The sequence below is a fragment of the Nocardia brasiliensis NBRC 14402 genome (assembly GCF_000308475.2).
Classification (GTDB): Bacteria; Actinomycetota; Actinomycetes; order Mycobacteriales; family Mycobacteriaceae; genus Nocardia; species Nocardia brasiliensis.
Window position 1 is genome coordinate 1 of sequence record NZ_BAFT02000096.1, and the last position, 40,943, is coordinate 40,943.

Sequence of the window (40,943 nt, forward strand, 5' to 3'; positions counted from 1 at the left end):
GGTTCGCTGGTACGGCAAGCACGTCAGTGGATCGGCGATCTTCGCTGCACCGCGCGGGCCGTTCGGTCGGCGCGGTATGCGGCCGATCCGGACGCTTTTGTAGTCGGACGGGTCACGGTTGAGCCGGACGGGCGAGTTGCAGCCGAGCCGAAGTCGACGACTTCTCCGCGATTCCCTTGCGTGAGAGGCGAATCCGACTCCGTCGGTTGTCGGTGTTGCGCAGTTCGGCCGATTGCGTATGACTTTGTCGGTGCATCCCGTGCGTGGGAGGTGCTCTGGACGGGTCGGTCGTGGCTGGTTCGTGCGGACCGGCGTCCCCCGCAGGAACTCGTCGATGAATTCCTGCGGGTGAGGCAAATCTGTTGCGCGGGGGCAGATTCGCGCGCGGCCTAGAGCAGGATGCCGCCGGCGCTCGGGGTGCCTTCGCGGGCGATCGCGGAGTAGGCGGCGGCGAGCAGTGTCGGGTCGGGGCCCTTGAGTCGGCCGGGCTTGGCGAGTCCGTCGAGGACGACGAAGCGCAGCACACCTGAGCGGGTTTTCTTGTCTGTCTGCATCGAGTCCAGCAGTTGCGGGAGGGCGTCGGCGTCGTAGCTGACCGGCAGGCCGACACTTTCCAGCACCGCGCGATGCCGGTCCGCGGTGGCGTCGTCGAGGCGACCCGCGAGCCGGCCGAGTTCAGCGGCGAAAACCAGGCCGACGGATACGGCGGCGCCGTGACGCCACCGGTAGCGCTCGCGCCGCTCGATCGCGTGCGCGAGAGTATGGCCGTAGTTGAGGATCTCGCGGAGGCTGGACTCCTTCAGATCGGCGGCGACGACATCGGCCTTGACCTGGATCGCGCGCCGGATCAGCTCGGGCAGCACGTCGCCCTTCGGGTCGAGCGCCGCCTCGGGATCGCGCTCCACCAGTTCGAGGATCACCGGGTCGGCGATGAAACCGGCCTTGATGATCTCGGCCATGCCCGCGACGATCTCGTTGCGCGGCACCGTCTCCAGCGTCGCCAGGTCGACGAGCACCGCGGCGGGCTCGTGGAAGCAACCCACGAGGTTCTTGCCCGCCTCGGTGTTGATACCGGTCTTGCCGCCGACCGCCGCGTCCACCATCGCCAGCAGCGTGGTCGGCACGTGCACGATCTGGACGCCGCGCATCCAGGTGGCGGCGACGAAACCGGCCAGGTCGGTGGCCGCGCCGCCGCCGAGGCTCACCACGACATCGTTGCGGGTCAAGCCGATCCGGCCGAGCACCTCCCAGCAGAACCCGGCGACCGCCAGTTCCTTACCCGCCTCCGCGTCCGGGATCTCGATGCGGTGCGCGTCGAGGCCGGTGTCGGCCAACGCTTTACGCACCGCCTCGGCGGTTTCGGCGAGCGGCGGCTGGTGGAAGATCGCCACCGTCCGCACGCCCTTCGTCGCGCCGCTGACCGACTCGACGAGTTCACCGAGCAACCCGCGGCCGATAATCACCGGATACGGGTCGGCGGTACGAACTTCGATACGACTCGGCTCATTCACGACTACTGCTCCGATTCTGTAGTTGCTTCTTGCTGTTTCCGTGCCCGAACCCGTGCCCGACGAGCCCGCGCCCGCCGCGCCCGCCCACTCGACCCACCGGCACCGGATTCCTCCGCTGCACCGGACTGCTCGTTCGATTCGCCGGCGTTGCCCGTCGCGATCGCGTCGCCTGCTACGGCCGCGTCGCTCACGTGAGTTGCGTTGCCCGCGCGGGTCATGTGGTGCGCACCGGTCGATCCGCCCGTAGCGCTGCCTCCGCCGGTCGCGCTGTTCGTGCCAGTCGGCCCAGTCGCTCCGCCCGCACCACTTGGACCGACCGCTCCGGCCCTGCCGTCGGCGCTCGCCGTGCCGCCCGCGTTGCTCGAGTTGGCCGTGCTGCTGGAGATGGTGGTATTGCCCGCGCCGGTCGTGTTGCTCGCGCTGCCCGAGTCTCTCGTGCTGCCCGCGCTGCTTGCGCCGACCGTGCCGTCCGCGCCGCCTGTGCCGCTCGGTTCGACGGCGCTCGTCGACGCGGTTGGGGGGCCGGCGGGGCGGCGTGCGCGCCACCGGCGGGTCAGTGGGCCTTCGGGTTTCGTGGGTGCGGTGTCGGTGGGGTGGTCGGGGAGTGGGATTTGTTCCGGGGTGGTCTTTTTCGATGAGGTGGCGCGGCGGGATCGCCAGCTGCGGGCGGACGAGGTCGTGCCGGATTTGCCGGTGGGGACCGACGGTGTGTCGGTGGTTTCGGGTTGTGTCAGGCCGGCTGCGCGGCGGGCGGCGGCTCGGGCGCGGGCTCGGCGGCGGGCGCGGGAGCGGCTGCTGCCCTGTGGTTTCGCGGTGTCTGGCGCGTTCTGGATCAGGGGCGGTGTGGTCGGGTCGCATTCGGTTCCGGTATCGGGGTGCACCGGTTCGAGACCGAGCTTGGCCAACACCATTTTGACCACTCGGCCGGGGCTGCGGCCGTCGGTGCGCACCCGGACGGTGGCCACCTCGCGGTAGAGCGGGCGGCGTTTGCGCATCAGCTCGCGGTATTTGGCGGCGGGATCGGCGCCGTTGAGCAGCGGCCTGCTCGTGCTCGCGCCGGTGCGCCGAAGTCCTTCGCCCACACTGATTTCCAGGTAGACGACGGTGCGGTTGCGCAGCAGCGCCCTGGTGTCCTTGGACAGCACGGCACCGCCGCCGAGCGAAACGACCCCGCGTTCGGCGAGGATGGCGCGCCGCACCACCCGCTCCTCGATGCGGCGGAACTCGGGCTCGCCGTCGGTCGCGAAGATCTCGGGGATGGTGCGTCCGGTCTCGCGTTCGATGCCCGCGTCGGTGTCGTAGAGTTCGACGCCGAGTTCCTTCGCGAGCTTGCGGCCGATCGTCGATTTCCCCGCGCCGGGCGGTCCGACCAGCACCACGCGCGGCGCGCGCGGATCGGTCTGCACGATCATTGTGGGCTGGTGTCGGCGGGGGTGAGGTGCGGGCGGGAGCCGATCCGCTTGACGTAGCTGGTGATGTTCTCCAGGGTCTCGCTGATCGAGTCGCCGCCGAACTTCTCCAGCGCGGCCTGCGCGACCACGAGCGCGACCATGGATTCGGCGACCACACCCGCGGCGGGCACCGCGCACACGTCGGACCGCTGATGGATCGCGACGGCTTCTTCCCCGGTGGTCATGTCGACGGTGGCCAGCGCCTTCGGCACGGTCGAGATCGGCTTCATCGCGGCACGCACGCGCAGCGCTTCGCCGTTGGTCATGCCGCCCTCGAGACCGCCCGCGCGGTTGGTGGACCGCAGCACGCCGTCGGGGCCCGGCCGCATCTCGTCATGCGCCTGGCTGCCCCGCCTGCGCGCGGTCTCGAAACCGTCGCCGACCTCGACGCCCTTGATGGCCTGAATGCCCATGAGCGCCGCGGCGAGTCGCGAGTCGAGGCGGTCCGCGCCGCTGATGAACGAGCCGAGCCCCACCGGCAGGCCGTCGACGACCACCTCGACGACGCCACCGAGGGTGTCGCCGTCCTTCTTCGCGGCTTCGATCTCGGCGATCATCGCGGCTTCGGCGTCCTTGTCGAACGCGCGCACCGGGCTCTCGTCGATGGCCGCGAGGTCGGCCGCGGTCGGGACCACGCCGGTGCTGTTCTGCGCGGTACCGATAGAGACGACGTGCGAGACGACCTCGACGCCGAACGCCTGGCGTAGGAAGTTGCGGGCCACGGTGCCCGCGGCTACCCGGGCGGCGGTCTCGCGGGCGCTCGCGCGCTCGAGCACGTTGCGGGCGTCGTCGAAGCCGTATTTGAGCATGCCGGAGTAGTCGGCGTGCCCGGGGCGGGGACGGGTGAGCGGGGCGTTGCGGGCCAGGTCGGCGAGTTCGGCCGGGTCGACGGGGTCGGCGGACATGACCGTCGTCCACTTCGGCCATTCCGAGTTGGTCACCTCTATCGCGACCGGTCCGCCCATGGTGCGCCCGTGCCGGACGCCGCCGATGATGGTCACCTTGTCGGCCTCGAACTTCATCCGGGCTCCACGCCCATAGCCCAGCCGGCGGCGCGCCAACTGCGCGGAAATCTCGTCGGACGTCACCTCGACTCCGGCCACCATTCCTTCGAGGAGGGCGACGAGAGCGGGACCATGGGATTCTCCGGCAGTTATCCAGCGCAACACGTCCTCCATCTTCCCATGTGGACGCCCCAGGACTGGCACGCGGCCCGCCGTGATGGCAGGCACGTTCGCCCGATTCCGCACCGACCCGCAGTTGAACCCCGCGATTGGCATGGACGGTGCTGCACGCGTCAGGTGAGGTTCCCGGCGGTAGGCGCGTGTCAGACGGCGGTGCCGTGTTCCGCCGTGGTCACCGGGCGGTGATGCTGTTTCGGGAGTGCACCGACGGGTTGGCCAGCGGTATCGAGCGGGCGGCGTTGCGCCTCGGCGTGTTTCACCGCTCGAGACGAGGACCCACAGACCTATCTGTCGTTTGGTCCGCTCACGTTGCTCCCCTTCGCGAGCAAACGCGCACCTCTTCTGCGTTCCCGCACCCGCTATGGCTAGCCGCAGCGGGTGCGCGAACACGGAAGTGGTGCGGGAAGCCAAGGACCCGGTTGCCCGAGATCCCACGGCGTGGTCGTGTCCGGCGTGGTGCCTCGCCGTGTTTCACCGCTCGGGACGCAAGCACAGCCAGATGACCACGCCGGAACCCCCACCCCGCGCACCTGACGTGCGCCTACAGCCGGGTACGGCACACGACGCGCTCAGCACCCTCCATGTAACTCCCGTAGCAGGTACACAAACTGGGTTCGTAAACACTTCGGCAGCTCCCGAGCAGCCGTGCGGCGAACGTCAGCAGATCCCAGCCGCTGCCTCGCGCTGTCGAAGCGGGCGCCGTTGTATCTGGTCGGGATTCACAGACTTTCCATACGGTTCACAGCAGCTATAACCCCTGTGAACCGTGCGAACCCTCTGTGAACCCCGACCTATCTGTCGCTTGGTCCACTCACCGTGCTCCCCGTCGCGATCAAACGCACCTTTCTGCGTTCCCGCCCTCGCAAAATGGCTGGCCGCAGCGGGTGCGAAGCGCGAAACCAGGACACCCGTCCGAGGTCCAGGCTCGGGACGGGTACCTCAGTGGACGTAAGCGACTGCCAGGGCGGTGACCGTGGTCAGGCACATTGCGGGGCCGTGCGGTAGGGGAGGGGGCGGGGCGGTAGGTGTTCGGATGTGGCGGGTGACGAGCAGGACGAGGCCGACAACGGCGGTGAGCACAGGTGCACCGAGGGCGGCGACCATCCAGGCTTGACCACCCCCGAGCGCGGCGGCCGCCCCCAGCGGGACCGCGAGCTTCACATCTCCCGCGCCGAACGCCGCAGGAGCGAGTAGGTGGATCGTGAGATACGGGAGTGCGAGTAGGCCGGCGCCCAGCAGCGCGGCTGTGAATTGTGTTGTGGACAGGGCGTATCCGAGGACCGCGAGGGCTCCCGAACCGGTCAGTTCGTTCGGTAGTCGCCGGTGTCGGAGATCGCTGACGCTCAGTACCGCGCACCACGCGAGGAGGGCGGCGAACGCGAGGAAAGTCATGTCGTCCAGCCTCGTCCGATCGCGCCCCGCAACCACCCCTCGGGCACGGAATGGGGACAACTTTTCCAGATGTGAACACCAGGCACCTCGCATGCCGACCGGTATGTGTAAATCGATGAGCGGCAACGGAATTCCGGCACACCGCGGCCACGAAATGGCGACGGGTCAGCGTCCGGGCAGCGCTCGGTACACGTGTTGTATGTGGCCATTCGGCGTGTCGGCGGTAGCTTTGACACATGTGTGCTGATCACGTGGGCCATGCACCCGACTACGCCGCGCGGCGTGGCGCGCTGCGGAGTCTGCTGGTGGAGAACGGAGTGGACGGTCTGCTGGTCACCGATCTGGTGAACCTCAGGTATCTCACCGGCTTCACCGGTTCCAACGCGGCGTTACTGGTGCACTCCTGGGACATGCGCAACGCCGAGGACCGCACGGTCATCGGCACCGACGGCCGCTATCGGACCCAGGTCGCCGAGCAGGTGCCGGATCTGCGCGCCGAGATCGCCAAGGCCACCGCCCGCCGGATCATCGAGCTGGCCGGGGAGTGGCAGCTCGGCCGGATCGGCTACGAGAGCCACATCGTCACGGTGGATCAGCATCGCGGTTTCGTCGAGCAGCGCACCGGGCTCGAGTTCGTCGCCACCCCCGGCCTGGTGGAGCAGCTGCGGATGGTCAAGGACGCCTACGAGGTGGAGCAGCTGCGGGCGGCCTGCGCGGCGGGTGACGCGGGACTGGCCGCCCTGCTCGAGCGCGGCGGCTTGCGGCCGGGTCGTACCGAACGGCAGGTCGCCCGGGATCTGGAATGGGCGATGTTCGAGCACGGCGCCGAGGCGGTGTCGTTCGAGACCATCGTCGCGGCGGGCGCGAACTCGGCTGTCCCGCACCACCGGCCCACCGAGGCGGTGCTGGCCGCCGGTGACTTCGTCAAGCTGGACTTCGGCGCGACGGTCGGCGGCTACCACTCGGATATGACCCGCACCTTCGTCCTCGGCGCGCCCAGTGACTGGCAGCGCGAGGTGTACGAGCTGGTGCGGGCCGCGCAGCAGGCCGGGTGCGAGGCGTTGCGGCCGGGCGCGAAGTCCGCCGACGTGGACGCCGCGTCGCGCGGCGTGATCGAGGCGGCGGGGCACGGGGCCCTGTTCGTGCACGGCCTCGGTCACGGGGTCGGGCTGCAGATCCATGAAGCGCCCGGACTCGCGAAAAACGGAACCGGTACACTTCTGTCTGGCGTGGCGGTGACCGTCGAACCTGGTGTGTACTTTCCCGGCCGCGGCGGGGTCCGGATCGAGGACACGCTCGTGGTGCGCGAAGGGGGCCCGGAGCTGCTCACCAACACCGGCAAAGACCTGACCGTCGTCGACTGACGCCGGTTCGACCCCCATGTTGTTTACGAACTAGGAGATCCGAGGACAGTGGCGGACACCAGCGACTTCAAGAACGGCCTTGTGCTGAAGATCGACGGTCAGCTTCAGCAGATCGTCGAATTCCAGCACGTCAAGCCGGGCAAGGGCCCCGCCTTCGTGCGGACCAAGCTGAAGAACGTGCTGTCCGGCAAGGTCGTCGACAAGACCTTCAACGCCGGCGTCAAGGTGGAGACCGCCACCGTCGACCGGCGGGACATGACCTACCTGTACCACGACGGTTCGGACTACGTCTTCATGGACGGCGACACCTTCGATCAGATCTCCATCTCCGAGGAGACCATCGGCCCCGGCGCCCGGTTCCTGCTGGAGAACATGACCGTGCAGGTCGCCACGCACGAGGGCGCCCCGCTCTACGTCGAGCTCCCGGTGACGGTCGAGCTCGAGGTGCAGCACACCGACATCGGCCTGCAGGGCGACCGCTCCACCGGCGGCACCAAGCCGGCCACCCTGGAGACCGGCGCCGAGGTGCAGGTCCCGCTGTTCATCAACACCGGCGACAAGCTGCGCATCGACTCGCGCGACGGCAGCTACCTCGGCCGAGTCAACGCCTGATCGCCGCGCGCGAGCAGGATAATGGTGACTGTGGCTGAACAGCCGTTGGACAAGAAGTCCACGTTCAAGAAGCTCGGCACGCGGCACAAGGCGCGGCGCCGGGCCGTCGACCTGCTCTTCGAGGCGGAGGCGCGCGACGTGGATCCGGCCGATCTGCTCGACGAGCGGACCGAGCTGGCGACGCGTGACCAGGCGGTCGCGCCGGTGCACGCCTACACCCACACGCTGGTCGAGGGCGTCGCCGACGACCTCGACCGGGTGGACGGCACCATCGAGTCCTATCTGAAGGATTGGGAGTTGTCCCGGCTGCCCGCCGTGGACCGCGCCATCCTGCGCATCGCGGTGTGGGAGTTGTTCCACGCCAACGATGTTCCGCCGGTCGTCGCGGTGGACGAGGCGGTGGAGCTGGCCAAGGAGCTGTCCACCGACGACTCCCCGTCGTTCGTCAACGGCGTGCTCGGTCAGGTGGTGCTGGTCGCGCCGCAGGTCCGGGCCGCGGCGGCGGCGACCCGCGCGCCGCGTCCGGAGCCCGAGGCGTGAAGAAGTTCCTCGTGCTGGCGATGCGCACACCGCGCTTCGACCCGGCCGTGATCGCGCCGCACAAGCAGTTCCTGAAAGAGCTGGGCGCGCAGCTGGTGGAGAGCGCCAAGTTCGGTGACGGGACCGGCGGCGCGTACTTCGTGCACGCCGAAAATCTCGACGCGGCAAAGGCTCTCGCGTTCGCCGATCCGGTGCACACCACCGGGTCCTCGGACGTCACCGTCTACGAGTGGGAACCGACGACGCCCGCGTAAGCGTTCCGCACGCACCCCTGCCGATTCTGCGCACCCGTTCCGATTCACCGCAGCGGGTGCGGGAAACAGCAGGGGTGCGTGTGTGTTCGGGCCCGTACGCTCCCGCCGGGGGTGTACGGGAACCGGCGGGAGCGGGCCGCCCGGATCGCCGGGCATCCGGCCGCCGAGTGTTCTCTGCGGCCGGTTGTCATCCTGGTAGCTCAACCGCACTCGAGGTCAAGCCGGCGGGCTGTGCCGTGGGCCACCCGTGCCGGGGAACCGCGGCCGTGCGACCATGCCAGGGACGTCCGTTGGCGCGCACGACTTCTCGTTTCCCTCGTCCGGAGCGATTCGGGCCGCCTATTCTGGTGGAAACGCAGGGGAGCGCATGGCACGGTTTCTGATCTGGTTCCGCAACAACGTCGACGGTTCTTTCGCGGTACTTCTCGCGATCACCGTGGGGTTGCTGCAGTTCCTCGACGTCATCGGCACCGACCAGGTGAATGCCGCGATGCTGCTGGTGCTCGGCCTGGTCGCGATCACGCTGCTGCGCGATCGGCATCTGTCGGCGAAGGCGGTGCGCGACGCGACCTCGGTGCATCTGCTGTACGGGCCCGAGATCGGCCACGCGCACACCCTCGCCCGGCGCGGCACCGAGCAGTGGATGTTCAAGGGCGGCACGGGAACCTACATTCGCGCGGTCACGTTGCGCGAATGCGTGGAGAACGCCCGGCGCGAACAACGCCCGCTGCGCGTGCAATTGGAGATCCTGGACCCCACCGACGAGCAGCTGTGCAAGACCTACGCGCAGTTCCGTTCCTCGCTGCAGCCCGAAGCCGACCGCACCGGCGAGCTGTGGACCACCGAGCGCACCCGCAAGGAGGCGTACGCGACGGTGCTCGCGGGCTGCTGGTATCGGCAGCGGTTCACCTTCCTCACCATCGACATCGGGTTGTCGGCGGTGATGACGACCTTCCGCTGGGATCTGTCCTCCAGTTGCGTCATTGTCACGCAGGACAATCCGAACACCCCGGCCATGATGTTCGAGCGGGACAAGCCCTACTATCGCGATTTCAATCGCGAGCTGGTCGCCAGTTTCAAGCAGACCAAGCAGGTTCCGCTGAGTCGCACGGAGGAACTCCCGCTGTCCGATGAGCCGACCGTGGACCAGGTCCGCGGCGTGTTCCAGACGTTGGGTCTGGAGTTACCGGCCGCTTTCACCGATCGCGACGTCGCCGATATCGTGCGTCGCGCGCTGCAGCCCAGGAATCCGTACTGATGAACGAATACGCCCGACTACGCACGCTGCTCGCCGCGGAGGACGCCGCGAATGCGGTGCGTCGCTGGGCTCGTGACGTATTGGCGGGCGTCGTCGACGGTAGTGCCGATCTGACCGCCGTGCGGCATCCGTTGGGGTTCTTGTGTTTTCCGGTGTGGCGCGGGGAGGGCCTCGGCGTCTGCGTGCACGTCTGGACCGAGGGCGGGCACGCCGAGCCGACCACCTCGCCGATGCACGCGCACAGTTGGGATCTGCTCAGCACCGTGCTGTACGGCACCGTCGGCAACGAGATCCTCGAAATCGACAGTGCCCCCGCACGTCCCACGCATCGTCTGTTCGAGATCCAGAGTGCCGCGGACGGTGACCTGGTGCGCGCGACGCAGCGTCTGGTCACCTATCGCACCCGTTCCCGGGAGGAGTTCCGCGCGGGCGAGGTCTACACCCTGCCGCACGGTGCGTTCCACGTGTCCGACGTGCGCGGTGCGGCGGCGACCGTGGTACTCGGCGAGGACAACCGTGGCCACCCCGACCTTTCCCTCGGCACGCTCGCCACCACCGACCACTGGGTGTACCGAACCCCGTGCACCCCAACCGAATCCCGCAGCGCCGCGCAAACTGTGCTCGATCATCTGCAGACCCGACCGAACCGACTGGAGAACCGATGCGAACAGGCGACGTGATGCATCAGGTGCTGCCCGGCACACTGCTGGACGTGGCGGCGGACGTCGCGGTCACCGCCGCGGTCGAAGCGGGCCGGGCGATCCGGGACGGTCTGCTCGGGGCGCTGACCGTCAGCACCAAGGACGCCAGCGGTGACGTGGTGACCGACCTGGACCTGCGGGCCGAGCGGATCATCCTCGGTCACCTCCGGCGCGAGTTCCCGCAGCACCGCATCCTCGCCGAGGAATCCGGTGCGCTCGACAGCGGCGACGAGGCCTGGTGCTGGGTGGTCGATCCGCTGGACGGGACCAACAACATCGCGATCGGGCTGCCCGTCTGCACGGTCGGTATCGCGCTGTGTCACAACGGGACTCCGGTCGTCGGGGTGGTGCACGAGCCGATCGCCGAGCGCACCTGGACGGCGGTGCGCGGGCGCGGCGCCACCGGACCGAACGGCCCGCTCGTACCGACGGCGCCCCGGCCCAGCGCGGCCCCGGTCCTCGCGTGGCTCCAGGGTTACCCGGTCACCCGCACCGATTCGACCGCCCGCGCACTGCGGCTGACGTTGGAATCGTCCTCGCGCCGCCTGATCCAACTCTGGTCACCGCTGCTGTGCTGGGTCATGTTGAGCAGCGGCGATATCGACGGGTTCGTCGGCTATCGGGCCGGGCTGATCGATCTGCCCGCCGGTGCGCTGCTCGCCCGCGAATCGGGTATGCACATCACCGATTTCGAGGGTACGACCCTCGACGAGCGTCTGGATCTGCCGACTGGCGAGGTGGATTTCATCGCGGGCGGTCCTGCGGTGCTGCCCGAACTGACCCTGCTGGTGAAATCGGCGAGTGCCGTGCGGGTGACGGGCCTGCCGGGGCCGGGATAGGCGCGCGCCCACCGTCATCCGGCGACGAGTAGTGCCGCGACCGCGCCGACGGTACCGAGCAGCGCGAGTCCGAACCCGGTGAGCACGAAGCGCAGCATCGGGACGCGCACGTTGTGCGTGCGGCAGAACTCCAGGCAGAGCAGGGTGGCCAGGGACGCCCACGGCGTCACCACCGGCCCGATGTTGGTGCCGATGAGCAGGGCCAGCAGCTGATCGTGATTCGCGGCGGGCACCACCGCCTCGCCCGCGGTGTAGGCGGGCAGGTTGTTGGCGATATTCGACAGCGCCGCGCCCGCGCCCGCGGCCCGGAACGCACCTGCCGCGCCCGAGTCGTCGCCGATCAAGGCGTGCATCAGGTCCGAGAGCCCGAGCCTGCCGAGGGTGGGCACCACCAGGAACAGGCCGACGACGAAAACCAGCAGCTGCCAAGGAATCAGCGACCACCGCAGGGATCGGCGGTCGAACACCGCGAACGCCAGCACCGCGATGGCGGCGGCGATGGTCGCGGCGATCCCGATGCGATCGCCGACGAACGGGATCGCGACGATGAAGAGCAAACAGGCGCCGGCCGTGGTGTACAGCAGCGCACGCTCTTTCGCGTTCGCGGGGCGCACCGGTTCGGGCGGCAGGTAACGGTCGGTGTCGCGCCTGCCGCGCCGCCAGTACCACAGCCACAGGCACAGCATCGTCGCCGCGATCGAAACCAGCTGGGGCGCCCACATTTTCGTGGCGAATTCGGTCGCGGTCAGCGCGACCCGGTCGGCGGCGAGCAGGTTGGTGAGATTGGAGACCGGTAGCAGCAGGCTGGCCGTGTTGGCGAGCCAGAGCGTGGTCATGGCCAGCGGCAGCGGCGGGATCCGGGCGGGCGCGGCCAGTGCGAGCATCACCGGCGTGATCAGCACCGCGGTGGTGTCGAGATTGAGCAGGATCGTGGTCGCCGAGGCGAACAGGACGCACAGCAGGAACAGCGCCGGATAGTAGCCGCGCCCGAGGATGGCGAGCCGGTGCGCGATCACATCGAACACCTTGGCCTGCCGGGTCAGCTCGGCCAGCACGATCACGCTGCCGAGGAACAGCAGCAGCGGACCGATCCGGCGCATGTTGTCCGCGGCTTCGGCCCTGGGCAGCAGTCCGGTCAGCACACAGAGCACACCGGCGACGAGCAGCGCGATCCGGACCCAATCCAGCACGCTGAGGCCCCAGCGGGGCCGCTGAGCGGCCGCCGGCGGCTGCGGCGGGATATTGCGCTCGGGGGAGTCGACCTGTTCGGGCACGACTGCCATGCTATTGGCCTGGGCCATACTGGGTGCGTGACACAGCAGGGTGGGCGAGCGCGGGACGTATTCATCAGCTATTCCCCGGCGGACGAGCGGTGGGCCACCTGGCTGGCGTGGCAGCTGGAGAGTGCCGGTTTTCGCACCCTGATCCAGGCCTGGGATTTCGTGCCCGGCACCAACTTCATCGACTTCATGGACCGCGGCGTGCGCGATTCGGCGATCGTGCTGCTCGTGCTCTCCGACAACTATCTCCAATCCCGTTACGGGACAATGGAATGGCAGGCCGCGTTCCGCACCGATCCGGGCAAGCTGATGCCGGTCCGGATCGCCGACTGCCAGTTGGAGGGGCTGCTGGCCACCCTCACCTACATCGACCTGGTGCCCGTCTCGGCCGCGGACGAGGCGCGCCGCATTCTGCTGGAGCGGGTGCGGCATCTGCTCGCGGGCCGGGCGAAACCGGCGACCGCACCGGGCTTCCCGAACGAACTCGGGGCGACGCAACCGGACCGCTACGCCGACGAGGAGGAGTCGGGTCCGGTCGCGTCGCCGACGAGCCGGCGCACACCCGTTGCGGCTCCGGCTTTTCCGGGCGGCACGCCGCACGCCGAACCGCGCACCGGAGTCAGCGTGCTGCATGTCGCGGGCCCGCGTTTCGGCCGGGGCCTGCTCGCGCCGGACGAGCCGAGCACGGCGCGCGAACTGCAGGCCCGGATCTGGTCGAATGTCACCCAGTCGATCGATCGCGGTGTGCCGAAACCGGATCTGATCGTGGTGACCGGCGATCTCACCGAATCCGGTAAGCCGCGTGAGGTCGACGAGGCGCTGACCTTCCTGACCGGCTTGCGCGTGCTGCTCGGCCTCGAGCCGGACCGGTTGGTCGTGGTGCCGGGCAACCACGACGTGTCCAAGATCGCGTGTCATGCCTACTTCCTGAATTGTGAAGCGCGCGACCGGAAACCGCAGCCGCCGTACTTCCCGAAGCTGGAGCAGTACGCGCGCCTGTTCAGCGAGCTGTACCAGGGCCTGGATCATCTGGTCTTCGACGTCGGGCAGCCGTGGACGCTGTTCCCGATCCCCGAATTGCGGGTGGTGGTCGCGGGTTTGAACTCCACCATGGCCGCGACCCATCTGCCCGACGACGATTATGGCCGGATCGGCGAACCGCAGGCCGCGTGGTTCGCCGAGCGGCTGCGGCCGTTCGAGGAGAACGGCTGGCTGCGGCTCGGGGTGGTCCGGCACGATCCGTTGCCGGGCACGGCGGCGTCGCCGCGCGATCCGGCGCTGTTGCGCGACGTCGACACGCTGTCGCGGCTGCTCGGTGGGCGGCTGAACCTGCTGCTGCACGGCCCGGGACCCGGTGGGCCGCATCTGGATCGGCTGGACGGCAGGCTGCCGGTGATCCCCGCCGCCGCCCCGGGCCGGGACGAGATCATCCACCTGACCGCCGAGGGACTGGCCCGCTACAGCGCGACCTCGGGGGATCCGGGCGCGCCGACCGCTCGTCTGGAACTGCCCTGGACGAATGCCGTCGCGGCGCTTTCCCCACACGCTCTGCCCGAACTGACCGGTCCCGACGAGCCGGTGGACACCGCGCCGGAAGCGCCCGCCGTGGTCGACCCGCACGGCCGTTTGCTCGAACGCCTGGCCGAGGTGTGCGAAACCCGCTATCCGGATGCGAAGATCCGCCGTGTCGAATCCGAGCCGCCGCATCTGATCATCACCCATCAGCGCGACGAGGTGACCGCCCAGTGGCGGATCGGCGCGCACGTCGGCGATATGACCAGGCAGGTGATCGAGGACTTCCTCGGCCACGACCCGGAATACGGCTCCGAACTGGTGTATCGCGGTGCGCCACCGCCACGTTCCCTGCGCGACGAGGCAGCCAGTCACGGCCTGCGGGTGCGCAGTTTCACCGAATTCCAAGGTCTGCTCGACTTGGACGACTACCTGGCCAAGCAGGTGGAGCGGCTGCGCACGGACCGCCGATATCCACCGGAGCTCTATGTGCCGCAACGGTTCCGGATGCTCGAGCACGGCGATCAGGTGATCCAGGACGACCTGGTGGGCGAGCTGCTCCGCCTGGTCGCCGCCGATCACGGCCGATTCGTGCTGGTGCTCGGCGATTTCGGACGCGGCAAGACCTTCGCACTGCACGAGGTGGCGCGCCGGATCACCGAGACCATGCCCGCGCTGATCCCGATCCTGATCGAACTGCGGCATCTGGACAAGACGCATTCGGTGGACGGACTGGTCGCCGCCCATCTGGCCAACCACGGCGAAGAGCGGATCGACCTGAAAGCCTTGCGCTACATGCTGCGTGAGGGCCGGGTGGTGCTGCTGTTCGACGGCTTCGACGAACTCGTCACCCGGATCAGCTACGAGTTCGCCACCGACCATCTGGAAACGCTGCTGCAAGCCGCGGTCGGCAAGGCGAAAATCATTGTGGCGAGCCGTACTCAGCACTTCGCCTCGCGTGCCCAAGTGCTGACCGCGCTGGGGGAGCGGGTCGGGTTGCTGCAGGATCGTCACATCCTGTCCGTCGAGGATTTCGCGCCCGCACAGGTGCACGCTTTTCTCACCAACCGTTACGGCGGGGACGTCACCCGGGCCGACGCCAGGATGCGGTTGATCACCGGCATCCAGGATCTGCTCGGTTTGGCGCAGAACCCGCGCATGCTCAGCTTCATCGCCGATCTGGACGAGCGACGCCTGCGGGCGGCCGCGGGGGCCCAGCAGACCGTGGGCGCGGCCGGGCTGTATCGGGAGATCCTCGAATCCTGGCTGGCCTACGAGACCGATCGCACGGCGAGCGCCGCGGGTTCCCTACCCGGATTGCGGCTGCACGAATTGTGGCTGGCCGTCACGGCATTCGCGCTGCGCATCTGGGAGACCGGCGAGCCGTACCTGCGCCTGTCCGAATTGACCGAGGTCGCACAGAGTTTGGTGGAGATGACCGGCTCGAACCGGATGTCGGTGCAGCAGTCCGCGCATGCCATCGGGTCCGGCAGCCTGCTGGTGCGCACGGAGGACAACCTGTTCGGGTTCATCCACTCCTCGGTCACCGAATGGCTGGTCGCGAACCATATCGCCGAGCAGTTCGCCGCGGGTGTGACCGCGCCGCCCCAGCTTTCGCAGGTGCCGCTCTCGCAGCTGTCCATCGACTTCCTCTGCGACCTGGCCGACGTGCGCGCGGCGCGCGCCTGGGCCGGCGCTGTGCTCGACGACCCGGCCGCCGACGAGGTGGCCAAGACCAACGCGGTCCGGCTCACCACCCGGTTGCGCACCGCGCCGTCGGCGGATCTGCGCGGCGCGGTGCTGGCCGGTGAGGATCTGTCGTATCGCGATATGCAGCAGGTCGATCTGACCGACGCGGACCTGACCGGGGCCCGGTTGGTCGGGGTGAATCTGGACCGGGCCGTGCTCCGCGGCGCCCGCCTGGTCGGCGCGCGGTTGGACGAGGCCAGCCTGGTCGGCGCGGACCTGACCGGCGCCGACTTCACCAGGGCGCGATTGGCCCGCACCGATCTGACCGGAACCCGCGCGCCGGACAGCCGCTGGAATCGCGCCGCGCTGCTGGACGTGATCGGTACGCCCGCGGGAACCGATCTGCACGGTGCGGCCTGGGTGCCCGGGTCGGTCGCGCGGACCGAGTTCGCCCCCGCCTCGATCGGCGTGCGGCACGGCTTCCACGCCCGGCACGGCAGACTGCCGAAACCCTTGGCCTACAGCCCCGATGGCGGCACGCTGGCCATCGGCAGCGACGACGGCGGCGTGTTGATCTGCGACACCGAGACCGGCCTGCCGCTGCGCACGCTGCAGGGCCATCGGAATCGTTCGTTCGCGGTGGCATTCACCGACACGGTGCTGATCAGCGGCGCGGCCGACGGCGCGGTCGGCATCTGGGACGCGGTCACCGGCGAGTCGCGCCGGATCCTGCACGGGCACAGCGAATGGCCGTGGCCGGTCGAACTGAACCGCGCGGGCAACCTGCTCGCCACCGGCGACGCGCAGGGCATGCTGCGGCTCTGGTCGCTGCCCAGCGGCGACCTGCTGCACGAGTGCGCGCCCGAGGGCCGCCGGGAGCTGATCTACAGCTTGGCTTTTCACGACGGCGTGCTCGCCGCCGCGTATCGCGACGGGGTGGTCCGGCTCTGGGACGTCGAGACCGGCACGCAGCGTGGCGAATTCGTCGGTGAGTCGGGCTCGGTCTTCCGGATCGCGTTCAACCCCGCCGGTGACGTGCTCGCGGTCGGCGGCGCGAACGGCACCGTGGCACTGTGGGATCCGGTGCGGTGCACGGTGATTCGCGCCTTGCCCGGTCACGACGGCCGCGTCTACACGCTGGCTTTCCATCCGCGCCTGCCGCTGCTGGCCAGCGGCGATACCAATGGTGGACTACGCGTCTGGGACGTGGACGCGGGTGTGGCGAAATACGTGCCCACCGAGCACAAGGCGGCCATCTACTGGCTCGCCTTCGATCCGGCGGGCGAGGTGCTCGCGTCCGGTGACAGCGCGGGCCTGCTCTGCCTGCGCGACAGCGTGACCGGCGAGCTGCGGCATCGGATCACCGCGCACGCCGGTTCCATCTGGCCGTTCGCGTTCCGGCCGGACGGTGCGCAGCTCGCCGTCACCGACGACCAATTCACCACCCGGCTCTGGGATCCCGCGACCGGTGTGTGCCGGCATGTGCTCACCGGCCACGGCAGACAGGTCAAGTCGGTCACCTTCAACGCGGACGGCACGATCCTGGCGGCGGGCGGTAACGACGGCGTGGTCCGGCTGTGGGATCCGGTGACCGGCAGGCTCATCCGGCGGCTGGTCGGCAGCGAGGACCGGCTGCTCACCTTCGAGACCGCGCTGTTCAGCGGGAAGCAACCGCAGCAGCTCGGTGTGGTCGGCAACGACGGCAGGCTGAGCCTGCTGAATCTGGACACCGGAGATTTCCAGCGGCACATCAATATCGAGGCCGCGCCGGTGTGGGCGATCGCGTTCGATCCCACCGATCAATACGTGGCCACCGCGAACGACGATGACACGGTGATCATCTGGACGCGGACCACCGGCGCGTTGCACATGGTGTGCGGTGAACATCGCGGGCGGGTGCGGTCGATCGCCTTCAACGCCGACGGTTCGCTGATGGCCACCGGCTGTGACGACTCCGTGGTGCGGCTGTGGGATGTCGACTCCGGCAGACTGGTGCGCGAGCTGCACGGCCACGGTGATCGGGTGTATGCCGTTGCCTTCCACGGAGATCGGCTCGCGAGCGTTTCCTGGGATACAACGGCGCGGATCTGGGATGTCGACGCCGGGGTGAGCCTGCACGAGCTGACCCGGCACACGGGACGGCTCTGGTCGGCGGCAGTCGACTCGCACACCGGCTTGCTGGCGACGGCGGGTGACGATCTCGTGATCCGGTTGTGGGACATGGCGACCGGGCGGCACCTGCACACGATGGAGGGGCACAAGCGCCGGATCTGGGCGCTGGCATTCCATCCGTCCGGGCAGCTGCTGGCCAGCGGCGGCGACGACGGCAACGCGATGCTGTGGACGGTGCCGGCCGGCGACGCCGCGCCCGCGGTCCGGGCGGAACTGCTGGGGCTGCCGGAGGGGTGGGCCGCGCTCGCGCCCGACGGCCGGTACAAGTCCGAAGGCAATACGGCGGGACAGTTCTGGCATGTGATCGGGATGTCGCGATTCGAATCAGGGGAGTTGGACCCATACCTGCCGGAAGTCGGGCGGTTGCCGTCGGACGCGCCGTTCTGAGCGCGGCCCGGCGGGCGAGCCTTTGTGAGAGAGAGATACAGTAATTCTTGCAATGTTGCCGCGCTGAGGGGAAACGGATGGCTGCGAAGAATGGACCGGCGGTCGACCTGGCCGCGCTGCGGGCCCGGCGCGCTACCTCTGCACAGGCGTGGGAGCTGTTCGACCGGCTGCCCGCCGCACCCGTCGCGGAGGTCACCGTCGGGCGCTGGCAAGGCGACGAGGTCGACACCGGACATCCGTTCGCCGGCGTGCTCGTCGCGTCGGGCTGGTACGGCAAGCAGTTCGACGACGCGGACACCGTGCATCCGCTGCTGTTCGCCACCGCCGACGGCACCGTCTTTCCCGTCGACCCGCGCCGGGTGCCGCTGGGACTGGCCGGACGAGTACCGGTCGGCGTGGTGCAGGCCGGTCAGCGCGCGCTCCCGCTGCTACGACCGGCGTTGCGCACGAGCAAGCCCACTGCGCGGCTGCGCGATATCGAGTATCGCGGTGTGACCAGTGCCGCCATGATCTACGACCACCTGCCGATCATCGATCACTTCCGGCGGGTCGACGAGCGCACGCTGCTCGGCGTGATGGACATGCGCGGGCTGGCCGACCCGTACTTCTTCGTCCTGTACCGGTAATTCGGCTGGGCGACACCCGGATCCGTTCCGCGGCAGTCCGGTTCGTGCACGGACTAGCATGGGGGTGTCCGCGCGGGCGACCGAGGGGGAGGCAGTCGATGGAACGCACGACCTGTTTGGTAGTCGGTGGTGGACCCGCTGGAATGGTGCTGGGATTGCTGCTGGCCCGGGCCGGTGTCGAAGTGACCGTGCTGGAGAAACACAAAGACTTCCTGCGCGACTTCCGCGGCGACACCGTGCATCCCACCACCCTCGACCTGCTGGACGAGCTGGGCCTCGGCGACGAATTCGCGAAACTGCCCGCGCGCAAGCTCGAACAGGTCGCGTTGCCGACCGCGAGCGGTTTGCAGACGCTCGCCTCGTTGAAAAACCTGCCCGGCAGACACAAATACATCGCCATGGTGCCGCAGTGGGATCTGCTCGACCTGCTGGCCCGCGCCGCGGCCCAGGAGCCGACCTTCACGCTGCGGATGAATACCGAAGCGACCGCACCGGTGTGGTCGGACGGCAAGGTCGTCGGTGTGGGTTATCGGACCACCGACGGCGCCACCGGGGAGATCCGCGCCGACCTCACCGTCGCCTGTGACGGGCGCTCCTCGGTGCTGCGCGCCGCCGCCGATCTGCCCTCCCGCAGCTGGCCCACACCGATGGATGTGTGGTGGTTCCGGTTGCCGCGCAACGACACCGACCCCGCGGGTGCCATCCCGATCGTCACCGCGCGCCGAGCCGCCGTGCTGCTGGATCGCGGCGACTACTGGCAGTGCGCCACCCTCATCGCCAAGGGCACCGACGCCGCCGCGCGGGGCGGGCCGGTCGAGGAGATCATGCGGCAGATGGCGGATGCGGTGCCGTGGTTGCGCGATCGCGTGGACGTGCTCACCGGCTGGGACGAGGTGAAGCTGCTCGACGTGAAACTGGATCGGCTCACCACCTGGTACACCGAGGGACTGCTGTGCATCGGCGATGCGGCGCACGCCATGTCCCCGGTCGCGGGCGTCGGCATCAACCTCGCGGTCCAGGACGCGGTCGCCGCCGCGAGAACCCTTGCCGCGCCGTTGCTTTCGGGTACCGTGGGCGCGCGTGAGCTGGCCAGGGTGCAGCGCCGCCGCACCCTGCCGACCGCGGTGACCCAGGGCATCCAACGCTTCCTGCATGCCCGCGCCATCCGCCCCGCTCTGTCCGGCAGCGTCGATATCGCCAACACCCCCACCGCCCCGCTGCCCGTGCGCATCTTCCGTCGCATCCCCATCGTGCGCAGCATCCCGCCGTACCTGGTCGCCCGCGGTATCCGCCCCGAACACGCCCCCGCCTTCGCCCGCCGACCCTGAACAGGGCTGCACACCTTCGTCATTCGGGGGGCTACGTATTCGAAACGGATCGTCGGGGAGTCCGGCACTATCGGACGGTCAGCGCATTGGCCGCACCGACGTGCGCCGCTACCCCAATCTGCACGACCTCAGCCTATCCGCTCTGGCCGGGGCCGGGTCGCGCGGCGACCGGGTGCGATCGCTCAGGGACACAGAATGATTCGGCCCAGCGGAGTGCGGTCTTCCAGCAGCTGGTGCGCTTTGCTTGCCTGGCCCAGTGGGAGGATCGAGTCGACCGCGGGGTCGATGCCGCCTGCTGCCGCGCGCGTGAGGATCGCGTTGCGGGAGTCGGCTACTCGGGCGAGCCAGTCGGGACCCGCGCAGCCGATGAGCGTACGGCCGGTGGTGATCAGGTCGGTGGCGCCGAATTGGGCGGGAGCGCCGGAGAGCCAGCCGTAGCTGAGCATTCGGCCGTGCAGCGGTGTCGTCAGCGCGAGTACGTCGCGGGCGGTTTCGCCGCCGATGGAGTCGAAGACGACGTCGAGGGTTGTGCCGTCCAGCGTTTCGCGTAACCGGTCCGGCCAGGCGGGATCGTTGTGGTCGATCACCTCGTCGGCGCCGAGCGCTCGTGCCCGCTCGGCTTTGGCCGCCCCGCCCGCGGTGGCGACGATGCGGGCCGCGCCGTACTCCTTGGCGAGCTGGGTGAGGTAGCTGCCGATTCCTGTTGCGGCGGCTTCGATCAGCACCGTTTCGGTGCCCGTGAGCCGGGCCGTTTCCAGCAGGGGGATGGCCACCGAACCGCTCATGAGCACCGCCGCCGCGTCCACCGACGACAGCCCGTCCGGGATCGCTACGGCCGAACTCGCAGGCGCGCCGACGAATTCGGCGTAGGAGCCGAATCCCCTGGTGTTCACGGCGACTCGGCGGCCGAGCAGTGCCGGGTCGACGCCGTCGCCCACCTCGGTCACCGCACCGGCCGCTTGGAAACCGAAGACCAGCGGCGGCTCGACGGCGAGTGGGAACGCGCCGGAACGCAGTTTCGTCTCGGGGAACAGGACCGGGATCGCCTCGGCTCGGACGACGACCTCGCCTGCGCCCGCGGTCGGCACCGGCACCTGCGCGGCGACCAGGACCTCGGGTCCGCCGGTCGCCGTCATTACGATTGCCTGCATCATGAACTCCATAAGTTGACTATCGGTCCAGTTATGTCGGCAACGATATGGACCGACGGTCAAGTTGTCAACGAAAGTGGGTGCGATGACCGACGGGCGTCCGAAGGAACGGGCCGACGCGGCACGCAATCGGCGGGCGATTCTCGACGCGACCAGCGCGTTGCTCGCCGAGCACGGTGCCGAGGCGATCACCATGGACCGGGTCGCCGCCGCGGCCGGGGTGGGTAAGGGCACCATCTTCCATCGCTTCGGCAACCGCGCCGGCCTGCTGCACGAGATGGTCGCCGAAAGCGCGCTCACCCTGATGGACGCCATCGCCACCGGCCCGCCACCGCTCGGACCGGGCGCGCCGGCCGCAGACCGGCTGCTCGCGTACTTCGACGCGATGACCCGGCTGGTGATCGCGAACTCGGAGCTCATGGTGGCCTACCGCACGGTGCCGCCGCATCCGCGCACCGGTGAGTTCCATGCGTTCTGGGACAACCACATCACCGCCCTGCTGCGCGAGGCCCGGCCCGATATCGACGCCGAAACGGTCGGGCGGCTACTGCTGGCGGGGATCGGCGGCGAACTGGTGCAGGCGATGATCCGGGCGGGCGAGACCGAGCGGTTGCTGGACGCGGTGCGCGAACTCGTCGAATCGGTGCTACGCCCCGCCTGATTCCCGAAACATGCTGTGCCTCAGCACATCGCGACGAGCATGCCCACCGACGCATTGGTCACGCCGTGCACCACGAACAGCAACCACGGATTCCGATAGCGCGACCACAGGTAGCCGAAGAACAACCCCTCGGCGCCGAGTCGCGCGACCACGATGGCGAGGTCGACGCCGAAACCGTTGCCGCCCTGGATCGCCACATGCCAACCGGCCCACAGCAGTGACGTCAACAGGATGGCCGGCCAGCGGCCGTACCGGGCTTCCAATCGGGTCTGCAACCAGATCCGGTAGAAGATCTCCTCCAGCACCGCGTTCAGCAAGAAGAGGAAAACGACGAGCGCGATCGGCGGCGGCGTGCCGGTGAAGCTCGGATGGAACACGGTGACCAGCACGAGGAAGGTCAGCACGGCAGGGGCGGGCCGCAGCCAGCGGCCCCGGGTGTCGACGCGGTACCACTCGCGCCAGGACACGAGCCGCAGCAGCAGGGGAATCGCAAGCAGCAGTGTGCATTTCAGCCCGAGGAACCACAGGTCGCTACCGCCCGAGAGGTAAAAGCCGATCGCGAAGAGTGCGCCGAGCGCATACAGCCACCAGCCTTGGCGGGCGAGAACGCGCGAATCCACGGCCGGACCCTCGCTCCGCTGCGTCGGCGGAACCAGCCGAGCCGCGGCGAGCGCGGCGCCGACCGTCAACCAGACGGTCCACAACGGCACCGTGTCGTCGCTGTCGGCGGAATAGCGCAGCGCGGTATGGCCGGTCGCGATGAGCGTCAGCAGCGCCGCGAGAAACGCCGCCACACCCACCGCCAGCAGTACCTTGTCGATGCGCCGAGTCCCCATGACCGGCAACCCTGCCATCGACGGACCGGGCGCCGCCTCCGCCGAACGGAGGATTCGACCGGTCAGTCCCGTGCGAGGATCGCGTCGAAGCGTTCGTCGGCGCTGTCGAGCTGATCGAGGATGTACTGCTTCACGTCGTCGGACAGCGGGGTGTCGGCGCGGCTGACGAGATCGCGATACACCGCGGTGAGCGGGCGGTATTTGACTGCGAGCTTGTGCATCGCCGAACCCGTCGCGTAGAGGATGCCGACACCGTTGTCGGTGAAATCGGAGAGTTTGACGATGCGCGCCCACGGTGCGTCCGCCAGATTCGCCGCCACGTGCTCGCGGTATTGCACGTGCCGGTCGATCGACGGGTCCGGGGCGGGATTGGTGACGGCGGCGACGATGTCGGCGACCCGGTCGCCGAAGCGCTCGGCCAGGACGGCGAGCGCCGCGGCGGCCGGCGGGCCCGGCCGGTCACCGGCGAGTTCGGCCGGATGGTCCTCGACCGCATCGTGCAGCAGGCCCGCGATCGCCAGCTCGCTGTCGCGCACCTTGTAGTGGCTGATGATCCGAATAGACACGCGCAGTAGATGATTCAGATACGGCTCGCGGCCGTAGCGGTCGTCGCGGTGTAATTCGGCGGCCAAGTCCAGCGCCGCGGTGAGCCGCTCGGTATCCGGTAGATCGGCGATTTCCAACAAGAATCGTTCGCGCAGTCCGGATTCGCCGTAGACCTCGCTGATCGTGTGCAGCGGCATCACGGCCAAAACTCCCGCCCCAGGATTGCTCATGCTGTCAATCTAACGGGGTCGCGTACTGCGCGCCCGCCCGAAAATCCGTTGCCGCGCTCGTCGGGTCGTGGTGTCCTGAATATCACGCAGCGATTTCCGCTTCGCCACCAACCGTTTTCACGACACCTGGCATGTGCTCTCGGATCGGCGGGGTGCGCGGGTGCTCGCCCGGCTGCTGTGGGGGGACATGGCCGAGCATCTCGCCACCCTGGGCACTTACGCCTACTACGGCATGGATTACCACTACCTCGCCGACGTCGACCGCAACGGCGAGGTCCAGATCTTCCGGCAGTACCGCAATCAGGTCACCGCGGCCCGACGCGCCCGCATCGACCTGCTGGGCCCACGCACCGCGGACCGATTGCCGAGGAAACCGAACGCGCCCTCTGGTCGCACGCTGCCGCGTACCGCCGCAGCCGGCTACCACAGCTCGCCGAACCACCATCCGAAGCGACGATCTGAGGACCGTGGCCGTCGCGATCCGGGCGTGGCGAGCAGCGCGCCCGGCCGCCTCGGCTAATCGGGTTGCGGGATGAGGGTGTTCTGGCGGGCGGCGGTCCACCAGCGACCGTTCTCCTTGACCAGCACGTAGAGCGCGATCATCGCGGGGTCGGTGTCGATGAGTTCGCCGGTGGCGGTCGTCGCGCGGGCGACCTTGTGCGCGAAGGCGACATCCGGGCGCAGGAACGTGATGTCGGTGACCTCGTAGCGGACGTACTGGTCCTGCAGGAATCCGGCCAGGCCCGCCCGATTCGCGGCCAGCAGGTCGGCACGACCGGTCAGCAACGCGCCCATCGCGTTCACCACCATGGCATTCGCCGCGAAGTCGGCGGTCATCAACTCGGCGTCGTTGGTGTTGTAGGCGGTCTCCACGTTGGTGACGATCTGCTCGATGGCGGCGATGTCGGCGCTGTGGTCGATGCTCGAGTCCCCGAGGACCGGCGGCTCAAAAGTCTTCGCGTTCATGGGAATCAGCTTCCAACCTGAATATAGGTTCAGGTCAACCGCCTGTCGTCCGGCTCACACGTCAGCGCACGCCGCGGGGACGGAACTGGATGCTGATCCGCGGGCCGGCGGAGCGCCGGGTCTTGGGGACCGCGTGTTCCCAGGTGCGCTGACAGGAGCCGCCCATCACGAGCAGATCGCCGTGACCCACCTGATAGCGCAGACTTTCGCCGCCGCCCCGGGGGCGCAGCAGCAGCGCGCGAGGCGCGCCGACGGAGACGATCGCGACCATGGTGTCGTGGGTGGCGCCGCGGCCGAAAGTATCGCCGTGCCAGGCGACGCTGTCCTGGCCGTCGCGGTAGTAGCAGAGCCCGGCCGTGCGGAACGGTTCGCCGAGTTCCCGGTGATAGTGCTCGGTGAGGGCCTGGCGCGCGTCGGCCAGGGCCGGATCGGGGAGCGGTTCGTGTTCCTCGTAGAACTTGAGCAGCCGCGGGACGTCGACGACGCGGTCGTACATCGGCCGGCGCTCGGCCTTCCACGGCACGTCGTCGACCAGTCGCTCGAACAGTGCGTCGGCGCCGGACAGCCAGCCGGGCAGCACGTCCACCCAGGCGCCGTGGTCCAAAGTCGTGCGGCGCGCATGCCGCAGCGACCCGAATTCGGTGTCACCGAACCCGTCGAGCAGTGATCCCTGCAACGGTGTCGACATGTTGCCGACAGTACCGTCTATCGAACATATGTGCTAGCGGTTTCTCGCCTTCACTGTCGAACAAGCCGAGAACGTCGCTTGTGGATCAGTCCTTCGTGGGGTCCGCTCCGGCCTGCTTGGATACCGAATCGCCCGGCTCGAGGGAATCCCACAATGGCCGATTCACCCGTACTTTGATGGTGTTGCCGTCATCGAGCCGCACCACCACGCGGCGATAGAGATTCGCCCCGTCCAGCAGTCCGCGCGACTTCTCGACCACGGTCCCGTGCCACTCTTGCTGTGCCATCTGTTCGGCTCCTCGTTCGACTGCGCACCTTTGCCGCGCCATCCGCGGCGCGATGTCAGTGTTGTGCACGACGCAGGTCCAGGGCATCGCCTCAGCGGCGTATGTCGGGGCATACCAGAGGTGTACGCACGGGCATCCTCGATGCGGACGGGGCGCACGTCGGTGTGGCGAAGCGGCGATTGCGCCCATCCGGAAGTGGCGCGGCATCGAATACGCGATATCACTCCCCGAATTGTGGTGCGGCCGTAGGCGCTGCGCCGAAATGCTCGTCGATGAAGGAGCCGGGATGTCCGCTGCGGGTCGCAAACTTTCCGTCGTGCCGTTCGCCGTCGCCACGGCGCTGACCGGGATGCTGCTGGCCGCGGCGGCGGTGGCCGAAGCCGGAACCGTCGAGCCGGACAAGGTTTTCAAACCCGCCGCGCGCTTATGCGTCCATCAGATACGCGATGCCGGTTGGGGCACAGACTTATTCGTGCGCTGTGTGAAGAACGAGATCGACCAGCGGATCGAGGACGGCACCGAGAACAGCCGGTTCAAGCAGGACGCGGACCGTGCGTGGACGTGCGTCGACGCGGTCGGCGGGGGAGTCGCCGAAGCGAGCGAACGGGACGTGACGGACAAGCTGGTGCAGTGCCTGTTCGATGCCACCGCCGGATAGTGTCACCGGGGTGATGTTGTTGCGCCCCAGCGGATCAGCGCGCGCTGCTCGTCGCGAAATGTTCGACGAGCAACCGGCTCGTCGGTTCCGGCGCCTCCTCGGGGATCCAGTGTGAGACGCCGGGCAGGACTTCGAGCCGGAAAGGGCCGTCCGCGTAGCGCGCACACAGTTTGTTCCCGGTGTCGAGGACTGCGGTGTCCCCGTCGCTCCAGATCTGCAGCACGGGCGCGGTGACGTGCCCGCGCAGCATCCGGGGTGAGCCGAAAGGCATGCCGCGGTACCAGTTCAGCCCGCCGCGGGCGATTGCCCGGTCCCGCACGCGCGCGCTGTCGCGGGCGGCGACCTCCGCGGATTGCCCTGTCCGCCGGAGCAATTGGGGAAACAAGCCCGAACGCAGCAGCAGCTCGGGGAGCAGCGGCAGCTGGAAAAGGTACATGTACCAGGACGCCAGCCCCTGCTTGCTGGTCACCATCGCCCGGGCGAACGCGCCGGGATGCGGTACGGACAGCGCCGACAGCGAGAGCAGGCGATCCTGCATCGTGATCCCCGCCGCCCAAGCGGCCACGGCACCCCAGTCGTGGCCGACCACGTGCGTGGGCCGCCCGATCTGCTCGATCATCGCCTCGACGTCGGCGGCCAGTTCGTCCATCCGGTACGCCCGGCGGCTGCGGGGCGCCGCGGTCGGGCTGGCGCCGCGCTGATCCGGCGCGAAGGTCCGATAACCGGCCTTGTTCAGCAATTCCGCCACCGGCGTCCAGCTGCGCGAATCCTGCGGCCAGCCGTGCAGCAGCAGCACCGGTTCGCCGGTGAGCGGTCCGGTGTCCCGCACCGGGAACACCAGTCCGGCGCGCTGGAAAGTGGTGATCCGGCTGGACTCGTCGGCAGAGATATCGGTCGCCATTGACCCTCCCGTGGTTCGCGGCTTCCTCTGTAGCGTGTCACATCGTCCCTTTTAACGCTACTGTCGGTTACGCATATATCTCCCGGCAAAACCGGCATATCGGATCGCCCGCGTGGCACCGCTCACAACCGGGCCGTGGCACCGCTCACACCGCCTATACCAGGTGAAAGCCCCCGTCGGGGCGCTGTTACGCTGCTTGCCGTAAGACATCCTTTAACGGACCGTCCCGTGAGGCGGGGAAGGAGGTCGGCATGGCTGTGCCCGAAGATCGGGCCGCCGAGTCCGGCGCTGCCGAGACATCGCAGCGACACACCCCGGAATGGGTGGGGGCAGGACGGGAGCTGTTGTCGGCTTCCGATGTCAGTCGGACCATCGCGCGGATCGCGCATCAGATCATCGAGAAGACCGCGCTGGACGCGGGCGCCACCGACGCACCGCGCGTGGTGCTGATCGGCATTCCCACCCGCGGCACCTCACTGGCCGCGCGGCTCACGGACAAGATCGAGGAATTCTCCGGCGTCCGGCCCGCGCTCGGCTCCCTCGACATCACCCTCTACCGCGACGACCTGCGCACCCGGCCGCACCGGCCGCTGGAGCGCACCTCGGTGCCCGAGGGCGGGATCGAGGACGCGCTGGTCGTGCTCGTCGACGACGTGCTGTTCTCCGGCCGCACCGTGCGCTCCGCCCTCGACGGGCTGCGCGACCTCGGCCGGCCCCGCGCCGTGCAACTCGCGGTGCTCATCGACCGCGGCCACCGCGAACTGCCGATTCGCGCCGACTACGTCGGCAAGAACGTGCCCACCTCCCGCGCCGAGGACATCTCGGTCCTGCTCACCGAACACGACGGGCGGGACGGGGTTTATCTGCGGCAGGAGGTGGAGTCGTGAGCGAGCGCAGCGAGGGAGCCATCGACACAGCGGCCGAATGGCTTACGACGGAACCGAGCGTCAGCGAGGTGGAGTCGTGAGGCATCTTCTTACGGTCACTGATCTGGATCGGGCCGGCGCGACCGCCCTGCTCGACGAGGCCGAACGTTTCGAGCAGGCGCTGCTCGGCCGTGAGGTGCACAAGCTGCCGACCTTGCGCGGTCGCACCGTGATGACGGTGTTCTACGAGAACTCCACGCGCACCCGGGTTTCGTTCGAGGTGGCCGGCAAGTGGATGAGCGCCGACGTGATCAACGTCAGCGCCAGCAGTTCGTCGGTGTCCAAGGGCGAGTCGCTGCGCGACACCGCGCTCACCTTGCACGCGGCCGGTGCGGACGCGCTGATCGTCCGGCATCCGGCTTCCGGTGCGGCACATCAGATCGCGCGCTGGATGGATGCCTGGGCCGTGCAGTCCGGCCGCACGTCGGGTCCGGCGATCATCAACGCGGGCGACGGCACGCACCAGCATCCGACGCAGGCGTTGCTGGACGCGCTCACGCTGCGCCAGCGGCTCGGCGATATCGAGGGCAAGCGGGTCGTCATCGTCGGCGACATCCTGCACAGCCGGGTGGCGCGCTCGAATGTCTTCCTGCTCGACACCCTCGGCGCGGAGGTGGTGCTGGTCGCGCCGCGCACGCTGCTCCCGGTGGGCGCGGACAGCTGGCCCGCCCGGGTCGCGCACTCGCTCGACGCCGAATTGCCCGGCGCGGACGCGGTGCTCATGCTGCGGGTGCAGGCGGAGCGGATGAACGGCGGGTTCTTCCCGTCGGCCCGCGAATACTCGATCAATTACGGCCTGTCCGAGCGCCGGATGGCGCTGCTGGACGAGCATGCGGTGGTGCTGCACCCGGGCCCGATGCTGCGCGGCATGGAAATCGCGTCGCCGGTGGCGGATTCGCCGAAGTCCGCGATTCTGCAGCAGGTGACCAATGGAGTGCACATGCGGATGGCCGTCCTGTTCCGGCTGCTGGTCGGTACCCAGGAGGCGATCGCGTGAGGACGAACAGCGAAGGCGTCATGAGTGAATTGCTGATCAGGGGAGCGCGGGTCTACGGCGAGGGCGAGCCGGTGGACGTGCTGGTGCGCGACGGCGTGATCGCCGCGATCGGCACGGACGTGGCCGCGGGTGCGGACGCCGAGGTCATCGACGCCGCGGGCCAGATCCTGCTGCCCGGTTTCGTCGACCTGCACACGCATCTGCGCGAACCCGGCCGCGAGGATACCGAGACGATCGAATCCGGTTCCGCCGCCGCCGCGTTGGGCGGTTACACCGCGGTGTTCGCGATGGCCAACACCAACCCGGTTGCCGACTCGGTGGTGGTCACCGATCACGTGTGGCGGCGCGGGCAGGAGGTCGGCCTGGTCGATGTGTATCCGGTGGGTGCGGTCACGGTCGGGCTCGCGGGCAAGCAGCTCGCCGAAATGGGCACCATGGCAGCGGGTGTCGGCGCGGTGCGGATGTTCTCCGACGACGGCCACTGCGTCTACGATCCGCTGCTCATGCGGCGCGCGCTGGAGTACGCGAACACGCTCGGCGTGCTGATCGCCCAGCATGCGGAGGAGCCGCGGCTCACCGTCGGCGCGATCGCGCACGAGGGCCCGACCGCGGCCCGGCTCGGCCTGGCCGGCTGGCCGCGGGCCGCCGAGGAGTCGATCGTGGCGCGCGACGCGCTGCTCGCCCGCGATGCCGGTGCGCGCGTGCACATCTGCCACGCCTCCACCGCGGGCACCGTCGAGCTGGTGAAATGGGCTAAGGCGCAAGGGATCTCGATCACCGCCGAGGTCACCCCGCACCATCTGCTGCTGGATGATTCGCGCCTGGAGACCTACGACGCGGTCAACAAGGTCAACCCGCCGCTGCGCGAGGCGTCCGACGCCGCCGCGCTGCGCCAGGCCCTGGCCGACGGCGTGATCGACTGTGTCGCCACCGATCACGCCCCGCACGCCGAACAGGACAAGTGCTGCGAGTTCGCTGCCGCCCGCCCCGGCATGCTCGGCCTGGAGACCGCGCTGTCGATCATCGTGCAGACCATGGTGCAGCCCGGCCTGCTGGATTGGCGCGGCGTGGCCCGCGTGATGAGCGAGCGGCCCGCCGCGATCGTCGGGCTCGACGAGCACGGCAGGCCGATCGAGGTCGGTGAGCCCGCGAACCTGACGCTGATCGACCCGGACGCCACCTGGACGGTGCGCGCGAAGGAACTCGCCAGCATCTCGAACAACACCCCGTTCGAGGACATGACGTTTCCGGCCCGAGTGACAACGACGTTGCTCAGGGGACGAGTAACCGCCCGCGAGGGCAAAGCGGCACCGCAGGGCACAGGAGGTCCGTAAGTGGAAAGAACGCTGTGGGTGATCGGCCTGCTCGCGCTGTTCGCTTTGTGCGTCTGGTTGATGTACCGAGGCTGGCAGAACCGGGCGGCGCGGCAGACGGACCGGATCGGCGAACTGCCCACCGTGCCCGCCGATCTCGGCGCGCAGGTGCTGGAGCCGACCACCGGCCTCTACCTCGGCAGCACCATCGCGCCGAGCTGGCAGGACCGGATCACGGTGGGCGACCTGGGTTTTCGCGCCACCGCGGAGCTGACCCGGTTCGAACGGGGGATTCTGCTCGAGCGCGACGGTGCGACGGTGATCTGGATTCCGCAGGAGTCCGTCACCGCGGTGCGCACCGAGCGCGGGCACGCGGGGAAAGTAATGACACAGGATGGTGTGCTGGTGATTCGCTGGCAGCTGCCCACCGGGACCGAGATCGATACCGGTTTCCGGGGTGACGACAAGTCGGTGTACCCGGCTTGGACGCGGGGCCTGCCGAGCGAACAGACCAGCACGACGACGGGAGACGACGAGGGATGACACAGCAAGCAGCTGCTCTGGTGCTGGAGGACGGCCGGGTGTTCCGCGGCTCGGCCTACGGCGCCGTGGGCGAGACGCTCGGCGAGGCGGTGTTCTGCACCGCGATGACCGGCTACCAGGAGACCCTCACCGACCCCAGCTACCACCGCCAGATCGTGGTCGCCGCGGCGCCGCAGATCGGCAACACCGGCTGGAACGACGAGGACGACGAGTCCGGCAAGATCTGGGTCGCCGGTTATGTCGTGCGCGATCCCGCGCGGCGCGCATCCAACTGGCGCGCCACCACCACGCTGCCCGAGGCGATGCAGCGCCAGGACATCGTCGGCATCGCCGGGGTCGACACCCGCGCGCTCGTGCGGCACCTGCGCACCCGCGGCTCGATGAAGGCGGGCATCTTCTCCGGACCCGCGCTCGCGGACACCGACGAACTCCTGGCCCGGGTCACCGGTCAGCCGTCGATGCTCGGCGCCGACCTGGCCGAGGAGGTGAGCACCGACGCGGTGTACACCATCGAGCCGTCCGGCGAACGGCGCTTCACCGTGGTCGCGGTCGACCTCGGCATCAAGACCAACAGCCCGCGCATGTTCGCCGAGCGCGGCATGCGGGTGCACGTGGTGCCCTCGAACGCGCCGCTCGACCAGATCCTCGACCTGAACCCGGACGGGGTGTTCCTGTCCAACGGTCCCGGCGACCCGGCCACCCAGGACGGCGCGGTCGCGCTGACCCGGGGCGTGCTGGAGCGCGGGCTGCCGCTGTTCGGCATCTGCTTCGGCAACCAGATCCTGGGCCGGGCGCTGGGCCGCGACACCTACAAGATGAAGTTCGGCCACCGCGGCATCAACATCCCGGTCGTCGAGCACGAGACCGGGCGCATCTCGATCACCGCGCAGAACCACGGGTTCGCGCTGGAGGGCGAGCAGGGCGAACAGTTCGACACCCCGTTCGGCAAGGCCGAGGTGAGCCACGTCTGCGCCAACGACGGCACCGTCGAGGGCGTCCGGCTGGTCGACGGCCGCGCGTTCTCGGTGCAGTACCACCCGGAGGCCGCCGCGGGCCCGCACGACGCCGCGTACCTCTTCGACCGGTTCGCCGGTCTCATGGCAGGCGGCCCGGCCGCGCAGCGGAAGGGAATCTGATGCCACGTCGTACCGACCTCGAACACATCCTGGTCATCGGCTCCGGCCCGATCGTGATCGGCCAGGCCTGCGAATTCGACTACTCCGGCACGCAGGCCTGCCGGGTGCTGCGGGCCGAGGGCCTGCGCGTCTCGCTGGTGAACTCCAACCCGGCGACCATCATGACCGATCCCGAGTTCGCCGACTCCACCTATGTGGAGCCGATCACGGCGGAGTTCGTCGAGAAGGTCATCGCCAAGGAGCGCCCGGACGCCATCCTGGCCACCCTGGGCGGGCAGACCGCGCTGAACACCGCGGTCGCGCTGCACGAGAACGGGGTGCTGGAGAAGTACAACGTCGAGATGATCGGCGCCGACTTCGAGGCCATCCAGCGCGGCGAGGACCGGCAGAAGTTCAAGGACATCGTCGCCAAGGTCGGCGGCGAAAGTGCCCGCTCGCGTGTCTGTTTCACGATGGACGAGGTGCGCGAGACGGTCGGCGAGCTCGGCTTCCCGGTGGTCGTGCGGCCCTCGTTCACCATGGGCGGGCTCGGCTCCGGCATGGCCTACAACCACGACGACCTGGACCGGATCGCCGGCGGCGGCCTGGCCGCCTCGCCGACCGCGAACGTGCTCATCGAGGAATCCATCCTGGGCTGGAAGGAATACGAGCTCGAGCTGATGCGCGACGGCCGCGACAACGTCGTGGTGGTCTGCTCGATCGAGAACGTGGACCCGATGGGCGTGCACACCGGCGACTCGATGACCGTCGCCCCGGCCATGACGCTCACCGACCGCGAGTACCAGAAGCTGCGTGACCTGGGCATCGCGATCCTGCGCGAGGTCGGCGTGGACACCGGCGGCTGCAACATCCAGTTCGCGGTGAATCCCGCCGACGGCCGCCTGATCGTCATCGAGATGAACCCGCGCGTCTCGCGTTCGTCCGCATTGGCTTCCAAGGCAACGGGTTTCCCGATCGCCAAGATCGCCGCCAAGCTGGCCATCGGCTACACCCTGGACGAGATCGTCAACGACATCACCAAGGAGACGCCGGCCTGCTTCGAGCCGACGCTGGACTACGTGGTGGTCAAGGCGCCGCGGTTCGCGTTCGAGAAGTTCCCCGGCGCCGACCCGACGCTGACCACCACGATGAAGTCGGTCGGCGAGGCGATGTCGCTGGGCCGCAACTTCACCGAGGCGCTCGGTAAGGTGCTGCGCTCGCTGGAGACCAAGGCCGCGGGCTTCTGGACGCAGGCCGACGGCAAGTGGACCGACGTGGAAGCGATCCTGGAAGACCTGCGCACCCCGACCGAGGGCCGCATCTATCAGGTCGAGCGCGCGCTGCGCCTGGGCGCGAGCATCGAAACCGTCGCCGCCGCATCGGGTATCGACCCCTGGTTCGTCGCCGAGGTCGCCGGGCTGGTCGAACTGCGCACCGAGATCATCGACGCGCCCGTGCTGGACGAGCCGCTGCTGCGCCGGGCCAAGCACTACGGCCTGTCCGACGGTCAGCTGGCCGCGCTGCGCCCGGAACTGGCCGGGGAGACCGGCGTTCGCGCGCTGCGGCACCGGCTCGGGGTGCGACCGGTGTTCAAGACGGTCGATACCTGTGCCGCCGAATTCGAGGCCAAGACCCCGTACCACTACTCGGCCTACGAGCTCGATCCCGCCGCCGAGTCCGAGGTCGCGCCGCAGCGCGAACGGGACAAGGTGATCATCCTCGGTTCCGGTCCGAACCGGATCGGCCAGGGCATCGAGTTCGACTACTCGTGTGTCCATGCGGCGCAGACCCTTTCGCAGGCCGGCTACGAGACCGTGATGGTCAACTGCAACCCGGAAACCGTCTCCACCGACTACGACACCGCCGACCGGCTCTACTTCGAGCCGCTCACCTTCGAGGACGTGCTCGAGGTCTACCACGCCGAAAGCGAGTCCGGGCGGGTCACCGGCGTGATCGTGCAGCTCGGGGGGCAGACCCCGCTCGGCCTCGCACAGCGGCTCACCGAGGCGGGCGTGCCGGTGGTCGGCACCAGCGCCGCCGCCATCGACCTGGCCGAGGACCGTGGCGAATTCGGCGACGTGCTCGTCGCGGCGGGGCTGCCTGCGCCGAAGTACGGCACCGCGACCACCTTCGCGCAGGCCAAGAAGATCGCCGCGAGCATCGGCTACCCGGTGCTGGTCCGGCCGTCCTACGTGCTCGGCGGGCGCGGCATGGAGATCGTCTACGACGAGCAGTCTCTCGAGGGCTATATCTCCCGGGCCACCGAGCTCAGCCCCGAACACCCGGTGCTGGTGGACCGGTTCCTGGAGGACGCGATCGAGATCGACGTCGACGCGCTGTGCGACGGCGAGGAGGTCTACCTCGGCGGCGTGATGGAGCACATCGAGGAGGCCGGTATCCACTCCGGCGACTCCGCGTGCGCGCTGCCGCCGATCACCCTGGGCCGCAGCGATATCGAGGCGGTGCGCCGCTCGACCGTCGCGCTGGCCAAGGGCATCGGGGTCAAGGGCCTGCTCAACGTGCAGTACGCGCTCAAGGACGACGTGCTCTACGTGCTCGAGGCGAATCCGCGGGCCAGCCGGACGGTTCCGTTCGTGTCCAAGGCCACTGCGGTGCCGCTGGCCAAGGCGGCCGCGCGGATCATGCTCGGCGCTACCATCGCCCAGCTGCGCAAGGAAGGCATGCTGCCCGGTGACGGCGACGGCGGGCACGTCCCGCTGGACGCGCCGGTGGCCGTGAAGGAGGCCGTGCTGCCGTTCCACCGGTTCCGCAAGGCCGATGGCACCGGCGTGGATTCGCTGCTCTCGCCGGAGATGAAGTCCACCGGCGAGGTGATGGGCATCGACGCCGATTTCGGCACCGCCTTCGCCAAGAGCCAGACCGCCGCCTACGGGTCGCTGCCCACCGAGGGCACGGTGTTCGTCTCGATCGCCAACCGGGACAAGCGCGCCATGGTGTTCCCGGTGAAGCGCCTGCACGACCTGGGATTCCGCATCCTGGCCACCGAGGGCACCGCGGAGATGCTGCGCCGCAACGGCATTCCGTGCGAGCGGGTGCGCAAGCACTCCGAACCCGAGACGGCGACCGGCGAGTCGGACGCGCCGCAGCCCACGATCGTCGAGCAGATCCGCGACGGCGAGATCGACATGGTGTTCAACACCCCCTACGGCAACTCCGGTCCGCGCGTCGACGGCTACGAGATCCGCAGTGCCGCGGTGGGTGTGAACATCCCGTGCATCACCACCGTGCAGGGTGCGGCGGCCGCGGTGCAGGGCATCGAGGCCAGCATCAACGGCGGGATCGGGGTGCGGTCGCTGCAGGAACTGCACTCGGTGCTGCGTGGTTGATCGTAACGGTGGACGAGCTACAGGACACGGAAGGAGGCCGGCGCGATGAAGACCTTCGGTGACCGATTGCAGCACGCCATGGCGCATTTCGGGCCGGTGTGCGTCGGCATCGACCCGCATCCGGGACTCCTGGCGTCCTGGGGGTTGAGCGTCGACGCGGACGGACTGGAGCAGTTCGCGGAGATCTGCGTCGAGGCCTTCGACGGCCGGGTCGCGATGGTCAAGCCGCAGGTGGCGTTCTTCGAAACCTACGGCTCGGCCGGAATCGCGGTGCTGGAGCGCACCATCGAGGTGTTGCGGGCCTCCGGCACGCTGGTGCTCGCCGACGCCAAGCGCGGCGACATCGGCTCGACCATGGACGCGTACGCGCAGGCCTGGCTGGGTGCGGGCCCGTTGGGTTCGGATGCGGTGACGGTGTCGCCGTACCTCGGATTCGGTTCGCTCGCACCGGCTCTGGACCTGGCCGCGGCCGAGCACCGCGGGGTGTTCGTGCTCGCTGCCACCTCGAATCCCGAAGGGGCGCAGGTGCAACGGGTCGACACGGGGGCGGGTCGCACGGTCGCGCAGCTGATGGTCGACGAGGCCGCCGCGCGCAACGCGGGTGCGGGCTTCGGCTCGGTCGGCGTCGTGATCGGCGCGACCCTGTCCGACGCTCCGGACCTGTCGGCGCTCAACGGACCGATCCTGATGCCGGGCGTCGGCGCCCAGGGCGGCGGGCCGGAAACCATCCGTGAGCTGGTCCCCGAGGCCATGTTCCGAGCGGCCGTGCCCGCGGTGTCGCGGGAGGTGCTGCGCGACGGACCGGACGTGCCCGCGCTACAGGCGGGGCTGGCCCGATTCCAGGAAGCGTTCGCGTTTCTCCAGAAATAAATGAAACGAACTCCGAGACCGGCGCACCAGCGCCGGTCTCGGTGCGTTTCGCGGCCGGAGCGCGCTGCTCGGGTGCGGTCATGTGCACGCGTGCATGTGGCCCGTAGCGGGGCCTGTACGCCCCGCCAGGCGGATTTTCCCCAGGATCGGTCTAACCCGGCCCGATCAAGCCTTCAACCGCGCAGAATGGCGTCAGCGCGCGGTGCGCGCGCTTGGTCCGGCGCACTGCGGCGGCGGTGCCCAACCGGTCATTTGACTGGACTGTGGCGCGCGACACGCTGAAAGACAGCACGACACGCGGAAAATTCCGAGAAAGTTCCTGGTCGGACTCGTCCGGGTTTGCCAGCGTCGCATGTCACGTCACCGCAACCTGCTGGCTAACGTGTGTCGGATGTGAAAACTCCCTGCTGAAGGGGCATTTCGCGATTTCGGCGGTACGATCTGCGCAGCGGCAGAGGGCCCTTGCGATTCGCATCGCTCTCGCGTCTACGGCATCCGGAATCATGCGCTGACCTGGGGGGTGGGTTCGCAATCTGCGGATGCCGTGGGTACGGTCGCTGAGACTGCCGGGTTACCGGCAGGAGTTGATGCAATGAACGATGAGACGGAGGAACCGTGGCCCTTCCCCAGCTGACTGACGAGCAGCGCGCCGCTGCTTTGGAGAAGGCGGCTGCCGCTCGCCGCGCTCGGGCGGAGCTCAAGGAGCGCCTGAAGCGAGGCGGCACCAACCTGAAGCAGGTCCTCACCGATGCCGAGTCCGATGAGATTCTCGGCAAGATGAAGGTGTCGGCGCTGCTCGAGGCCCTGCCGAAGGTGGGCAAGGTCAAGGCGGCGGAAATCATGAGTGAACTGGAGATCGCCCCCACCCGGCGTCTGCGCGGACTGGGCGATCGGCAGCGCAAGGCGCTGCTGGCCCGGTTCGACTTCGACGCCTGATAACGAGGGTGGTCGAACACACGCGGAAGGGTCGGCTGGTTGTACTGGTCGGCCCCTCGGCCGTTGGCAAGTCCACCGTGGTCCGCTGCGTCCGCGAGCGACTGCCGCACCTGATCTTCAGTGTGTCGGCAACGACCCGGGCTCCGCGGCCCGGGGAGGTCGACGGTCTCGACTATCGGTTCGTGTCCCGGGAAGAGTTCGACGCCATGATCGAGGCGGGCGAACTGCTCGAGTGGGCGGATATTCACGGTGGCTTGCAGCGTTCGGGCACCCCGGCAGCGCCGGTACGGGCGGCCCTCGCGGACGGCCTACCGGTGTTGGTCGAAGTGGACCTGGAGGGCGCGCGGTCGGTTCGCAAAGCGATACCGGAGGCCACCCTGGCGTTTCTCGCGCCGCCGAGCTGGGACGAGCTGGTCTCCCGGCTCACCGCACGCGGCACCGAATCGCCCGAGGTGATCGCCCGCAGGTTGGAAACCGCCAGGACCGAACTGGCGGCCTGTGACGAGTTCGACATCGTCATAGTGAACGACGAGGTGACCAGCGCCTGTGAGCAGTTGGTATCGTTGTTCGTTAGCACAAATTCGAGTTCGTGACCCCGACCGGCTGCGGCCGGTCCGGCACGCTCGGGTTCACCAGCCCGGCCGGGCCTCGCCCGGCCACCACCTCCAACGCGCAGGAGCCCTCCTAGTGAGCAGTACGGACCTCAAGACCGTTCCCGCATACGACACCCCGATCGGCCTCACCAACCCCCCGATCGATGAGCTGCTGGAGCGCACTTCGTCCAAGTACGCCCTGGTCATCTACGCGGCCAAGCGGGCCCGCCAGATCAACGACTACTACAACCAGCTCGGCGACGGCATCCTCGAATACGTCGGCCCGCTGGTCGAGCCCGGCCTGCAGGAGAAGCCGCTCTCGGTTGCCATGCGCGAGATCCACTCCGACCTGCTCGAGCACTCCGAAGGCGAGTAGGCCCGAGTGTGCGCGTCGTCCGATGGACGCCGCGGTACCGAATTCCCCGCGGCGCGGGGATGAACCAGCAGCCGGAGGCACAGTGAGCACCACACGGATCGTCGTCGGCGTGGGCGGCGGCATCGCCGCCTACAAAGCCTGCTCGCTGGTCCGGCGGTTCACCGAGACCGGACACCGGGTTCGGGTGATCCCCACCGAGTCGGCGTTGCAGTTCGTCGGTAAGGCCACCTTCGAGGCGTTGTCCGGGAGCCCGGTGCACACCGATGTGTTCACCGACGTGCCCGAGGTGCCGCATGTCCGGCTGGGCCAGGAGGCGGACCTCGTGGTCATCGCCCCGGCAACCGCCGACCTGATGGCCCGCGCGGCCCACGGCCGCGCCGACGACCTGCTCACCGCGACCCTGCTGACGGCCCGATGTCCGATCGTGTTCGCGCCCGCGATGCACACCGAGATGTGGGAGCATCCGGCGACCGTCGCCAATGTCGCGACGCTGCGCGCCCACGGTGCGATCGTCATGGAGCCCGCGTCGGGCCGGCTCACCGGCACCGACACCGGACCGGGACGGCTGCCCGAGCCCGAGGAGATCTTCGGACTGGCCACCCTGCTGCTGGAACGCGCCGACGCCATCCCGCGTGACCTGGAGGGCCGCCGCGTGGTGATCACCGCGGGCGGCACCAGAGAACCGCTGGATCCGGTGCGTTTCCTCGGCAATCGCAGTTCGGGCAAGCAGGGCTACGCCCTCGCCCGGGTCGCGGCCCAGCGCGGCGCGCACGTCACGCTGATCGCGGGCAACACGATCGAGATGGCGGCACCCGCGGCCGTCGACCTGGTGCACATCACCACCGCCGAGCAGTTGAAGACCGCGGTGGACAAGCACGCGGTCGGCGCCGACGCGGTGATCATGGCGGCGGCGGTGGCCGATTTCCGGCCCACCGACGTGGCCGCGGCCAAGATCAAGAAAGGCGCCGGCGAACCCGACGTCATCGCGCTGACCAAGACCACCGATATCCTCGCCGGCCTGGTGCAGGCCCGGCGGGACGGACAGCTGCCCGGCACCGCGATCGTCGGATTCGCCGCCGAGACCGGTGACGAACACGGCGACGTGCTCACCTATGCCCGGGCCAAGCTGGCCCGCAAGGGGTGCGATTTGCTGGTGGTCAACGCGGTCGGCGAAGGCAAGGCGTTCGAGGTCGACACCAACAACGGCTGGCTGCTCGGTGCGGACGGTACCGAACAGTCGCTCGACCACGGGTCGAAAGCGCTGCTCGCCAGCCGGGTGCTCGACGCGCTCGGCCCGCTGTTGCGCTGAAACTCATTGCGCGACTGGGATAATGCCCCAGGAACTATCATCAACCGAGTGACGTCAGGGTGAACGATCGATCCCGCTGCGGGAGAGCCAGCTCTCTCCGAGTCCAGCGCGTCAGTGGTTTGCCATAGTCTGGAACGAAGGGTTTGCGCGGCGACGGCATCGCGTTACTGTCGCAAATCGTACGAATGACCCGTGAGGGAGAGGGAAGAACTGTGCGCACGTCCGGCAGCCGGCTATTCACCAGTGAGTCCGTGACCGAAGGTCACCCGGACAAGATCTGTGACGCTATCAGCGATTCCATCCTCGACGCGTTGATCGGAGCGGACCCGCGCAGCCGGGTCGCGGTGGAAACCCTCGTGACGACCGGCCAGGTCCACGTCGCGGGTGAGGTCACCACGTCCGCCTACGCCGATATTCCCCGCATCGTCCGGGAAAAGGTGCTCGAAATCGGATACGACTCCTCGGCAAAGGGATTCGACGGCAATTCCTGCGGCGTCAATATCGCGATCGGCGCGCAATCGCCGGATATCGCGCAGGGCGTGGACACTTCGCACGAGGCGCGGGTCGGCGGCTCCGACGACGAGATCGAGAAGCAGGGCGCGGGCGACCAGGGCCTGATGTTCGGCTACGCGACCAGCGACACCCCCGAACTCATGCCGCTGCCCATCGCGCTCGCGCATCGCCTGTCGCGCAAGCTGACCGAGGTGCGCAAGTCCGGCGTGCTGCCGTACCTGCGGCCCGACGGCAAGACCCAGGTCACCATCGAATACGAAGGCGATCGTCCGGTCCGGCTGGACACGGTCGTCATCTCCACCCAGCACGCCGCCGATATCGATCTGGACAACCTGCTCGCGCCCGACATCCGGGAAAAGGTCGTCGACGCGGTGCTGGCCGACCTCGAACTACCCAGCCTGGACACCTCCGAGATCCGCCTGCTGGTCAACCCGACCGGCAAGTTCGTGCTCGGCGGCCCGATGGGTGACGCGGGCCTGACCGGCCGCAAGATCATCGTCGACACCTACGGTGGCATGGCCCGCCACGGCGGCGGCGCGTTCTCCGGCAAGGACCCGTCGAAGGTGGACCGTTCCGCCGCGTATGCCATGCGCTGGGTCGCCAAGAACGTCGTCGCGGCCGGCCTGTCCGAGCGGGTCGAGGTCCAGGTGGCCTACGCCATCGGCAAATCCGCGCCCGTCGGCCTGTTCGTGGAAACCTTCGGCACCGAAAAGGTCGACCCGGAACGCATCGCCACCGCGATCAAAGAGGTCTTCGACCTGCGCCCCGGCGCCATCATCCGCGACCTGGACCTGCTGCGCCCGATCTACGCACCGACCGCCGCGTACGGCCACTTCGGCCGCACCGACGTCGACCTGCCCTGGGAGCACACCGACCGCGCCGACAAGCTGCGCGCAGCCGTCGGCCTGTAGATGGAGACGTCGGTCCGGGCGCCGTCCCGCCCCCCGCGGTTGGACTTCGCGCGGACCGACCCTTCCGTTCGTCGGGCAGGCTCACTGGTGCCGTCGGCGCGAGTGAGCCCGCCGCTCGTCGCACCCGCTGTCCATTCGCGCACGGGTTCTGTGTTTTCGCACGGGCTGTGC

The 40,943-nt window shown here is 68.8% G+C and carries 36 protein-coding genes and 1 pseudogene; 25 read left to right on the forward strand and 12 right to left on the reverse strand.

Features of this window, described 5'->3' with window-relative positions:
* Positions 1-389: 389 nt before the first annotated feature.
* The 4 genes and pseudogenes from aroB to TY25_RS32305 form a co-directional block, all read right to left on the reverse strand.
* On the reverse strand, positions 390-1,511 hold the full coding sequence (aroB, locus tag TY25_RS32290; RefSeq protein ID WP_042262606.1) for a 3-dehydroquinate synthase: 1,122 nt from the start codon (positions 1,509-1,511) through the stop codon (positions 390-392).
* Between the two features lie 893 nt (positions 1,512-2,404).
* A pseudogene (locus tag TY25_RS44285) lies at positions 2,405-2,923 on the reverse strand (shikimate kinase); the annotation flags it as partial.
* On the reverse strand, positions 2,920-4,140 hold the full coding sequence (aroC, locus tag TY25_RS32300) for a chorismate synthase (RefSeq protein ID WP_172595803.1): 1,221 nt from the start codon (positions 4,138-4,140) through the stop codon (positions 2,920-2,922). The gene aroC and the pseudogene TY25_RS44285, both read right to left, overlap by 4 nt.
* 945 nt (positions 4,141-5,085) lie before the next feature.
* The gene (locus TY25_RS32305) at positions 5,086-5,538 is read right to left on the reverse strand and encodes a prepilin peptidase (RefSeq protein WP_042262609.1); all 453 of its coding nucleotides are present in this window, start codon (positions 5,536-5,538) and stop codon (positions 5,086-5,088) included.
* Positions 5,539-5,774: 236 nt separating this feature from the next.
* Between TY25_RS32305 and TY25_RS32310 the strand changes: the two genes are divergently transcribed.
* The 7 genes from TY25_RS32310 to TY25_RS32340 all read left to right on the forward strand — a co-directional run bounded on the left by TY25_RS32310 (position 5,775) and on the right by TY25_RS32340 (position 11,106).
* Positions 5,775-6,902, forward strand: coding sequence for a M24 family metallopeptidase (locus tag TY25_RS32310; RefSeq protein WP_042262612.1), 1,128 nt, complete (start codon positions 5,775-5,777; stop codon positions 6,900-6,902).
* A 48-nt stretch (positions 6,903-6,950) separates the two neighbouring features.
* Positions 6,951-7,514 (forward strand): elongation factor P, encoded by a 564-nt coding sequence (gene efp, locus TY25_RS32315; protein WP_042262614.1) that lies wholly within the window; start codon positions 6,951-6,953, stop codon positions 7,512-7,514.
* Between the two features lie 30 nt (positions 7,515-7,544).
* Positions 7,545-8,054 (forward strand): transcription antitermination factor NusB, encoded by a 510-nt coding sequence (gene nusB, locus TY25_RS32320; RefSeq protein ID WP_014986477.1) that lies wholly within the window; start codon positions 7,545-7,547, stop codon positions 8,052-8,054.
* Complete coding sequence (locus TY25_RS32325; protein WP_042262619.1) at positions 8,051-8,308, forward strand: YciI family protein; 258 nt, start codon at positions 8,051-8,053, stop codon at positions 8,306-8,308. Before nusB ends, TY25_RS32325 begins: the two co-directional genes overlap by 4 nt.
* Positions 8,309-8,675: 367 nt before the next feature.
* Positions 8,676-9,566, forward strand: coding sequence for a hypothetical protein (locus tag TY25_RS32330; protein ID WP_014986475.1), 891 nt, complete (start codon positions 8,676-8,678; stop codon positions 9,564-9,566).
* Positions 9,566-10,246: a hypothetical protein gene (locus TY25_RS32335; RefSeq protein WP_042262621.1), complete on the forward strand. Its 681-nt coding sequence runs from the start codon at positions 9,566-9,568 to the stop codon at positions 10,244-10,246. The genes TY25_RS32330 and TY25_RS32335 overlap by 1 nt, the downstream gene beginning before the upstream one ends.
* On the forward strand, positions 10,228-11,106 hold the full coding sequence (locus TY25_RS32340) for an inositol monophosphatase family protein (RefSeq protein ID WP_226887266.1): 879 nt from the start codon (positions 10,228-10,230) through the stop codon (positions 11,104-11,106). The genes TY25_RS32335 and TY25_RS32340 overlap by 19 nt, the downstream gene beginning before the upstream one ends.
* 14 nt (positions 11,107-11,120) lie before the next feature.
* On the opposite strand, the gene TY25_RS32345 is transcribed toward TY25_RS32340, so the two are convergent.
* The gene (locus TY25_RS32345; RefSeq protein ID WP_042262666.1) at positions 11,121-12,389 is read right to left on the reverse strand and encodes an ArsB/NhaD family transporter; all 1,269 of its coding nucleotides are present in this window, start codon (positions 12,387-12,389) and stop codon (positions 11,121-11,123) included.
* Between the two features lie 27 nt (positions 12,390-12,416).
* Between TY25_RS32345 and TY25_RS32350 the strand changes: the two genes are divergently transcribed.
* The 3 genes from TY25_RS32350 to TY25_RS32360 all read left to right on the forward strand — a co-directional run bounded on the left by TY25_RS32350 (position 12,417) and on the right by TY25_RS32360 (position 20,100).
* Positions 12,417-18,146 (forward strand): WD40 domain-containing protein, encoded by a 5,730-nt coding sequence (locus TY25_RS32350; RefSeq protein WP_042262626.1) that lies wholly within the window; start codon positions 12,417-12,419, stop codon positions 18,144-18,146.
* Positions 18,147-18,223: 77 nt separating this feature from the next.
* Positions 18,224-18,772, forward strand: a complete 549-nt coding sequence (locus TY25_RS32355; protein WP_042262628.1) for a DUF4334 domain-containing protein — start codon at positions 18,224-18,226, stop codon at positions 18,770-18,772.
* Between the two features lie 98 nt (positions 18,773-18,870).
* Positions 18,871-20,100 carry an FAD-dependent oxidoreductase gene (locus TY25_RS32360; protein ID WP_042262630.1) on the forward strand — a complete coding sequence of 410 codons (1,230 nt, stop codon included), beginning with the start codon at positions 18,871-18,873 and terminating at the stop codon, positions 20,098-20,100.
* Positions 20,101-20,282: 182 nt separating this feature from the next.
* Here the strand turns inward: TY25_RS32360 and TY25_RS32365 are convergent, their stop codons facing one another.
* Positions 20,283-21,251 carry a quinone oxidoreductase family protein gene (locus TY25_RS32365; RefSeq protein WP_042262668.1) on the reverse strand — a complete coding sequence of 323 codons (969 nt, stop codon included), beginning with the start codon at positions 21,249-21,251 and terminating at the stop codon, positions 20,283-20,285.
* Between the two features lie 85 nt (positions 21,252-21,336).
* Between TY25_RS32365 and TY25_RS32370 the strand changes: the two genes are divergently transcribed.
* Entirely contained in the window at positions 21,337-21,912 is a 576-nt protein-coding gene (locus TY25_RS32370) for a TetR/AcrR family transcriptional regulator (protein WP_042262632.1), read from the forward strand.
* Positions 21,913-21,932: 20 nt separating this feature from the next.
* Here the strand turns inward: TY25_RS32370 and TY25_RS32375 are convergent, their stop codons facing one another.
* Positions 21,933-22,748, reverse strand: a complete 816-nt coding sequence (locus tag TY25_RS32375) for a CPBP family intramembrane glutamic endopeptidase (protein WP_052383343.1) — start codon at positions 22,746-22,748, stop codon at positions 21,933-21,935.
* Positions 22,749-22,810: 62 nt separating this feature from the next.
* Complete coding sequence (locus tag TY25_RS32380; RefSeq protein WP_042262637.1) at positions 22,811-23,524, reverse strand: HD domain-containing protein; 714 nt, start codon at positions 23,522-23,524, stop codon at positions 22,811-22,813.
* Positions 23,525-23,657: 133 nt separating this feature from the next.
* Here TY25_RS32380 and TY25_RS32385 point away from each other — a divergent pair, with 133 nt between their 5' ends.
* A complete protein-coding gene (locus TY25_RS32385; protein WP_042262639.1) occupies positions 23,658-24,044 on the forward strand; it encodes a hypothetical protein in 387 nt (128 codons plus the stop codon).
* Here TY25_RS32385 and TY25_RS32390 read toward each other — a convergent pair.
* From TY25_RS32390 to TY25_RS32400, 3 genes are all read right to left on the reverse strand, one after another.
* Positions 24,041-24,490, reverse strand: a complete 450-nt coding sequence (locus tag TY25_RS32390; protein ID WP_042262641.1) for an SgcJ/EcaC family oxidoreductase — start codon at positions 24,488-24,490, stop codon at positions 24,041-24,043. The two genes, TY25_RS32385 and TY25_RS32390, sit on opposite strands and share 4 nt — an antisense overlap.
* 61 nt (positions 24,491-24,551) lie before the next feature.
* A complete protein-coding gene (locus tag TY25_RS32395) occupies positions 24,552-25,178 on the reverse strand; it encodes an alpha-ketoglutarate-dependent dioxygenase AlkB (protein WP_042262643.1) in 627 nt (208 codons plus the stop codon).
* A gap of 85 nt (positions 25,179-25,263) precedes the next feature.
* Entirely contained in the window at positions 25,264-25,464 is a 201-nt protein-coding gene (locus TY25_RS32400; RefSeq protein ID WP_042262645.1) for a DUF7489 domain-containing protein, read from the reverse strand.
* A gap of 286 nt (positions 25,465-25,750) precedes the next feature.
* Between TY25_RS32400 and TY25_RS32405 the strand changes: the two genes are divergently transcribed.
* Positions 25,751-26,122: a hypothetical protein gene (locus tag TY25_RS32405; protein ID WP_042262646.1), complete on the forward strand. Its 372-nt coding sequence runs from the start codon at positions 25,751-25,753 to the stop codon at positions 26,120-26,122.
* Between the two features lie 34 nt (positions 26,123-26,156).
* Here the strand turns inward: TY25_RS32405 and TY25_RS32410 are convergent, their stop codons facing one another.
* Positions 26,157-27,023: an alpha/beta fold hydrolase gene (locus TY25_RS32410; RefSeq protein WP_042262648.1), complete on the reverse strand. Its 867-nt coding sequence runs from the start codon at positions 27,021-27,023 to the stop codon at positions 26,157-26,159.
* A gap of 251 nt (positions 27,024-27,274) precedes the next feature.
* On the opposite strand from TY25_RS32410, the gene pyrR reads away from it, so the two are divergent.
* The 12 genes from pyrR (at position 27,275) to metK (ending at position 40,772) form a co-directional block, all read left to right on the forward strand.
* On the forward strand, positions 27,275-27,910 hold the full coding sequence (gene pyrR / locus TY25_RS32415; protein WP_014986457.1) for a bifunctional pyr operon transcriptional regulator/uracil phosphoribosyltransferase PyrR: 636 nt from the start codon (positions 27,275-27,277) through the stop codon (positions 27,908-27,910).
* Between the two features lie 76 nt (positions 27,911-27,986).
* Positions 27,987-28,946 carry an aspartate carbamoyltransferase catalytic subunit gene (locus TY25_RS32420; RefSeq protein ID WP_042262671.1) on the forward strand — a complete coding sequence of 320 codons (960 nt, stop codon included), beginning with the start codon at positions 27,987-27,989 and terminating at the stop codon, positions 28,944-28,946.
* A 20-nt stretch (positions 28,947-28,966) separates the two neighbouring features.
* On the forward strand, positions 28,967-30,280 hold the full coding sequence (locus tag TY25_RS32425) for a dihydroorotase (RefSeq protein WP_042262650.1): 1,314 nt from the start codon (positions 28,967-28,969) through the stop codon (positions 30,278-30,280).
* Positions 30,281-30,802, forward strand: a complete 522-nt coding sequence (locus TY25_RS32430) for a PH-like domain-containing protein (RefSeq protein WP_014986454.1) — start codon at positions 30,281-30,283, stop codon at positions 30,800-30,802.
* Positions 30,799-31,938 carry a glutamine-hydrolyzing carbamoyl-phosphate synthase small subunit gene (gene carA / locus TY25_RS32435; protein ID WP_042262652.1) on the forward strand — a complete coding sequence of 380 codons (1,140 nt, stop codon included), beginning with the start codon at positions 30,799-30,801 and terminating at the stop codon, positions 31,936-31,938. Before TY25_RS32430 ends, carA begins: the two co-directional genes overlap by 4 nt.
* Positions 31,938-35,264, forward strand: a complete 3,327-nt coding sequence (carB, locus tag TY25_RS32440; RefSeq protein WP_042262654.1) for a carbamoyl-phosphate synthase large subunit — start codon at positions 31,938-31,940, stop codon at positions 35,262-35,264. Before carA ends, carB begins: the two co-directional genes overlap by 1 nt.
* A gap of 45 nt (positions 35,265-35,309) precedes the next feature.
* Positions 35,310-36,134 (forward strand): orotidine-5'-phosphate decarboxylase, encoded by an 825-nt coding sequence (gene pyrF / locus TY25_RS32445; protein ID WP_042262656.1) that lies wholly within the window; start codon positions 35,310-35,312, stop codon positions 36,132-36,134.
* A gap of 615 nt (positions 36,135-36,749) precedes the next feature.
* The gene (mihF, locus tag TY25_RS32450) at positions 36,750-37,070 is read left to right on the forward strand and encodes an integration host factor, actinobacterial type (RefSeq protein WP_014986450.1); all 321 of its coding nucleotides are present in this window, start codon (positions 36,750-36,752) and stop codon (positions 37,068-37,070) included.
* Positions 37,071-37,078: 8 nt separating this feature from the next.
* A complete protein-coding gene (gmk, locus tag TY25_RS32455; protein WP_042262657.1) occupies positions 37,079-37,663 on the forward strand; it encodes a guanylate kinase in 585 nt (194 codons plus the stop codon).
* Between the two features lie 94 nt (positions 37,664-37,757).
* Positions 37,758-38,039, forward strand: a complete 282-nt coding sequence (gene rpoZ / locus TY25_RS32460) for a DNA-directed RNA polymerase subunit omega (protein ID WP_014986448.1) — start codon at positions 37,758-37,760, stop codon at positions 38,037-38,039.
* 22 nt (positions 38,040-38,061) lie between these two features.
* Positions 38,062-39,348 (forward strand): bifunctional phosphopantothenoylcysteine decarboxylase/phosphopantothenate--cysteine ligase CoaBC, encoded by a 1,287-nt coding sequence (gene coaBC, locus TY25_RS32465; protein WP_370466250.1) that lies wholly within the window; start codon positions 38,062-38,064, stop codon positions 39,346-39,348.
* Between the two features lie 212 nt (positions 39,349-39,560).
* The gene (gene metK / locus TY25_RS32470) at positions 39,561-40,772 is read left to right on the forward strand and encodes a methionine adenosyltransferase (protein WP_042262660.1); all 1,212 of its coding nucleotides are present in this window, start codon (positions 39,561-39,563) and stop codon (positions 40,770-40,772) included.
* The last annotated feature ends 171 nt before the right edge of the window (positions 40,773-40,943 follow it).

What these genes read in the sequence shown, in the direction of transcription:
- TY25_RS32410 (WP_042262648.1), bottom strand. Translation starts at nt 27,023, where the DNA reads ATGGCGACCGATATCTCTGCCGACGAGTCCAGCCGGATCACCACTTTC.
- TY25_RS32390 (WP_042262641.1), bottom strand. Translation starts at nt 24,490, where the DNA reads ATGAACGCGAAGACTTTTGAGCCGCCGGTCCTCGGGGACTCGAGCATC.
- TY25_RS32370 (WP_042262632.1), top strand. Translation starts at nt 21,337, where the DNA reads ATGACCGACGGGCGTCCGAAGGAACGGGCCGACGCGGCACGCAATCGG.
- TY25_RS32340 (WP_226887266.1), top strand. Translation starts at nt 10,228, where the DNA reads ATGCGAACAGGCGACGTGATGCATCAGGTGCTGCCCGGCACACTGCTG.
- coaBC (WP_370466250.1), top strand. Translation starts at nt 38,062, where the DNA reads ATGGACGCCGCGGTACCGAATTCCCCGCGGCGCGGGGATGAACCAGCA.
- carA (WP_042262652.1), top strand. Translation starts at nt 30,799, where the DNA reads ATGACACAGCAAGCAGCTGCTCTGGTGCTGGAGGACGGCCGGGTGTTC.
- TY25_RS32400 (WP_042262645.1), bottom strand. Translation starts at nt 25,464, where the DNA reads ATGGCACAGCAAGAGTGGCACGGGACCGTGGTCGAGAAGTCGCGCGGA.
- carB (WP_042262654.1), top strand. Translation starts at nt 31,938, where the DNA reads ATGCCACGTCGTACCGACCTCGAACACATCCTGGTCATCGGCTCCGGC.
- TY25_RS32355 (WP_042262628.1), top strand. Translation starts at nt 18,224, where the DNA reads ATGGCTGCGAAGAATGGACCGGCGGTCGACCTGGCCGCGCTGCGGGCC.
- TY25_RS32330 (WP_014986475.1), top strand. Translation starts at nt 8,676, where the DNA reads ATGGCACGGTTTCTGATCTGGTTCCGCAACAACGTCGACGGTTCTTTC.
- TY25_RS32380 (WP_042262637.1), bottom strand. Translation starts at nt 23,524, where the DNA reads ATGAGCAATCCTGGGGCGGGAGTTTTGGCCGTGATGCCGCTGCACACG.
- TY25_RS32310 (WP_042262612.1), top strand. Translation starts at nt 5,775, where the DNA reads ATGTGTGCTGATCACGTGGGCCATGCACCCGACTACGCCGCGCGGCGT.
- TY25_RS32360 (WP_042262630.1), top strand. Translation starts at nt 18,871, where the DNA reads ATGGAACGCACGACCTGTTTGGTAGTCGGTGGTGGACCCGCTGGAATG.
- pyrR (WP_014986457.1), top strand. Translation starts at nt 27,275, where the DNA reads ATGGCTGTGCCCGAAGATCGGGCCGCCGAGTCCGGCGCTGCCGAGACA.
- aroC (WP_172595803.1), bottom strand. Translation starts at nt 4,140, where the DNA reads ATGGAGGACGTGTTGCGCTGGATAACTGCCGGAGAATCCCATGGTCCC.
- TY25_RS32305 (WP_042262609.1), bottom strand. Translation starts at nt 5,538, where the DNA reads ATGACTTTCCTCGCGTTCGCCGCCCTCCTCGCGTGGTGCGCGGTACTG.
- TY25_RS32425 (WP_042262650.1), top strand. Translation starts at nt 28,967, where the DNA reads ATGAGTGAATTGCTGATCAGGGGAGCGCGGGTCTACGGCGAGGGCGAG.
- TY25_RS32345 (WP_042262666.1), bottom strand. Translation starts at nt 12,389, where the DNA reads ATGGCAGTCGTGCCCGAACAGGTCGACTCCCCCGAGCGCAATATCCCG.
- TY25_RS32375 (WP_052383343.1), bottom strand. Translation starts at nt 22,748, where the DNA reads ATGGGGACTCGGCGCATCGACAAGGTACTGCTGGCGGTGGGTGTGGCG.
- TY25_RS32395 (WP_042262643.1), bottom strand. Translation starts at nt 25,178, where the DNA reads ATGTCGACACCGTTGCAGGGATCACTGCTCGACGGGTTCGGTGACACC.
- TY25_RS32335 (WP_042262621.1), top strand. Translation starts at nt 9,566, where the DNA reads ATGAACGAATACGCCCGACTACGCACGCTGCTCGCCGCGGAGGACGCC.
- TY25_RS32405 (WP_042262646.1), top strand. Translation starts at nt 25,751, where the DNA reads ATGTCCGCTGCGGGTCGCAAACTTTCCGTCGTGCCGTTCGCCGTCGCC.
- pyrF (WP_042262656.1), top strand. Translation starts at nt 35,310, where the DNA reads ATGAAGACCTTCGGTGACCGATTGCAGCACGCCATGGCGCATTTCGGG.
- TY25_RS32365 (WP_042262668.1), bottom strand. Translation starts at nt 21,251, where the DNA reads ATGCAGGCAATCGTAATGACGGCGACCGGCGGACCCGAGGTCCTGGTC.